The sequence below is a fragment of the uncultured Arthrobacter sp. genome (assembly GCF_964021775.1).
In the GTDB taxonomy this organism is placed as follows: Bacteria; Actinomycetota; Actinomycetes; order Actinomycetales; family Micrococcaceae; genus Arthrobacter.
This window is the reverse complement of sequence record NZ_CAXHZI010000007.1, coordinates 57672-113999: the sequence shown is the minus strand read 5'-3', so window position 1 is coordinate 113999 and position 56328 is coordinate 57672. Positions and strand designations below refer to the sequence as shown.

Annotated in this window: 52 protein-coding genes and 2 riboswitches (2 of these 54 running past the window's edge); of the genes, 20 read left to right on the top strand and 32 right to left on the bottom strand. The window is 69.0% G+C overall.

Translation table 11 applies throughout. The features are described from left to right. The 3 genes from ABIN76_RS09230 to ABIN76_RS09220 form a co-directional block, all read right to left on the bottom strand. A protein-coding gene (locus tag ABIN76_RS09230) for a DEAD/DEAH box helicase (RefSeq protein WP_346959408.1) crosses the window boundary here: on the bottom strand, positions 1–217 show its start. 1673 nt of this gene lie to the left of the window's left edge; 217 of the gene's 1890 nt are visible here — the first part of the coding sequence; its start codon is at positions 215–217; the stop codon falls past the left edge of the window. Positions 218–544: 327 nt separating this feature from the next. Further along, on the bottom strand, positions 545–1951 hold the full coding sequence (locus tag ABIN76_RS09225; RefSeq protein WP_346959436.1) for an MFS transporter: 1407 nt from the start codon (positions 1949–1951) through the stop codon (positions 545–547). Between the two features lie 135 nt (positions 1952–2086). After that, positions 2087–3121, bottom strand: a complete 1035-nt coding sequence (locus tag ABIN76_RS09220; RefSeq protein WP_346959407.1) for an Lrp/AsnC family transcriptional regulator — start codon at positions 3119–3121, stop codon at positions 2087–2089. A gap of 130 nt (positions 3122–3251) precedes the next feature. On the opposite strand from ABIN76_RS09220, the gene ABIN76_RS09215 reads away from it, so the two are divergent. Next, positions 3252–4517: a M20 family metallopeptidase gene (locus ABIN76_RS09215; RefSeq protein ID WP_346959406.1), complete on the top strand. Its 1266-nt coding sequence runs from the start codon at positions 3252–3254 to the stop codon at positions 4515–4517. Positions 4518–4541: 24 nt separating this feature from the next. Then, the gene (locus ABIN76_RS09210; protein ID WP_346959405.1) at positions 4542–5831 is read left to right on the top strand and encodes an MFS transporter; all 1290 of its coding nucleotides are present in this window, start codon (positions 4542–4544) and stop codon (positions 5829–5831) included. Between the two features lie 9 nt (positions 5832–5840). Here ABIN76_RS09210 and ABIN76_RS09205 read toward each other — a convergent pair whose 3' ends face one another. Then, a complete protein-coding gene (locus ABIN76_RS09205; RefSeq protein WP_346959435.1) occupies positions 5841–7079 on the bottom strand; it encodes an MFS transporter in 1239 nt (412 codons plus the stop codon). Between the two features lie 218 nt (positions 7080–7297). Between ABIN76_RS09205 and trmB the strand changes: the two genes are divergently transcribed. Both trmB and ABIN76_RS09195 read left to right on the top strand, forming a co-directional pair. Further along, positions 7298–8221: a tRNA (guanosine(46)-N7)-methyltransferase TrmB gene (trmB, locus tag ABIN76_RS09200; RefSeq protein ID WP_346959404.1), complete on the top strand. Its 924-nt coding sequence runs from the start codon at positions 7298–7300 to the stop codon at positions 8219–8221. Between the two features lie 68 nt (positions 8222–8289). Then, on the top strand, positions 8290–9168 hold the full coding sequence (locus ABIN76_RS09195; protein ID WP_346959434.1) for a DUF1206 domain-containing protein: 879 nt from the start codon (positions 8290–8292) through the stop codon (positions 9166–9168). 9 nt (positions 9169–9177) lie between these two features. Here ABIN76_RS09195 and ABIN76_RS09190 read toward each other — a convergent pair whose 3' ends face one another. Then, a complete protein-coding gene (locus ABIN76_RS09190; RefSeq protein WP_346959433.1) occupies positions 9178–10104 on the bottom strand; it encodes a hypothetical protein in 927 nt (308 codons plus the stop codon). 282 nt (positions 10105–10386) lie between these two features. On the opposite strand from ABIN76_RS09190, the gene ABIN76_RS09185 reads away from it, so the two are divergent. Next, positions 10387–13842: a DEAD/DEAH box helicase gene (locus ABIN76_RS09185; RefSeq protein WP_346959403.1), complete on the top strand. Its 3456-nt coding sequence runs from the start codon at positions 10387–10389 to the stop codon at positions 13840–13842. A gap of 112 nt (positions 13843–13954) precedes the next feature. Next, on the top strand, positions 13955–15571 hold the full coding sequence (locus ABIN76_RS09180; RefSeq protein WP_346959402.1) for an FG-GAP-like repeat-containing protein: 1617 nt from the start codon (positions 13955–13957) through the stop codon (positions 15569–15571). A 44-nt stretch (positions 15572–15615) separates the two neighbouring features. On the opposite strand, the gene ABIN76_RS09175 is transcribed toward ABIN76_RS09180, so the two are convergent. The 7 genes from ABIN76_RS09175 to ABIN76_RS09145 form a co-directional block, all read right to left on the bottom strand. After that, positions 15616–15993 carry a hypothetical protein gene (locus ABIN76_RS09175; RefSeq protein WP_346959401.1) on the bottom strand — a complete coding sequence of 126 codons (378 nt, stop codon included), beginning with the start codon at positions 15991–15993 and terminating at the stop codon, positions 15616–15618. Positions 15994–16268: 275 nt separating this feature from the next. Further along, the gene (locus ABIN76_RS09170; RefSeq protein ID WP_346959400.1) at positions 16269–16691 is read right to left on the bottom strand and encodes a heat shock protein transcriptional repressor HspR; all 423 of its coding nucleotides are present in this window, start codon (positions 16689–16691) and stop codon (positions 16269–16271) included. A 15-nt stretch (positions 16692–16706) separates the two neighbouring features. Further along, a complete protein-coding gene (locus ABIN76_RS09165) occupies positions 16707–17687 on the bottom strand; it encodes a DnaJ C-terminal domain-containing protein (protein WP_346959399.1) in 981 nt (326 codons plus the stop codon). 94 nt (positions 17688–17781) lie between these two features. Next, positions 17782–18450: a nucleotide exchange factor GrpE gene (locus ABIN76_RS09160; protein ID WP_346959398.1), complete on the bottom strand. Its 669-nt coding sequence runs from the start codon at positions 18448–18450 to the stop codon at positions 17782–17784. Positions 18451–18452: 2 nt separating this feature from the next. Further along, positions 18453–20312, bottom strand: a complete 1860-nt coding sequence (gene dnaK / locus ABIN76_RS09155) for a molecular chaperone DnaK (protein WP_346959397.1) — start codon at positions 20310–20312, stop codon at positions 18453–18455. Positions 20313–20636: 324 nt separating this feature from the next. After that, complete coding sequence (locus ABIN76_RS09150; protein ID WP_346959396.1) at positions 20637–21083, bottom strand: hypothetical protein; 447 nt, start codon at positions 21081–21083, stop codon at positions 20637–20639. A 228-nt stretch (positions 21084–21311) separates the two neighbouring features. Further along, positions 21312–23537, bottom strand: coding sequence for an efflux RND transporter permease subunit (locus tag ABIN76_RS09145; RefSeq protein ID WP_346959395.1), 2226 nt, complete (start codon positions 23535–23537; stop codon positions 21312–21314). 176 nt (positions 23538–23713) lie between these two features. Here ABIN76_RS09145 and ABIN76_RS09140 point away from each other — a divergent pair, with 176 nt between their 5' ends. The 5 genes from ABIN76_RS09140 to ABIN76_RS09120 all read left to right on the top strand — a co-directional run bounded on the left by ABIN76_RS09140 (position 23714) and on the right by ABIN76_RS09120 (position 27058). Next, a complete protein-coding gene (locus ABIN76_RS09140; RefSeq protein ID WP_346959394.1) occupies positions 23714–24217 on the top strand; it encodes a MarR family transcriptional regulator in 504 nt (167 codons plus the stop codon). A 63-nt stretch (positions 24218–24280) separates the two neighbouring features. Continuing rightward, complete coding sequence (locus ABIN76_RS09135; RefSeq protein ID WP_346959393.1) at positions 24281–25096, top strand: methyltransferase domain-containing protein; 816 nt, start codon at positions 24281–24283, stop codon at positions 25094–25096. 72 nt (positions 25097–25168) lie between these two features. Next, positions 25169–25648 carry a hypothetical protein gene (locus ABIN76_RS09130; RefSeq protein ID WP_346959392.1) on the top strand — a complete coding sequence of 160 codons (480 nt, stop codon included), beginning with the start codon at positions 25169–25171 and terminating at the stop codon, positions 25646–25648. Positions 25649–25785: 137 nt separating this feature from the next. Further along, positions 25786–26337, top strand: coding sequence for a dihydrofolate reductase family protein (locus tag ABIN76_RS09125; RefSeq protein ID WP_346959391.1), 552 nt, complete (start codon positions 25786–25788; stop codon positions 26335–26337). A 97-nt stretch (positions 26338–26434) separates the two neighbouring features. Beyond that, a complete protein-coding gene (locus tag ABIN76_RS09120) occupies positions 26435–27058 on the top strand; it encodes a LysE family transporter (RefSeq protein WP_175322337.1) in 624 nt (207 codons plus the stop codon). An 83-nt stretch (positions 27059–27141) separates the two neighbouring features. Here the strand turns inward: ABIN76_RS09120 and ABIN76_RS09115 are convergent, their stop codons facing one another. From ABIN76_RS09115 to ABIN76_RS09090, 6 genes are all read right to left on the bottom strand, one after another. Then, positions 27142–28731: a long-chain fatty acid--CoA ligase gene (locus ABIN76_RS09115; protein ID WP_346959390.1), complete on the bottom strand. Its 1590-nt coding sequence runs from the start codon at positions 28729–28731 to the stop codon at positions 27142–27144. A gap of 42 nt (positions 28732–28773) precedes the next feature. Continuing rightward, positions 28774–30120 (bottom strand): MFS transporter, encoded by a 1347-nt coding sequence (locus ABIN76_RS09110; protein ID WP_346959389.1) that lies wholly within the window; start codon positions 30118–30120, stop codon positions 28774–28776. A gap of 34 nt (positions 30121–30154) precedes the next feature. Beyond that, entirely contained in the window at positions 30155–30610 is a 456-nt protein-coding gene (locus ABIN76_RS09105; RefSeq protein WP_346959388.1) for a MaoC family dehydratase, read from the bottom strand. Between the two features lie 79 nt (positions 30611–30689). Beyond that, entirely contained in the window at positions 30690–31913 is a 1224-nt protein-coding gene (locus ABIN76_RS09100) for an acyl-CoA dehydrogenase family protein (RefSeq protein ID WP_346959387.1), read from the bottom strand. 1 nt (position 31914) lies between these two features. Then, positions 31915–32808, bottom strand: coding sequence for an amidohydrolase family protein (locus ABIN76_RS09095; protein ID WP_346959386.1), 894 nt, complete (start codon positions 32806–32808; stop codon positions 31915–31917). A gap of 1 nt (position 32809) precedes the next feature. Then, positions 32810–33745, bottom strand: coding sequence for an SDR family NAD(P)-dependent oxidoreductase (locus ABIN76_RS09090; RefSeq protein ID WP_346959385.1), 936 nt, complete (start codon positions 33743–33745; stop codon positions 32810–32812). 174 nt (positions 33746–33919) lie between these two features. On the opposite strand from ABIN76_RS09090, the gene ABIN76_RS09085 reads away from it, so the two are divergent. The 3 genes from ABIN76_RS09085 to ABIN76_RS09075 all read left to right on the top strand — a co-directional run bounded on the left by ABIN76_RS09085 (position 33920) and on the right by ABIN76_RS09075 (position 37196). Continuing rightward, complete coding sequence (locus ABIN76_RS09085) at positions 33920–34348, top strand: MarR family transcriptional regulator (protein ID WP_346959432.1); 429 nt, start codon at positions 33920–33922, stop codon at positions 34346–34348. A 125-nt stretch (positions 34349–34473) separates the two neighbouring features. Then, positions 34474–35061, top strand: a complete 588-nt coding sequence (locus ABIN76_RS09080; RefSeq protein WP_346959384.1) for a low molecular weight protein-tyrosine-phosphatase — start codon at positions 34474–34476, stop codon at positions 35059–35061. Beyond that, a complete protein-coding gene (locus ABIN76_RS09075; protein WP_346959383.1) occupies positions 35058–37196 on the top strand; it encodes a chorismate-binding protein in 2139 nt (712 codons plus the stop codon). The genes ABIN76_RS09080 and ABIN76_RS09075 overlap by 4 nt, the downstream gene beginning before the upstream one ends. A 49-nt stretch (positions 37197–37245) precedes the next feature. On the opposite strand, the gene cls is transcribed toward ABIN76_RS09075, so the two are convergent. After that, a complete protein-coding gene (gene cls / locus ABIN76_RS09070) occupies positions 37246–38736 on the bottom strand; it encodes a cardiolipin synthase (protein WP_346959382.1) in 1491 nt (496 codons plus the stop codon). 76 nt (positions 38737–38812) lie between these two features. On the opposite strand from cls, the gene ABIN76_RS09065 reads away from it, so the two are divergent. Next, positions 38813–39787, top strand: a complete 975-nt coding sequence (locus ABIN76_RS09065; RefSeq protein ID WP_346959381.1) for an aminodeoxychorismate lyase — start codon at positions 38813–38815, stop codon at positions 39785–39787. A gap of 20 nt (positions 39788–39807) precedes the next feature. On the opposite strand, the gene ABIN76_RS09060 is transcribed toward ABIN76_RS09065, so the two are convergent. Together ABIN76_RS09060 and ABIN76_RS09055 are read right to left on the bottom strand one after the other, a co-directional pair. Continuing rightward, entirely contained in the window at positions 39808–40545 is a 738-nt protein-coding gene (locus ABIN76_RS09060; protein WP_346959380.1) for a glycosyltransferase, read from the bottom strand. After that, complete coding sequence (locus ABIN76_RS09055) at positions 40532–41488, bottom strand: ATP-grasp domain-containing protein (RefSeq protein ID WP_346959379.1); 957 nt, start codon at positions 41486–41488, stop codon at positions 40532–40534. The genes ABIN76_RS09060 and ABIN76_RS09055 overlap by 14 nt, the downstream gene beginning before the upstream one ends. A 313-nt stretch (positions 41489–41801) precedes the next feature. Beyond that, positions 41802–41916, top strand: a riboswitch (SAM riboswitch). Between the two features lie 14 nt (positions 41917–41930). Between ABIN76_RS09055 and ABIN76_RS09050 the strand changes: the two genes are divergently transcribed. Genes ABIN76_RS09050 through ABIN76_RS09040 form a run of 3 tightly spaced genes read left to right on the top strand, consistent with a single transcriptional unit; the run spans position 41931 to position 43873 of the window. Further along, positions 41931–42248, top strand: a complete 318-nt coding sequence (locus ABIN76_RS09050; RefSeq protein ID WP_346959378.1) for a DUF1737 domain-containing protein — start codon at positions 41931–41933, stop codon at positions 42246–42248. Then, the gene (locus ABIN76_RS09045; protein WP_346959377.1) at positions 42245–42664 is read left to right on the top strand and encodes a rhodanese-like domain-containing protein; all 420 of its coding nucleotides are present in this window, start codon (positions 42245–42247) and stop codon (positions 42662–42664) included. The genes ABIN76_RS09050 and ABIN76_RS09045 overlap by 4 nt, the downstream gene beginning before the upstream one ends. After that, on the top strand, positions 42665–43873 hold the full coding sequence (locus ABIN76_RS09040; RefSeq protein ID WP_346959376.1) for an O-succinylhomoserine sulfhydrylase: 1209 nt from the start codon (positions 42665–42667) through the stop codon (positions 43871–43873). Here ABIN76_RS09040 and ABIN76_RS09035 read toward each other — a convergent pair. From ABIN76_RS09035 to ABIN76_RS09015, 5 genes are all read right to left on the bottom strand, one after another. Next, entirely contained in the window at positions 43870–45111 is a 1242-nt protein-coding gene (locus tag ABIN76_RS09035; RefSeq protein WP_346959375.1) for a glutamate--cysteine ligase, read from the bottom strand. The genes ABIN76_RS09040 and ABIN76_RS09035 overlap by 4 nt on opposite strands. A 60-nt stretch (positions 45112–45171) precedes the next feature. Continuing rightward, complete coding sequence (locus ABIN76_RS09030) at positions 45172–46695, bottom strand: UDP-N-acetylglucosamine 1-carboxyvinyltransferase (RefSeq protein ID WP_346959374.1); 1524 nt, start codon at positions 46693–46695, stop codon at positions 45172–45174. A gap of 129 nt (positions 46696–46824) precedes the next feature. After that, positions 46825–47628, bottom strand: coding sequence for an energy-coupling factor transporter transmembrane component T (locus ABIN76_RS09025; protein WP_346959373.1), 804 nt, complete (start codon positions 47626–47628; stop codon positions 46825–46827). Next, positions 47625–49259 (bottom strand): ABC transporter ATP-binding protein, encoded by a 1635-nt coding sequence (locus ABIN76_RS09020; RefSeq protein WP_346959372.1) that lies wholly within the window; start codon positions 49257–49259, stop codon positions 47625–47627. The genes ABIN76_RS09025 and ABIN76_RS09020 overlap by 4 nt, the downstream gene beginning before the upstream one ends. A 13-nt stretch (positions 49260–49272) precedes the next feature. Continuing rightward, on the bottom strand, positions 49273–49905 hold the full coding sequence (locus ABIN76_RS09015) for an ECF transporter S component (RefSeq protein ID WP_346959371.1): 633 nt from the start codon (positions 49903–49905) through the stop codon (positions 49273–49275). Between the two features lie 69 nt (positions 49906–49974). Continuing rightward, positions 49975–50117: riboswitch (TPP riboswitch) on the bottom strand. Between the two features lie 77 nt (positions 50118–50194). Between ABIN76_RS09015 and ABIN76_RS09010 the strand changes: the two genes are divergently transcribed. Together ABIN76_RS09010 and ABIN76_RS09005 are read left to right on the top strand one after the other, a co-directional pair. Then, the gene (locus ABIN76_RS09010) at positions 50195–50743 is read left to right on the top strand and encodes a heme-degrading domain-containing protein (protein WP_346959370.1); all 549 of its coding nucleotides are present in this window, start codon (positions 50195–50197) and stop codon (positions 50741–50743) included. A 41-nt stretch (positions 50744–50784) separates the two neighbouring features. Beyond that, complete coding sequence (locus ABIN76_RS09005) at positions 50785–51048, top strand: DUF4235 domain-containing protein (RefSeq protein ID WP_175322316.1); 264 nt, start codon at positions 50785–50787, stop codon at positions 51046–51048. Between the two features lie 65 nt (positions 51049–51113). Here ABIN76_RS09005 and mnhG read toward each other — a convergent pair whose 3' ends face one another. The 6 genes in view from mnhG to ABIN76_RS08975 are tightly spaced (each overlapping or abutting the next) and all read right to left on the bottom strand, a layout consistent with a single transcriptional unit that may run on beyond the window. Beyond that, complete coding sequence (gene mnhG, locus ABIN76_RS09000) at positions 51114–51509, bottom strand: monovalent cation/H(+) antiporter subunit G (RefSeq protein ID WP_346959369.1); 396 nt, start codon at positions 51507–51509, stop codon at positions 51114–51116. After that, complete coding sequence (locus tag ABIN76_RS08995) at positions 51499–51777, bottom strand: monovalent cation/H+ antiporter complex subunit F (protein ID WP_175322314.1); 279 nt, start codon at positions 51775–51777, stop codon at positions 51499–51501. The genes mnhG and ABIN76_RS08995 overlap by 11 nt, the downstream gene beginning before the upstream one ends. Then, complete coding sequence (locus ABIN76_RS08990; protein WP_346959368.1) at positions 51774–52319, bottom strand: Na+/H+ antiporter subunit E; 546 nt, start codon at positions 52317–52319, stop codon at positions 51774–51776. The genes ABIN76_RS08995 and ABIN76_RS08990 overlap by 4 nt, the downstream gene beginning before the upstream one ends. Then, positions 52316–53929, bottom strand: coding sequence for a Na+/H+ antiporter subunit D (locus ABIN76_RS08985; protein WP_346959367.1), 1614 nt, complete (start codon positions 53927–53929; stop codon positions 52316–52318). The genes ABIN76_RS08990 and ABIN76_RS08985 overlap by 4 nt, the downstream gene beginning before the upstream one ends. Further along, on the bottom strand, positions 53926–54489 hold the full coding sequence (locus tag ABIN76_RS08980; protein ID WP_346959366.1) for a Na(+)/H(+) antiporter subunit C: 564 nt from the start codon (positions 54487–54489) through the stop codon (positions 53926–53928). The genes ABIN76_RS08985 and ABIN76_RS08980 overlap by 4 nt, the downstream gene beginning before the upstream one ends. Next, positions 54486–56328, bottom strand: the 3' portion of a protein-coding gene (locus ABIN76_RS08975) for a Na+/H+ antiporter subunit A (protein WP_346959365.1). The gene runs 1193 nt beyond the window's last position; 1843 of the gene's 3036 nt are visible here — the last part of the coding sequence; its start codon lies off the right edge, out of view — the gene reads right to left on this strand; it ends in the stop codon at positions 54486–54488. Before ABIN76_RS08975 ends, ABIN76_RS08980 begins: the two co-directional genes overlap by 4 nt.

Here is a 56328-nt window from a genome sequence, read left to right as displayed (position 1 = left end):
GGAAGTGCGCGGCTTCCCGCTCAGCGAGCCGTGCCACCAGCGGGATGGCGAAGGCGATGGTCTTGCCGGAGCCGGTACGGCCGCGGCCCAGGACGTCGCGTCCGGCCAGGGTGTCCGGGAGGGTCTTGACCTGGATGGGGAACGGTTCAACGATTCCCTGGGCGGTGAGGGTGTCGGCGAGGGCCTTGGGCGTGCCGAGGGCAGCAAAAGTAGTCATGTGTTTCAAAGGTCTTTCAGGCGGTATCCGTGCGGATATCGGCCCCCGGCGCCGGTTGGACCAGGGGTTCGCCGAAGAAAAGTCAGGTGGTCAACCGGGCTGCTTGCGAGCTTTCGCAGGCCGTCGGGACCAAATAGAACGCGTTCATCGACGCAGGATGTGCCTCTCACATGAATAAAGCCCACCGCCTGCGTCCGGAATCCGGAAGGAATCCTGCAGGGGATCCGGCTGATCAGCCGGACCCAAAGTGGGCATCACTGCACATCAAGTTCCTCCAGTCTAGCATCTGCGCGTGCCCTCCCGTTTCCGGCGCCGCCCGGGCGGCTCCTAGGCCCGCCCGGATCCGGACACCCGGGGAGCAACCGCCACGCCTGCGACGCCGATCGCGGCGGTGAGCGCGAAGACCCCGGCAAACGGGGCGGCGCCGGCGCCCGCCGCCGTCGTGAACGCCGCGAAGACGATCCCAGTGCAGGCGAGCGCCAGGGCACCGCCGAGCGAGTCGGAGATGGACATGGCGGAGCTGTTGAAGCCCTCGGTGTCCTTGGTGGACAGCGCCAGGGTCATCACGCTCAGCCGCGGGTACATCAGCCCCATCCCGCCGCCGGCGAAGATCCAGCCGGTGATCGCGACGGCGGCCGGCCAGGCCAGGAGCGTGGTCGCGAGCGCCAGCAGCACGGCGCCCAGGACCAGTGCCGAGCCGATCCGGATCGCGCGGCGGTGGTCCAGCCTGGCCCCGAGCCGGCCCTGGATCGCGGAGGCCGCGGCCCAGGCCAGAGCCCCGCCGGTGAGGGTCAGGCCGGCGAAGGTGGGCGAAAAGACGTAGCGTTCCACCAGCAGGTAGGGCAGGTACACCTCGGCGCCAAAAAACGCCGCCGACGCCAGTCCCCGGGAGAGGATGACGGCGGGCAGGCCCCGGCGGGCCGTCAGGGTCCCGCGGGGCACCAGGGGCCGCACCGCGACCAGCGCCACGACGACGGCGGCCGCCGCCAGTAGCCAGCCGGCCGCAGGCAGCTCCACGGACAGGTTCAGTCCGAGGACAGCGAGCGCCGCGAGCGCGGCCCAGGCCAGTCGCCCGTAGTCCCACGGTTTGCCGGCCACGGCGTTCTCTTCCGCGGACCGGTCGACGGCGGGGCGGGCACCGCCGCTGTCGGCGCCGGTTTCGCCGGCCTCGGCACCGGAGAGTCCGCGCAGGGCCGGCACGATCATCAGCAGCGCCGGCACCACCAGGCCGACCACGCCGAGGAAAACCCAGTGCCAGCTGGCCAGTTGGGCTACCAGCCCGGCGGCGAAGGGGCCCACCAGCGACGGAACCACCCAGGCCGCCGCGAAGGCCGCGAAGATTTTGGGATGCAGCACGGGCGGATAAACGCGGGCCACCACCACGTAGAGGGCCACCGTCACCGCGCCGCCGCCAAGCCCTTGGACCAGCCTGCCGGCGAGGAGCACGGCCATGGTCCCGGCCGACCCGGCGATCAGCAGGCCCAGCACGAACAGGGCCACGGATGCATAGAGCGGACCCACCGGACCGCGCCGGTCCGACCAGTTCCCGGCTGCCACCATCCCGATCACGCCGGTGGCTAGCGGACCGGCGAACGCCAGGGCATAGAGGCTGGCGCCGTCCAGTTCGCGGCTGACCAGCGGCATGATGGTCGTGACGGCCAGCGACTCGAAGGCGGCCAGGAAGACGAGGGCCAGGGCGCCCAGGGTCACCAGCAGGTAGTGGCGGTGGAAGATGCCGCCAGTATCCGCGGCGGGGTCAGCACCCGGTTCGGACGGGTCGTTTCGTGGCACGTGCCACAGCCTATAAGACGGGCACCCGACGGGCGATGGCGGCCCGGACCGGACCGTCGCCTTCCCTCACCGGAAGGCTCACTCGGCCGGGCCAATGCCTTCGGCCGGAACCACCACGGCGCCGCTCGCCCTGGAGTCTGCGTTCAGCATCCAGCCCACCCGTTTCACGGTGCTGAGCATGACGACGCTTTCCACGAGCACGATCCCCGGCACCTTTTGCTGCAGTACCAGTTCGATGTTCATGACGTCCGCCAGGGACTGCAGCCACATGACGATGACAAAGTTGGTGGGCCCGGTGGTGGAGGCGCTGAGCCGCACGTTGCGCATTGTCTTCAGTTCGGCTGCAGCTTCCTCATGCCGGCCGGCCGGGACGTTGACGAACCACTGGCAGGTCACCGGGAAAGCCGAAAACCGCTGGGCGACCTCGCAGCGGAAGGACAGGATTCCACTTGCGAGCACCCGGTTGAGCTGCCGCTGGACCGTTGCCGGATGCCTGCCCAGCCCGCGGGCAATCTCCGCCGCCGTCGCCCGCCCGTCCTTGGCCAGGAACGGCAGCAGCGCCAGGTGGCTGGCGGGCAGGTCCTCCCTGGCGATGGGCGGGGCAACGCCGGTGGCCTCGGGGCCGGCCTTGGCCTTCACGGCGGCCTGCTGGGCCCGGCTGAGCACGTTGAGCCGCCAGGATCCGCCGCTTGCATGCAGCCTGGTGCACAGCGCGGTCTGGTATTTGACCAGGCCGTCGATCTCCTTCAGCCGCTGGATCACTTTCGTGCTGAAGTCGTCCAGGGAGGACGTGATGACGGTCAGCATGAGGTCCCTGTTGCTGGCCGCCTCCTCCACCGTGATGATTTCCGCCATCCCGGCAAGCTGCGCGGTGACCTCTTCACGCCGGTGCATCTCGCAGTCCACGGCGACAAACGCCAGGCACATCTGGTGGGGGTCGCCGATCAGGTGGGCCGTAATCCAGGAAACGCCGGAGGCCCGCAGCCGCTCCCAGCGGGCCGCCAGGGTGGTGGCGTGAACGCCCAGCACCTCCGCGGCATCGGCCCAGCTCAGGCGCGGGGCGATCTGCAGGACGTTGATCAGCGCAAGGTCCTCTTCACTGAGTTCCACCATTTCCTCCGTTCCGCATGCATACAAACTGCGTTTCAGATCAGTTGATGCATTTTTCCAGCCCTTTGGCGGCTTGTGAACCACGTCACTTCAGAATAGACGGGAAAGCCGAACCAACCACTGAGGAGAACACGTGCCGATCACCGCCGACGCCCGGGACATCCAGCCGGACCTTACCCGGCTCCGCCACGAGCTGCACCGGGAGCCCGAGATCGGCCTGACGCTGCCGCGCACCCAGGAGAAGGTGCTCAAGGCGCTCGACGGGCTCGGCTATGAGATCACCCTGGGCCAGGACACGACGTCGGTCACCGCGGTGCTGCGCGGGCAGGCCTCCGGAACCGGCACGGACACCCGCCCCGCGGTCCTCCTGCGCGCGGACATGGACGGCCTGCCGGTGCAGGAGAAAACCGGCGTGGACTACACGTCCCGGATCGACGGCGCCATGCATGCCTGCGGCCACGACCTGCACACCGCCATGCTGACCGGCGCCGCAACGCTGCTGGCCGAGCGGCGGCACCGACTGGCCGGTGACGTCGTGCTGATGTTCCAGCCCGGCGAGGAAGGCTTCGATGGCGCCAGCCACATGATCCGCGAAGGCGTCCTGGACGCCGCCGGCCGGCGCGTGGACGCTGCGTACGGTATGCACGTGTTCTCCGCCCTGGAACCGCACGGCACCTTCTGCACCAAACCCGGCGTCATGCTCAGCTCCTCCGACGGCCTGACGGTCACCGTGCTGGGCGCCGGCGGCCACGGCTCGGCCCCGCATTCGGCCAAGGACCCCGTCACGGCCGCGGCAGAGATGGTCACCGCCCTCCAGGTCATGGTGACCCGCCAGTTCAACATGTTCGACCCCGTAGTCCTGTCCGTGGGGGTGCTCCAGGCCGGCACTAAGCGCAACATCATCCCGGAAACCGCACGCATCGAGGCCACCATCCGGACCTTCTCCGAGCAATCCCGGCTAAAGATGATGGACGCCGTACCGCGCCTGCTGAAGGGCATCGCGGCGGCGCACGGCCTCGACGTCGACGTCGACTACCAGCAGGAATACCCCCTCACCATCACCGACGTGGATGAAACGCACACCGCGGAGAACGTCATCGAGGAACTGTTCGGCGATTCCCGGCTCGCCCGCTGGGCCACCCCGCTGAGCGGTTCCGAGGACTTCTCGCGGGTCCTCGCCGAGGTCCCCGGCACCTTCATCGGGCTGAGCGCCGTCCCCCGCGGCGCCGACCACGCCGCTTCGGCGTTCAACCACTCCCCGTACGCCACGTTCGACGACGGCGTGCTGGCCGACGGCGCCGCGCTCTACGCGGAACTCGCCATTTCCCGGCTCGCCGCCCTCGCTGCAGCGGACGTCCCCGGCGCGGGCGACACAGTCTCCGCCTCCACCCTTTCCTAGCCCCATCCCTTGAGGGAGAACACCATGACTGCAACCGCGTCCCTGCCGAAGGCACCCCGGACCTCCACCCGCAAGACAATCATCGGCACCGGCATCGGCAACGCCGTCGAATGGTACGACTGGGCCATCTACGCCACGTTCACGCCGTTCATCGCCAGCCAGCTCTTCAGCAAGGCCGATCCCGCCTCCGCGGTGCTGTCCACGCTTGCGATCTTCGCCGTCGGCTTCGTGGCCCGCCCGTTCGGCGGCTTCCTGTTCGGCTGGATCGGCGACCGGATCGGCCGGAAGGCGTCCATGACACTCGCCGTCGGGCTCGCCTCGGTGGGCAGCCTGATGATCGGGATCGCGCCGACCTTCGCGGCAGTCGGCGCGTGGGCATCGTTGATGCTCCTGGTCGCCCGTCTGGTCCAGGGCCTGGCGCACGGCGGCGAGCTGCCGTCGTCGCAGACGTACCTGTCCGAAATGGCGCCGCGGGAACACCGCGGTTTCTGGGCGACCCTGATTTACACCTCGGGCACCGTGGGGATCCTGTTCGGCACCCTGCTGGGCGCCGTACTCAACATGGCCCTGAGCACCGAAGTGATGAACGCCTGGGGCTGGCGCATCCCGTTCCTCGTCGGCGCGGCCATGGGGCTGTACGCGCTGATCATGCGGTCCCGGCTGCACGAAACCGACGTCTTTGCCGGCGAAGCCTTGGCGGAGAAGCGTGCTCCGATCTGGCCGCAGATCGTCCGCCACCGCAAGCAGGCGCTGCAGGTGATCGGCCTGACCGTCGGCCTGACGGTGATCTACTACATCTGGGGCGTTGTTGCCCCCAGCTACGCCACCACCGCGCTGAAGATCGACCGTGGCGAAGCCCTCTGGGCCGGCGTGATCGGCAACATTGTGTTCATCGCCGCGCTGCCGTTCTGGGGCAAACTGTCGGACCGGATCGGCCGCAAGAAGGTGCTGTGGTCCGGGGCGATCGGCGCGGGCATCATGCACTTCCCGATGACGGCCCTGCTCAAGGATTCGGCCTGGCAGCTGGCGGTCAGCATGTCCGTGATGCTGATCTTCATCGCCGCGAGCGCGGCGATCGTCCCGGCCGTCTACGCCGAGCTGTTCCCCACCAGCATCCGCACCGTCGGCGTCGGCGTGCCGTATTCGATCTGCGTGGCGCTGTTCGGCGGCACCGCGCCTTACCTCCAGCAGTGGCTCGGGACGAGCCTGCAGCTGCCGCAGCTGTTCAACGTCTACGCGGTGCTGCTGCTGGCCATCTCCGCCGCGTTCGTCTTCACCATCCCGGAAACGAAGGGCAAGGACCTCACCGCCTGAGCCCTGCCCTCAGCCGCCGACGAAACGGTCTTTCCCGGCGCGGTAGCCGAACACGGCCGCCAGGGAGCCGACCACCAGGAAGAGCACCCCCGCCGCGGCAAAGGATCCGGTGCCCTGGTGTAGCTGCCCCACCAGCAGGGTCCCGGCCGAGCCGACGCCGTAACCCACCCCCTGCATCATGCCGGAGAGGTGCGCGGCGGTGTGGCCGTCGCGGGTGCGCAGCATGATCATGGTCAAGGCCACCGCGGTCAGGCTGCCTTGTCCCAGGCCCAGCAGCCCGGTCCACACCCAGACCAGGTCCAGCGGGCCGAAGATGCTCAGGGCGAACCCGGCGCCGGTCATCAGCGCCACCACCGTGTTGACGGCGCGCTGGTCCCGGAGCCGGGCGGCCAGGGCGGGCGCGAAGAGGGATCCGAGCATCTGCAGCACGATCGAGGCGGACACAATCAGCCCGGCCGTGCCGCCGTCCACCCCGCGTTCCCGCAGGATCGGCGCCAGCCAGGCGAACACGCTGAAGGACATCATCGCCTGCAGCGCCATGAACCCGGTCACCTGCCAGGCGATCGCCGAGCGCCAGACGTTGACGCCGCCGGCCGCCGCCTGGTGCCGCCCGTGGTGCTGGGCCGCCGCGAGCGGCAGGAACAATACCAGCACGACGCCGGCGGGCAGCGCCCAGAACCATAGCGCCGCCGTCCACTGCCCGGTCGCGCTGAACAACGGGTAGGTGAAGCCGGCGCCAAGGGCCGCGGACGCGCAGATCGCCGTGGTGTAGAGCCCGCCCATCAGGCCCAGGCGGTGCGGGAAGTCGCGCTTGACCAGGCCAGGAAGCAGGACGTTGCAGAGCGAGATGGCGGCGCCGCACGCGGCGGTGCCGGCCAGGAGCGAGGGCAGGTGGCCGATTCCGGGCGCATCCAGGGGGCGCAGCAGCAGACCGGCGGTGAGCACGGCCATGGCCCCCAGCAGCACCCGTTCGGCCCCGAAACGGCGGGCTAGAGGCGGCGCGAGCGGGGCGAACACGCCCAGCAGGGTCACCGGCGCGGTGGTCAGCGCCACGACCGCCCAGCCCGGCAGGCCGGCGTCGGCGGTCACCTCCGGGAGCACCGCGGCGAAACTGGAGAACACGGTGCGCAGGTTCAGCCCGATCAGCACCAGGCACACGCCCAAATAGGCCAGTGCACGGCGGCTGCCGAGGGCGGTGGGCTCCGCGGCGGGAACGTCGTCGATCTCCGCGTCCACCAGGGTATCCACCCCGTGGGCCGCCGCATGGTCCGGGGCGTGACGGGCGGCCCTGCTGGCGGGTCCGGGCGCGTTCTTTGCTGTGCTCACGGACCAATTCTGGCAGGCAGTGCCCGCCGCTCCGAACTGAACCGGGCGCACCGCCGTCGACGCGGGAACCCTCCCGGGCGCAGCCGGGAGGGGGCTCCCCGGTCCGGCCGGCCCGCCGAGACTCCACTATTCTGGAAGTGATGAGCGAATCCCCAGAATCCCCCCAGACGCCGCAGCCTGCCCGCCCGGTCACGCCCGGCAGCCAGGCATCGTTCGGCACCTACGGCGGCCGGCCGGTCAGCTTTGTACGCCGCGGCACCCGCCTGCAGGGTCGCCGCCAGGCGGCGTGGGAGGAGCACGCGGACCGGTGGGCGGTCGACGTCCCGCGGCACATCGCGAACACCTCCGTGCACCCCGATTACGTGTTCGACGCCGAGGCCGAGTTTGGCCGGACGGCTCCGCTGATCGTCGAGATCGGCTCGGGGCTCGGCGACGCCGTCTGCCACGCGGCCGAGCAGAATCCGGACAAGGACTTCCTTGCCGTGGAGGTCTACACCCCGGGCCTGGCCAACACCCTGATCAAGATCAACAGCCGCCGGCTGAGCAACGTGCGGGTGGTGGAGGCCAACGCCCCCGAGGTGCTTGCCAGCATGCTCCCGGCAGGCTCGGTCACCGAACTCTGGGTCTTCTTTCCCGACCCGTGGCACAAATCGCGGCACCACAAGCGGCGCCTCATCCAGCCGGCCTTCGCCGACCTCGCAGCGCGGGCCCTTAAACCCGGCGGCATCTGGCGGATCGCCACCGACTGGTCCAACTACGCCGTGCACGTGCGCGAGGTCCTGGCCGGCTCCCCCGACTTCGAAAACCTGCACGAGGGCGAGCGCAGCGGCGACGACAGCCCGCTCACCCAGGTCTGGGAGTCCGGGGTGGAGTCCGTCGTGGGCGGGGCCCCGGTCAAGGAGGGCCGGGCGCCGGTCAGCACCGAACACACCGGCCCCAACGAGGGCGTCGACGAGACCGGCGGCTGGGCACCGAGGTTCGAGGGCCGGATCCTGACGAGCTTCGAGAACAAGGCCCACGAGGCCGGCCGGCTGATCTTCGATCTCTGCTACCGGCGCCGCTGACCCCGCCCCCACCCGCCCGCGGCCAAGATGCTGTTGCGAAGCGGGTTCCCGTGGCACGATTACCGAAGATGCAGGGCTGGCGGCGGCACGACGGCGCCGGCAGAGCCAGAAGACCCGAAGGACCGACCATCAAAAAAGAACTCAAGGACGCCGCGGAAGTCGCCGAGGACGTCACCAACTCCAAGCCGCTCGAATACGCGGCACGGGCAGGGTTCGCCGTGTCCGGCATCCTGCACTTCCTGATCGGCCTCGTCGCGATCCGGCTCGCGATGGGCGGGCAGGGCCAGGCCGATGTCAGCGGCGCGGTTGAGGAGCTCGCCAAGCAGCCGGCCGGTCCGGCGCTGCTGTGGAGCGCCTTCGCGGCCTGTGTCGCGCTGGCCATCTGGCAGACCAGTGACGCGGTGTTCGACTTCAACCACCTGCCCACCAAAAAGAAGGTCGGCAAGAAGCTCAAGGCCGCCCTGCAGGCTGTGGTCTACGCCGGGTTCGGGCTCACGCTGGCGTCCGTGGCCCTCGGCGCCCACGCGGACCACCGCCGCTCCACCAGCGACCTCACCGTGCAGCTCATGAAGGCGCCGGGCGGCATGCTGCTGCTGATCGTCATCGGCGCCGCCATCGCCATTACCGGCGTCGTCTATGCCATCAGGGGTCTCCGTAAATCGTTCCTGAAGTACCTGCGCCTGCCCGCCAACGAGCACACGCGCACCGCGGTGACCGCCGCCGGCGTCGTCGGCTATGCCGCCAAGGGTGTGGCGCTGCTGCTGACCGGGTTGCTGATCGTCATTGCCACCGTGAAAGCAAACCCGGCGGAATCGACCGGGCTCGACGGCGGCCTGAAGGCCCTGCGGGAGCAGCCGCTCGGGATGTACATGCTCGCCGCCGTGGGCGCCGGCTTGATCTGCTATGGCATCTTCCTGGCCGTCCGGGCCCGGCTCGCCCGGATGTAGGTCTTGCCGCTACCCGTCTGACGGTTCGTCGTCGACGTCGTCCTCGAACTCGACGGCGGCGATGATCTCGCGGGTCTCCGGGTGGATCATGTAGGCCTCGTCGTCGTCCTCCAGCATCAGGAACTCGCCCTGGTCCGTGGTGAAGTGCCAGGCCAGGACCCGGTCGCCGTGGTGGTCGTAGTTCGGGTCGCCCATGGTGATCTTCAGCAGGGTGTGCCCGGCCACCTCACACAGCTCCCGGATAATCAGCTCAAACTCCGGGGCGCTCCTGAGCTCCTCCTCGGCCGCCTCGGCCTGGCGTTCCGCGAGGTTGGGGATCCGGGACACCCGTTCGTGGATGTGGCGGTCGAGTTCGTCCGGGTCCAGGACCAGCAGGTCCGGCTGGCTGCGCAGCCACGCGGCGTTGAGCGCGACGATGTCCTCGGTTTCCAGCAGCGGCTCGAATTCGTCGTCGAGCTGCTCCAACTGCCGCACCGCGTCGGGTACCGCCGCCCCAACGCCGCGGGCGCCGCCGTCGGCGTCCAGCCCGGCGTCCAGCCCGGCGTCGAGTCCGGCGTCGAGCTGCTCCAACTGCCGCACCGCGTCGGGTACCGCCGCCCCAACGCCGCGGGCGCCGCCGTCGGCGTCCAGCCCGGCGTCCAGCCCGGCGTCGAGTCCGGCGTCGAGCTCGGCGTCGCCGTCCAGATAAGCGTCCGCGTCCTCCTCGGAGAGTGCGTCGAAGGCGGCCACGCTGCGGTTGAACAGGTCCAGGTGGGCCGTGGCGCCCATCGCGGCCAGCCCCTCGCGGACGTAGCCGTCCACCTCCGCGCGCTCCGGCAGGGTGAAGACGTACTGGGCGAAGCCGCCGCCCAGCGCCTGCGTCAGGTAAAAGTCCACGTAGTAGCTGCGCAGCGCAGTGGGAGCGATTTCCTCCGCGTCGAGCAGTTCCGCGTACATGGCGTTGACGACGTCCACATTCGCGTCCACAACATCCACGTTGCCGCCGTGCAGGCACTCCCGGGTCAGGACCGGGGCGTGGCCGGTAGCGGTGGGGCTCTGGGTCAGGCTGCTGCTCATGGGGATCCTCACGGTGGTGGCGGGTGCTGCTCCGGTCCCTTCCACGGTAGGCCCGCTCCGTGCCGCACAGCCCAAGCGGGAGTGAACGCCAGGCGAAGTTTCCGGGCCACGCCAGGCTGGCTAAGATGGATCAGATGACCAACTGCTGAAAGTAGTGCGCACATGCCATCCCATCCGGACGAGAGTGCGGCACTGGCAATACAGACCCCCGCAATCAACGACCGCTCCCTCGCGGCCGGGCTCGCCTACGCCATGGGGAGCCGGGTTTCCGGGATTTCCTTCGACGCCGCCACCGGGCTGATGCTGGGGAAGGTCCGCGGCGGCGCGGATGTTCCCTATTCGACGACGGCGAAGCTGGTCCGCAAGGGCGGCGGCTGGAGCTGCAGCGTCGGTGTCTGCAGCTGCCCGGTCCGCAAGGACTGCAAGCACGTGGCCGCCCTGCTGTTCGCCGCCGAGGACAACCCGGCGACCCGCCTCCAGCTGCTGGCACCTGCGGAGTCCTCCCGGCTGTCCCGCCAGGCCCCGGCGCTGGACCTGCCGGACTGGGAGCAGGCCCTCAGCCCGCTGATCGCCCGGCCGGGAATCACCCAGTCCACCAACGGCGTCCCGCTCGCGCTGCAGTTCGAGATTGAGGAACCGGCGCCGCACTTCTCCTACACCGGCCGCCGCGATCCGCTCCGCAGCGTCCGGCAGCTCAAGGCCCGGCCCGTCATTATGGGCGCCAAGGGCAAGTGGATCCGCGGAGACGTCTCCTGGAACACCCTGAGCTACCTGAACTACCGGCGCGAATGCAACGAAGCCCACGTGGAGTGGATGCTGGAATTCCTCGCCTCGCACACGGCCCTGGCGAACCGCCAGCACGCCGGCACCGCGCCCTGGCTGGGGTTGAACACCTACGCCGGCAAGAACCTCTGGAGCCTGCTGGCCGAGGCCCGGAAGATCGGCCTCGCCCTGGTCCACGGCCGGGGCGACGAACCCGTGCGGCTGGCCGACGAGCCGGCCGCCGTGGGGCTCAACCTGACCCGGCTCGGCGCCGGGGAGGCCGACGGCGGGCTGGCGCTCGCTCCGACCATCACCGTGGAGGGCTCGGTGGTCGATCCGGCGTCGGTAGGGACCATCGGGCGGCCCGCGCACGGGATCTTCCTGACCTCCGGCGCGGACGCGCTGCCCGGCGTTGCCCCGGGCGACTCCGCGATCACCCTGGCACCCCTGGAAGCCGGACTCAGCGAGGAGCTGCTGACCTTCGTCACCGGCGGCACCACCCTGCATATTCCGGCCCGGGACGAGGGACGCTTCCTGACCGGGTTCTACCCCAAGCTCAAGCAGACCGCGCGGGTCACCGCCTCCGATGAATCCGTCGAGCTGCCCGCCCTGGCGGTGCCCACGCTGTCCCTGCTGGCCAACTACGGCGCGGACCACCGGGTCCGGCTGCACTGGGAGTGGCACTACAAGTCCGGCACCCTGGTCACGGCGCAGCCGCTGTGGCGGCACCCCGGCGACCACGGCTACCGTGACGACACCGCCGAGGCCCGCATCCTGGAGACCGTGGGCCAGCCGTGGGACGTGGTGCCGAAGCTCGGCGAATCCGCCACCGGCGGCTGGGGCACCCCGCGGCTGGCGGCGTCCGCGGAGCTCAGCGGCCTGGACACGCTGGCCTTCACCGAGGAAATCCTGCCTGCGCTCCGCGAGCTTCCGGACGTCTCTGTGGACACGGCCGGTGAGATTGCCGACTACCGCGAGGCCGAGGAGGCGCCGGTGGTGTCGATCTCCACCAAGGCCACCGAGCAGCGCGACTGGTTCGACCTGGGCATCCAGATTTCCCTCGAGGGCCAGCCGGTGTCCTTCGCCGCCGTGTTCTCCGCCCTGGCGGCCGGCCAGACCAAGATGCTGCTGCCCAGCGGCGCCTACTTCTCCCTGGACCTGCCCGAGCTGCACCAGCTGCGCGCCCTGATCGAAGAGGCCCGGGAACTGCAGGACAACAAGGATGCCCCGTTGCAGATCAGCCGCTTCCAGGCCGGGCTCTGGGACGAGCTGGCCCAGCTGGGCATCGTCGACGAGCAGGCCGCCGCGTGGCGCGAGGCCGTCGGCGGGCTGCTGGAGGGCGGCGTCAAGGGGCTGCCGCTGCCGGACACGCTGAACGCCGAGCTGCGCCCGTACCAGCTCGAGGGCTTCAACTGGCTCAGCTTCCTCTACCGCCACGGCCTGGGCGGGGTGCTGGCCGATGACATGGGCCTGGGCAAGACCGTGCAGGCCCTGGCGCTGATCTGCGCCGCCAAGGTGGCGGCCGCTGAGTCCGGCGCGGACACTGTCCCGGCGGCCGACGGCGGCAGCGCCCCGGGCGGTGCGCCCGGGAGCGCGCCCGGGAGCGCGCCCGGCGGTGCGCCGTTCCTGGTGGTCGCGCCCACCAGCGTGGTCGGAAACTGGCAGGCCGAAACCGCGCGCTTCGCCCCCGGACTGACGGTGCGGGCCATCAGCGAGACGTTCGCGAAGAGCGGCTCGGTGCCGGCCGAGGCCATGGCGGGCGCCGACGTCGTCATCACCTCCTACGCGCTGTTCCGGATCGACTACGAGGCGTACGCCTCCCGGCAGTGGGCCGGCCTGGTGCTGGACGAGGCGCAGTTCGTGAAGAACCACCAGTCCAAGGCCTACCAGTGCGCCCGGAAGCTCCCCGCCTCCTTCAAGCTGGCGATCACCGGCACCCCGCTGGAAAACAACCTGATGGAGTTCTGGGCACTGACCTCGATTGTGGCCCCGGGGCTCTTCTCCAGCCCCAAGCGCTTCGCCGAGTACTACCAGAAGCCGGTGGAGAAAAACGGCGACAAGGCGCAGCTGGACAAGCTCCGGCGTCGGGTCCGGCCGCTGATGATGCGCCGCACCAAGGAACAGGTCATCCACGACCTGCCGCCCAAGCAGGAGCAGGTCCTCGAAGTTGTGCTGAACCCGCGGCACCAGAAGGTCTACCAGACGCACCTGCAGCGCGAGCGGCAGAAGATCCTGGGTCTGATCGAGGACGTGAACAAGAACCGCTTTACGATCTTCCAGTCCCTCACCCTGCTGCGCCAGCTCAGCCTGGACCCCTCGCTGATCGACCCCTCGCTCTCGGGGGTGCGCGCCAGCAAGCTCGACGTCCTGTTCGAGCAGTTGGAGGACCTTGTGGCGGAGGGCCACCGGGCGCTGATCTTCAGCCAGTTCACCGGTTTCCTCGGCAAGGTCCGGGAACGGCTCATCGAGGAGAACATCGAGTTCTGCTACCTCGACGGGAGCACCCGCAACCGCACCGACGTCGTCAACGAGTTCAAGAACGGCGCCGCCCCGGTGTTCCTGATCAGCCTCAAGGCGGGCGGCTTCGGCCTGAACCTCACCGAGGCGGACTATGTGTTCCTGCTGGACCCGTGGTGGAACCCCGCCTCCGAAGCGCAGGCCGTGGACCGCACGCACCGGATCGGCCAGGCGCGCAACGTAATGGTCTACCGGCTGGTGGCCAAGGACACGATCGAGGAAAAGGTCATGGCGCTCAAGGCCAGGAAGTCCCAGCTGTTCGCGGACGTGATGGAAGGCGACGCGCTTTCCGGCGGCGCGCTGACGGCCGAGGACCTGGCAGGGCTCTTCACCGACTGACTCCCCGGCCGCCCCGGTACCTTGGGCCGGTGACTTTCAGCCCTACCGGCCGGCGCCGGCCGGGTGTCCAATGGTGGCCCAGGGAAGAAGCCGGGCGAAGGAGCGGGTAGCCATGGCCGCACGGACACGGTTCAGGGGCGCGGCGGCGCGCCCGCGGCGGCGGCTGGCATCGGTGCTGGCATCCCTGGCGCTGGTGCTGGGCCTGATGCCTGCCGCCGCTGCTCCGGCCGAGGCTACCACCCTCTACGGGCACGACTTCTCCTGGCCCCAATGCCCGACGGCGGTCGGCGGCCTGGGCCTGCCGCTCCCGCCGGCCACCACTTCGTTCGTGGTGCTTGGACTGACCCGGGGGCTCCCTTTCACCGAAAACCCCTGCCTGGCCAGCCACGTCGCCTGGGTCAAGGCGAACAACAAACGCGCCCACGCCTACACCATGGCCGCGTTTCCTACGGCCGCGCAGCTGACGGCGTACCGGGCGCAGGGCCCGTGGTCCGCCAGTACCCGGGCCGGGCAGCTCTCCAACGTCGGTTACGCCGAGGCCCGCTACGCCGTCGCCAGCCTGCAACGGACCGGTTTCCGGCCGCCCATGGTCTGGATCGACGTGGAGCCGCGCCCGGCCCAGCCGTGGCCCACCGCCACCGCCGGCCAGCAGCGCGAAAACCGGTACGTGGTCGAAGGACTGATGCGCGGGCTCCGGGACGCGGGATATTCCTACGGGCTTTACTCCTATGCCTCCGGCTGGCAGGCCATCACCGGCTCGTGGCGGCTGCCGGGCGTTCCGGTCTGGGCCACGGCCGGACGCTTGGACTACCCGGCGGAGGCCCTGGACCGGTGCCGGCAGGCCAGCTTCTCCGGCGGCCGGGTCTACCTGTCCCAGTGGTACGACGACGTCCGCGACTACGACCTGACCTGCGACCCCTACGCCTTCACGCCGCTCCCGGTACCGGCTTCCACCCTTTCCGGCGCGACGGCGGACTTCAACGGTGACTGGAACAACGATGTCCTGGCCCGGGTCGCGGCCACCGGCGAGATGAGGCTCTACCCCGGGACGGGCCGCGGCGGCCTGTCCCCGGGCATCAAGATCGGGACCGGCTGGGCCGCCTTCAATGCCCTCGAAACTCCGGGCGACTTCAGCGGGGACGGACCGCTGGACGTGCTCGCCCGGGAGAGCACCACCGGCCGGCTCTGGCTGTACCGCGGGACCGGCACCGGCGGCTGGCTCCCCAGGGTACTGATCGGCACGGGATGGCAGGCTATGAACTCCATCCTCGGCCCGGGCGATTTCAACGGCGACCAACGCGTCGACGTGCTGGCCCGCGAATCCGCGACCGGTTATCTCTGGCTCTACCCGGGCAACGGCAACGGCGGCTGGCTGCCCCGCGTCCGGATCGGAAGTGGCTGGAACATCTTCAATGCGCTCGTCGCCCCGGGGGATTTCGACGGCGACGGCGCGGCGGATGTCCTGGCCAGGGAGGCCGCCAGCGGCCGGCTGTGGCTGTACCGCGGCACCGGCGCTGGCGGCTGGCTCCCCCGGGTCCTGGTCGGCAGCGGCTGGAACGCCATGACCGCCGTGATGAGCCCCGGGGACCTCAACGGCGACCGCACGCCGGACGTCCTGGCCCGCGACAGCACCGGGGCACTCTGGCTCTACCCCACCAGCGGCGCCGGCAAATGGCTGCCGCGGGTCCGCGCCGGGATCGGCTGGAACATCATGAACGCGATCTTCTGACCCGCGGCCGGCGGGCGGTGGGGTTTAGCGGCCGGGGGCCGGACCTACACTGCGGCCGGGGCCACGACCGGGCCGGCGCCGAGGGTCCCCCGCAGCCAGCGCCCCAGCGCCTTGCCCTTCCCGGTCCACCAACTGTCCTCGTCTGTGTCGTGGTGCCACCGGAAGATGACCGCCACGAGGACAAAGACACCGGCAGCCACCTGTTCCCAGGCGCCGGAAGCGGCGTGGACCAGCACGATGAGGGCCATGCTCAGGATCGAGGGGAGCGCCAGCGTCCGGAACACGGTGTTGGCCAGGTAACGCCGCCTGGAGCGCGGCACGGAGACCGCCCGGACCATGTCGAAACAGACGCAGACCACCACCATGGACTGCCCGAGGGCCATCAGGAGCAGGCCCGGCAAGGAGTTTCCAAAGAGGGCCACTGCGTGCAACCCGGTGTTCATGGCCGGCCCGCGAACGCTGTGGACGCCGGCGCTGCCGCGCCCGGAAGTGGTGAACTGAACATGTGCTGCCCCCCGACAATTGCACCGGAACTTACGAACCGGGCGGCCGCCTGGCCGCCAAGACAATTCAACCGGCTGCGCGGGCGGGAAGTCACGGCCCGCCGGTACCCGACTATGCGCCGTCGACCACGTGACTTTGCGTGCGAGTACTCAGTCGGGGCGTCCCGCTACTTGGAGCCGGCAGCGGGGACGCGTTAGGGGGTCTCCCGCGGCCGCCACACCACCAGGGCCTGCGAGCGGGCGCGGGGCCGCTGGCCGCGGGCGAGGGTGACGACGTCGCCAGCGGCCCCCGCGGCGAAGATGCGGGAGTCCAATGGCTGCCGGCGCCGTCCCAGTTCGTCGGTCAGCTCGGCGACCCGGTGTTGCAGCGCGGCAACCTGGTTCTCCAGTTGCAGGATCCGTTTGATCCCCTCCAGCGAGACGCCCTCCTGCGAGAGGCGCTGCACCTCACGGAGCATGTTCACGTCTCGCTGCGAGTACCGCCGGGACTTCCCGGGGGCGCGGCTGGGCGAGACGATGCCGAGCCGGTCGTACTGGCGCAGCGTCTGCGGGTGCATGTCCGCCAGCTCCGCGGCGACGGAGATGACGAAGATCGGCTGGTCGAACTCGATGTCCATGCCCGGACCCCGTCCTTAGAGCCGGGCCTTGGCTGCCAGGCCGGCGCGGACGTCTTCGCCGGAGGTGGCCGCGGCGAAAGCCTTGACGGCTTCCTCGGCGTCCTTGTTCAGCTTCTTCGGCACGGCGACGTCGATGGTGACCAGCAGGTCTCCGGTGGCCTTGGTGTGCTTGACACCGCGGCCCTTGACCCGCAGCGTCCGGCCGGACGGCGTGCCGGCCGGAACCCGGACCCTGACCTTGTCGCCGTCGATGGTCGGGACCTCGATGTCGGCGCCCAGGGCGGCCTCGGCGAAGGTGACCGGGACGTGGATGCGCAGGTTGTCGCCGTCGCGGGTGTAGAAGTCGTGCGGCTTGACCGTGACCGTGACCATGAGGTCGCCGTTGCCGGCCGGACCGTACTGGCCCTTGCCGCGGACGCGGACTTTCTGGCCGTCCTTGATGCCGGCCGGAATACGAACGTCGATGACCTCGCCGTCCGGTTCGCGCAGCCCGATGGTGGTGCCGCGGATGGAGCCGGCGAAGGAAATGCTGGTCGACGCGGTGCGGTCGGCGCCCTTCTGGGGGCCGCGCTGGAAGGACTGGCCGCCGCCGAAACCGCCGCCGCCGAACAGGTCGGCGAACTCGGGCGGAATACCGCCGGCCGTGCTGTACCCGCCGGAGTGGCGCCCGCCGCCGCCGGTGAACAGGCCGCCGAACAGGTCCTCGAACCCGGCACCGCCGGCGGCACCGCCAGCCCCGCCCGGGGCGAAGCGGGCGCCGCCGCCCATCGCCCGGATGGCGTCGTACTGCTGCCGCTCGTCGGCATCGGAGAGCACCGAGTAGGCCTCGGAGATGTCCTTGAACTTCTTTTCCGACGCCGTGTCCCCGGCGTTGGTGTCCGGGTGGTGCTGCCGCGCGAGCTTCCGGTAGGCCTTCTTGATGTCGGCGTCGGAAGCGTCCTTGGCGACACCAAGGATCTTGTAGAAGTCCTTGTCCACCCAGTCCTGGCTAGCCAATGGCGTTTCCTCTCTAAAGTGTGTGCCGAGGTGACAGTTCACGCCAATGTTTGCTGGAAACACCGGCGCGAACTGTCACCTCGATGGCGTGCTGCTACGCAGGGACGGCGACGATGACCTGGGCCGCCCGCAGGACCCGCTCGCCGGACTTGTAGCCCGAGCGCAGGACCTGGCTGACCGTGTCGGTTTCGACGTCGGGGCCGGGCTGCTGGATGAGGGCCTCGTGGATCGTGGGATCGAACTCCACGCCGGTCTCATCGATGCGCACCAGGCCGTACGTCTTCAGCGCGTTCTCCAGCTTCGCGGCGATCGCGGCGAACGGTCCGTCCGCGAGGTCGCCGTGCTGCCGGGCGGCGTCGACGTCGTCCAGCACCGGGAGCAGGGCGTTCAGGACGCCGATGACGGCCATCTCCCCTGCCACGGCGCGGTCACGTTCGACGCGCTTGCGGTAGTTGACGTACTCGGCCTGCAGGCGGCGGAGGTCGTTCTTCAGTTCCTCCGCCTCCCCGGCACCCGCGCCCTGCGCCACGGACTCCGCGGCCGGAACGTCCACGCTGTTGAGGATGTCCTCGGCCTGGGACAGTGCGTCCCCGGAATCCGAATCCCCGGCGGCGGTGCGCTCCTGGTCGGGATGACGTGCCTGGCCGGTCTTCGGATCAACCTTGCGGTTGTCGTGGATCACCGGCTTCTGGTTCTCGTCGCGGCTCTCGTCGCGGCGGTCCCCGGAGGCTCCGTGCTCTTCTTCGTTACCGTGGTGCGGCATGATTACTTCTTCTCGTCTTCGTCAACGATCTCGGCGTCAACGATGTCCTCGTCGGAAGCTGCCTGCTCACCGGCCGGGGCACCCTGGGCGCCGGCATCGCCGTCGGGGGAACCGGGCTGGGCGTAGATGGCCTCGCCGAGCTTGGTCTGGGAAGCCTGAAGCTTCTCAAACGCGGTCTTGACGGCGGCGTCATCGGTGCCTTCGAGCGCCGACTTGAGGGCGTCGACGTCGGCCTGGACCTCGGTCTTGACCTCTTCGGGGAGCTTGTCGGCGTTGTCGGCGATCAGCTTGTCCACGGAGTAGGCGAGCTGCTCGGCAGTGTTGCGGGTGTCGGTCGCCTCGCGGCGGGCCTTGTCCTCTGCTGCGTGCTCCTCGGCGTCGCGGACCATGCGGTCGATGTCTTCCTTGGAGAGGCTGGAGCCGCCGGTGATGGTCATCGACTGTTCCTTGCCGGTGCCCTTGTCCTTCGCGGAGACGTGCACGATGCCGTTCGCGTCGATGTCGAAGGTGACCTCGACCTGCGGAACGCCGCGGGGGGCCGGGGCGATGCCGGTCAGTTCGAAGGTGCCCAGCGGCTTGTTGTCCCGGGTGAACTCGCGCTCGCCCTGGAAGACCTGGATCGCCACGGAGGGCTGGTTGTCGTCAGCCGTGGTGAAGGTCTCGCTGCGCTTGGTGGGGATGGCCGTGTTGCGCTCGATCAGGTGCGTCATGACACCGCCCTTGGTCTCGATGCCCAGAGACAGCGGGGTGACGTCGATCAGCAGCACGTCCTTGCGCTCGCCCTTCAGCACACCGGCCTGCAGTGCGGCGCCGACGGCGACGACCTCATCCGGGTTGACGCCCTTGTTCGGCTCCTTGCCGCCGGCGAGTTCCTTGACCAGGTCGGAGACGGCAGGCATACGGGTGGAGCCGCCGACCAGCACGATGTGGTCGATGTCGGAGAGCTTGATGCCAGCTTCCTTGATGACATCGTGGAACGGCTTCTTGGTGCGCTCCAGCAGGTCCTTGGTGAGGTCCTGGAACTTGGCGCGGGTCAGCTGCTCGTCCAGGTGGACCGGGCCGTCGGGGGTGACGGAAAGGTACTGGAGGGAGACGTTGGTGCTCGAGGAGGAGGAGAGTTCCTTCTTGGCCTGCTCGGCGGCCTCACGCAGGCGCTGCAGGGCGATCTTGTCCTTGGAGAGGTCGATGCCCTTGACCTTGAGCTGGTTCAGCAGGTAGTCCACGACGCGCTGGTCCCAGTCGTCGCCGCCGAGGCGGTTGTCACCGGCGGTGGCGCGCACCTGGATGGTGGAGAAGTCGTCTTCGTCCTTGCCGACCTCGAGGAGGGAGACGTCGAAGGTTCCGCCGCCGAGGTCGAAGACGAGGATGAGTTCGTCTTCCTTGCCCTTGTCCAAGCCGTAGGCCAGGGCGGCCGCGGTGGGCTCGTTGACGATGCGCAGAACCTTGAGGCCCGCGATTTCGCCGGCTTCCTTGGTGGCCTGGCGCTCGGCGTCGTTGAAGTACGCGGGAACGGTGATCACGGCGTCCGTGACCTTTTCACCGAGGTAGGACTCGGCGTCGTTCTTGAGCTTCATGAGGATACGCGCGGAGATTTCCTGCGCGGTGTACTTCTTGTCATCGATCGCGACGCTCCAGTCGGTGCCCATGTGGCGCTTGACCGAGGCGATGGTGCGGTCGATGTTGTTGACGGCCTGGCGCTTGGCGATTTCGCCGACCAGGACTTCGCCGGACTTGGAGAATGCAACGACCGACGGCGTGGTGCGGCCACCCTCGGCGTTGGCAATAACGGTGGGCTCGCCACCTTCGAGAACGGAGACGACGGAGTTAGTGGTTCCGAGGTCAATACCTACTGCACGTGACATGTGTTGCTTCCTTCTTTCCTTGGAAACTTGCTGGCCCCGGCAATCGGGCGGGTGCCCGGCGACCGGGCCATACCCGGAGTTCGAGCCCGTCGAGAACGAGGCGCGCCCACTTATTGAGCGCTCTGCACTCAACTTTACGCAGCCCGGATGAGATGTCAATCCGAAGTTGAGCCAACCCGACTCAACTTTGTCTCAGGGGACACCCGCAGGGCCCCGCGGCCGCCGCGAATCCGCCCAATTGTGCGGTTTTTGGGCAGTATAAGACGCCCACCGCCGCGATTTCGCTGTGCGTGAACGGGCCCGTGGTGACGTCCGGGCGGCGGTTTAGAGCCCTTTGCGGCCCGAGTCGTCCCGGACGGTGCCGTCCCGCCCCGCCGCTTCGTCGTCCGCGGCGTTTTCGGCGCGGCGGCCGGTGCGCTGGGCGCCTGCGGACCCGGCTGCGCCGTAGTCACCCTCGGGATATTCGCCCTCTTCGGCGGCATCCGGGCCGGTGGCGCCGGCTGCGCCGTAGTCGCCTTCGGGGTAATCGCCTTCTTCGGCGCCAACGGTCGACCCGCCGGTTACACCCGCCTTGCCGTAATCCCCCTCGGCATATTCACCCTCCGGGGCCGCCGCCGGGTTTTCCCCCGCCACGCCCGCCTGGCCGTAGTCGCCTTCGACGTACTGGCCGGCGTCGCCCTCGACGGCCGGTTCCTCGGCGCCGGCCGGAACCGGGGCGGTACCGTGCTGCTTCGCTGCTGCCGTTCGATCAAACTCACTGTTTTCAGACATGGGTGGATCCCTCCTGCAGGCGTGGGCGCCCGCGCGGGCGCAGTCGCAGTCTATCGAGCACGGCGGGGAGGCAACAGGGGTCCTCCGGCCGCGAGGCGGCGCTGGGCCCGCAGTCGACGCCGCTCACGCAAGCAGCCGCCGCCACCGTGGCCTGGTGGGGGGACCAGGGACGGTGACGGCGGCTGCGACTGGGGGCTCCGGTTGGCGGGGCTTCCGGCGGGGCTCCGGCTAGCGGATGCCGGCGTCGGCGGATTCCGGTTCCGGTGCGGCCGGCAGGTCCCGCACGCCGGCGTCAGCCGCGGGACGGCTGAGCTTGCTCGGCCACCAGATCCGCGGGCCAATGTCGTAGGCCAGGGCCGGGACCAGCAGGGACCGGACCAGGACCGTGTCCAGCAGTACGCCGAACGCGACGATGAAGGCCAGCTGCACCAGGAACATGATCGGGATGACGCCCAGCGCCGCAAAGGTGGCGGCCAGGACCACACCGGCCGAGGTGATCACGCCGCCGGTGACGCCGAGGCCGCGCAGGATACCGGGCCGGGTGCCGTGCTTGAGGGACTCCTCGCGGACCCTGCTCATCAGGAAGATGTTGTAATCCACGCCCAGCGCGACGAGGAAAACGAAGCCGAAGAGCGGGACGGTGGCGTCGGCTCCCGGGAATCCAAGGATGTGGTTGAACACGACGGCGGAGACGCCCATCGCGGCGCCATACGAGAGCACCACCGAGGCGACCAGCAGGACCGGTGCCAGCACTGAACGCAGCAGCAGCATCAGGATCACCAGGATGACTGCGAGGACCACCGGGATGATGGTGACCAGGTCGCGCTGGGCCGTGGTGTTGGTGTCCAGGGCTGTGGCGGTCACCCCGCCGACGAGGGCGCCGACGTCGATCTTCTTCAGCTCCTGCCGCAGGTTGACCACGACGTTTTCGGCCTCGTTGGAGTCCGCGGCGTAGTTCAGCGTGGCGTTGATCAGCACCTTGCCGTCCCGGACCGCCGGGGCGGTGGGAGCTGCCGGCGCACCGGGCGCTCCCTGGGCGCCGGGGACAATCGGCACGTTGCCCTCGGCCAACAGGTAGGCATCCCCGACGCCGTCGCTCGCCTTGGTCTTGTCGAGCACCTCCTGCGCCTTGGCCTCGTCGGCGACGATCACGGCGGGGCTGCCGGAGCCGGCGTCGAAGTGCCGGGCCAGGGCGTCCTGGCCGTCCACCGCGTTGGAGGCGGCAAGGATGACGTCGGTCTGCGGTACGCCGTTGGCCTTGAGCTGGAGGACTCCGGCGGATGCCACCAGGAGCAGCAGCACGGAGGCGATCCAGACGGTGCGCGGGCGGCGGGACACGAGGGACCCGGTGGCGCGCCAGATTCCCTTCTGGCCCTCCAGACCGGTGACGAGCTCCGGCTCGCGCTCGGTCTCCGGGAGCAGCTTGGGGCGAAACGGCCAGAAGGCGACCCGGCCCAGCAGCGCCATCATCGCCGGCAGCAGGGTCAGCGCCGCGAAGAGCGAGCACAGGATGCCTGCGGCCGCCACCGGGCCGAGAGCCTTGTTTGAGTTGAGGTCCGAAAAGAGCAGGCAAAGGAGCGCGATGATGACAGTGGCGCCGGAGGCCAGGATCGGCTCCCAGGCGGCCTTCCACGCCGTGAGCGCCGCGGCCGTGCGGTTGGTGGTGTGGGTCAGCGCCTCGCGGAAGCGGGCCACGTAAAGCAGCGCGTAGTCCGTGGCGGCGCCGATCACCAGGATGGAAAGGATGCCCTGGCTCTGGCCGTTGAGCTGGATCCAGCCCAGCTTCGCCATGCCAAAGACCAGCAGGATGGCGGCGCAGAGCGCGAAGACCGAGGTGAACAGCACGGCAATCGGCAGCAGCAGCGAACGGTAGACGACCAGCAGGATCAGGAAGACCGCCGCCAGCGCCACCAGCAGCAGGATGCCGTCAATGCCGGCGAACGCGCTGACCAGGTCAGCCGTCAGCCCGGCCGGGCCGGTGACAAAGGTCTGCATGCCCTCCGGAGCGGAGGACTTCACCTCGTCCCGGAGCTCCTTGATGACGTCCTTCACCTCGTCGGAGGAGGCGATCGGAACCACAAACTGGACCGCCTTTGCATCCTCGGAGGGGATCGGTCCGATTACGGTGCTGCCGACCTGCAGGGCTTCGAGCTTGCCCTTCAGCGCAGCGGCCTCGCCGAGCTGGGCCCGGGTGAACGCGGCGTCGCTTTCGATCACGATGACGGCCGGGATCTCCTTGGAGTCGCGGAATTTGGCCTGCCAGTCCTGCGCTTCGGTGGCTTCGGCGCCCGCGGGAAGGAAGGATGCCTGGTCGTTCGAGGAAACCTCGCTCAGCCGCCCGAAGGTGGGGCCGCCGATGCCCGCAATGGCGAGCCACGCGACCACCAGGACCACGGGAACCAGCCAGCGCAGCCAGAACGGGACACGGGTGGAGTTTTGCCGGTTGCGTTTCATGGCGTCCTTCTCGGGGTGGCGTGGCGGAGTAGACTTTAGTAAATCATAGATTATCTCCATCATAGATATAAGTGACAGGCTAGAAAGATTTTGACTTCGCAGGCTGAAGGGCTGGAGTAAACTCCGGAAGGCGCCAACCGCGCAGGCCTCCCGGGGCGCCGAGCAGGAAGGGTGACATGTCAAAAGAGATGCCGGCAATCCCTGACGCCGCCGGTCCCCCGCCGCTAGTGAGTCTGCTTCAGGAGTTCAGCCTCGAAGCCAACCGCTACGCGGACTCGGCGGGCGCCCGGAACGACATGCACCGTACCGACCTCAATGCGTTGTCCGTGATTATGCAGCACACCGCGAGGAACCAGGTGGTGACACCGGGCGTGCTGCGCAAGGAACTCCATCTCAGCTCGCCCGCCACCACCGCCCTGATCGACCGGCTGGACAAGTCCGGGCATGTGGTCCGGGAACGGCAGGGCACGGACCGCCGGCAGGTCCAGCTGCGGATGACCCCCAAGGCGTACCGCGACGGTGGCGCCATGTTCCTGCCGCTCGCCCGGCACGTGGGGGCCGCCATGGAGAACTTCAGCCCGGCCGAGCTGGAAATCGCCACCCGGTTCCTGCACGCCATGATCGATGCCACGGTCCGCGCGGGAGAGGAAGCCGCCGCTGCCCCGGCTGACCCGCACTAGTTGCCGCCAACAAGGGCCGGTCAGTTAGGCCCGTCCCGGCCGCGGGAGGCGTAGCGTTTCTTTATGAGTGCTGAGCAACCCGACGATGTCTACACCCACGGCCACCACGAGTCGGTGGTCCGCGCGCACGCCTCACGGACGGCGGAAAACTCCGCGGCGTTCGTCCTCCCGCATTTGACCCCCGGCGTTTCGGCGCTCGACGTCGGCTGCGGGCCCGGCAGCATCACGTGCGATTTCGCCGCGCTCGTCACCCCCGGCGAGGTCACCGGCGTGGACCGCTCCCCCGAGGTCATCGCCCACGCGAGCGCCCTGGCCGCGGAGCGCGGGGTGGCCAACGTCCGCTTCCTCGCTGGGAACCTCTACGACTTGGACTTCCCGGACGAAACGTTCGACGTCGTCCACGCGCACCAGGTGCTGCAGCACCTCACCGATCCTGTCGGCGCCCTGCGGGAAATGCGCCGGGTAGCCAAGGCCGGTGGGATCGTGGCCGTCCGCGACGCCGACTTCCACGGCATGAGCTGGTACCCGCAAATCCCCGAGCTGGACGAGTGGATGGAGCTCTACCAGCGGATCGCGCGCCGGAACGGCGCGGAGCCCGACGCCGGGCGGCGGCTCGTGTCCTGGGCGCAGGCTGCCGGGTTCACCGACGTCGCCCCGTCCAGCAGCAACTGGCTCTACGCCACCGGGCAGCAGCGGCGCTGGCAGGCCCGGGTCTGGGGCGAGCGGGTGCTGCATTCGGCCTTTGCGGACCAAGCGCTTGAGTACGGTTTCGCCACCGCCGCGGATCTGGCCCGGATCTCCGCGGGCTGGCACCGCTGGGGCTCCACGGACGACGGCTGGTTCCTGATCCCCAATGGCGAAGTGATCGCCCGGGCCTGAGCGGCAGCCGGTTGTCCACATAGCAGCGCTACCCGCTGTCGGGTGGCCCGTGCGGTTTTCTAGCATCGGGACATGATCATCCAAGCAGGCTTTGACTTCGAGATACTCGCCCGCCCCCGCATCATCCAGCACGGCATGCTCATGCCCAGTCTCGTGCTGATTTGCCTGGACGAAAGCATGCAGTTGAACAGCGTGCGCATCGTTCCTGGCACTTTCGCCGGCTGCCTGGTTCCGTTCGAGGGCGCCATCCTGGCGGCACTGAATCCGGACTACACCAAGTACTTCGCGATAGCCCACCCTGGCAGCTTCAGTGAGGCCTTCAGCGAGCCGGACCCACTGCTGGACGAGGCAGCCGCTTTGGAAACGAAAGCAGCCGAACGGGGGATGCGGTTGATCGGCCACTTCGCTATCGATGAGACGGGCTCCATGTCGGCCCGCCCGCGCTCGTACTTTGACGAATACCCCAGCCACGAGGACCTCCCCAGGACCATGGTGCATTGGGTTCATTCGAAGTTTGGCAACTGCGGCTCACTCACAGCACCGCCACAGTAGCGTCAGAGGCCGGCCAGGTCCGGCCAGCACCGCTGCCGCCACTAACAGCTACGGACCTGCCCGGGCCCCCGCCGGCCATTCCCTGCGTTCCAAACTCCCGCTAGGGTGCACTCAAAGACCTACTGCGAGGAGAGACCATGCGCAAGGTGACGGCCGGCCTGTTCAGCTCCGTGGACGGCGTGGTTGAAGACCCGTTCCGGTGGCAGTTCGACAGCTTCGACGAGGATCTGGGCGCCGGGATGGGCGCGATGATGGGCCGGATCGACACGGGTCTCCTGGGCCGCGTCGGGTACCAGCAATGGTCGGAGTACTGGCCGAACGCCGAAGCGGACGCCGACTTCGCCGGGTTCATCAACCCGCTGCCCAAATTTGTGGCGTCCCGGACCCTGACCGGTGACCTCGGCTGGCAGAACTCGCGGCTGATCGAAGGATCCCTGGAGGATTTCGTCGCGGACCTGAAGCAGGGTGAGGGCGGCGACATCGGCATCTTCAGCAGCATTTCGCTGGTCCGGCAGCTGCTGTACGCCGGGTTGCTGGACAGCCTGATGCTGATCGTCCATCCGGTGATCGCAGGCAGCGGCCGGCGGCTCTTCAACGACGGCGACCCGCTGACGCGGCTCGAGCTGCAGTCATCCCAGCAGACCAGCAAAGGCAACATGATCCTCAGCTACGGCCTCCGCCAGGGCTGACCGGGTCCGGCCGCCGGGTGACCGGGGCGCCGGGTGACCGGGGCGCCGGCCGCGTCATCGAACCGGCCGGCCCGGTGAGGAAACGTAAACTTGGTAGGTGCAACTTTCCCTTTGGCTGGCCCTCGCCGGCGCCGGCGTCCTAATCAGCTTCACGCCAGGCGCGGGCGCCATCAACACCATGAGCAACTCCCTGAACTCCGGATTCCGGCGTTCCATCTGGGGCATCCTCGGCCAGCAGGCCGCCTTGGTAGTGCACATCCTGATCGTGGCCCTCGGCGTCGGGGTGCTGGTGGCGAGCTCGCCGCTGGCCTTCAACATCATCCGGTACGCCGGAGCCGCCTACCTCGTTTATCTTGGCATCCAGCAGTTCCGGCACAAACCCGATCTGGACCAGGAGAAGGCCGACGCGCTGCGCAACGAGCCGGCGCTCTCCATGTTCCGGCGCGGTTTGTGGGTCAACCTGCTCAACCCCAAGGCGATCGTCTTCTTCCTCGCCTTTATGCCGCAGTTCATCCGACCGGACCAGCCGCTCCTGCCGCAGTACCTCGTTCTGTCCGCCACCGTGATCGTGATCGACATCCTGGTCATGTGGTTCTTCTTCGCGGCGGCCGCCACAAGCTTTCAGCGCTTCACCCATGACGCCCGCGGGCAGCGGATCCTCAACCGGACCTTCGGTGTGCTGTTCATGGCCGTCGGCGTGTTGCTGGCGCTGATCCACTAGTCCGGGCGGACACCCGGGCCGCAAGTGTCCGTTCGCGCCGCAACCCGGGCCGCAAGTGTCCGTTCGCGCCCCAACCCGGGCCGCTACTGTCCGTTCGCGGGCGTGAGCTTCCGCAGATCGGCCTTCCGGATCTTGCCGCTGGCGGTCCGCGGCATCTCCTCCACGAACACCACCGACTTGGGTATCTTGTACCGGGCCAGCCGGCCCTCCAGGTGGCCGCGCAGCTGCTCCTCGGTGAGCCGGGCGCCGTCGCGCAGCAGCACCACAGCCCGCGGCACCTCGCCCCACTTCGCGTCCGGCACGCCGATCACCGCGACGCTGCCGACGGCGTCGAGCTCGGCGATCGCCTGTTCCACCTCGGCCGGGTAGATGTTTTCCCCGCCGGAAATGATCATGTCCTTGAGCCGGTCCGAGATGAAGACGAAGCCGTCCGGGTCCTTGTAGCCCATGTCACCGGACTTGAACCAGCCGTCCGGGGTGTAGGAATCGGCCGAGGCCTCGGGCCGGTTCCAGTATTCGCGGATCACGTTGGGGCCCTTGATCTGGATCTCCCCCACCGTTCCGGGCGCCGCCGGGCCGGCCTCCGGGTCCATGGGATCGGCCACCCGGACGTCCGTGAAGAAATGCGGCAGCCCTGAGGATCCGGCCTTTTCCCGGGACCGCGCGGCGGGCAGGGTGGTGGCCCCGGGGGCCGTTTCGGTCATGCCGTAACCGTTGGAGAACCGCAGGCCCCGGAGTTCGTAGGCCTCCAGGACCCGCATCGGCACCGCGGAGCCGCCGCAGGTCAGTTTGTTCAGCGAACTGAGGTCCGTCGTGTCCCAGTCCGGGTGCTCGCAGAGCATCTGGTAGGTGGTGGGGACCCCGCTGATGGTGGTCGCGCGGTGCTGCTGGATCAGTTCCAGCGTCCGGCGCGGATCGAACTTGGCCTCCAGCACTACGGTGCCGCCCTTCAGCAGCGTGGGCAGGACGCCCATGTCCAGCGAGGCCACGTGGAACATCGGGGAGATCATCAGCGCCACGTCGGAAGAGGAGAAATCGAAGTCCACCAGCACGTTGATGCAGTTCCAGGTGATGTTGCCGTGCGTCAGCAGCGCCCCCTTGGGGTTGCCGGTGGTTCCCGAGGTGTAGAGGATCATGGCGCCGTCGTCGAGGCCCACGGGCTCGTCCGGCGCCGTCGGGGAGCCGGACGCCACCACGTCTTCGAAGGCCTCGAACCCCCCGGTGCCGGCGGGGCCGGCGGGACCGCCGTCGTGCACTGCCGCGGCGGGCACCGGAGAATCGTCGACGACGATCCGCGCCCGCACCGCGGTCTCAGGGGAGCCGCGCTCCGCCAGCCCGGCGAGCGTGGCCGCGTGGACCAGCAGCACGGCGCCGCTGTCCCGGAGCTGGAACTGGATCTCGGGCGGAGCCAGCCGGGTGTTCAGCGGCACGAAGACCGCGCCGATCAGCCCGGCGGCAAAGAGGGTTTCCAGGAAGGACGGATCGTTCTCGCCGAGGTACGCCACCCTGTCGCCCCTGCCCACCCCGCGGTCCCGGAAGGCGTTCGCGAGGCGGACGGAACGCTCCGCGAGCTGTTCGTAGCTGAGCTCCCGCGTTCCGGCGATGACGGCGGTCTTCGGACCCGACTTCGGGCTGCGCCGTTGCAGCCACGAACCGATGCCAAGATTCTCCACGGCAAATCCTTTCTAGTTAGACGGTAATGCCTGCAGGGCCGGTTAGGACCGGACGGCTTCCAGATCGTTGTTCTTCGGTTCCCGGGTCAGCAGGATGAAGACGATCGACACGACAGACATGACGGCGAGGTACCACACCACGGACGAGGTGTCCTGCCCGGAATCCTTGAAGATCTGCGCCACGATCCCCGGGGTAAAGCCTGCCCCGAGCAGGGTGGCGAGCTGGTAGCCCAGCGAGGCGCCGGTGTACCGCGAGGTGGTGCCGAACTGCTCGGAGACGAAGGCCGCGAGCGGGCCGAACAGCGTGGAGTGGATCATCAGGCCCACCGCGAATGCCACGAAGATGAGCCCGATGTTGTTCGAGGACAGCAGCTGGAACATCGGCACGAGGTACACGATGAACAGGACCAGGCCGCCGATCATCACGGGCCGCCGGCCCAGCTTGTCGGAAAGCCGGCCGCCCATGACCACAAAGATGATGGAGACGAACGACGCCGCCGCGAAGGCGTACAGCACACCCTGCCGGTCGGCGCCCTTGGACACCGCATAGGTCACGGAGAACGTTGCCAGCACTACCTGCAGCGCGAATCCGGCCGCGCCGGCCAGCATCGTGAAGATGAGGGTCTTGGGCCGGCGCAGGACCTGCAGCAGCGGGATCTCGCGGCGCTCCGCGGTACCCAGTGTGGCCTGCTCGGCTGCCTCCTGCTCCAGCGCGGCCTTAAAGATCGGGCTTTCCGAGACCTTGAGCCGGACAAACATGCCCACGCCCAGCAGGACGAAGGAGAGCAGGAACGGCACGCGCCAGCCCCAGGCCAGGAACTGTGCGTTCGGCAGGGCGGAGAAGGCGCCCATCACGAGGGTTCCGAGCACCGCGCCGGTGGGGGCGCCGGCGTTGACGAACGACGCCGCGAAGCCGCGCTTGCCGGACTCCGAATGCTCCAGCGCCATCAGGGCGGCCCCGCCCCATTCGCCGCCGACGGCGATGCCCTGGAAAACGCGGAGGATCACCAGCATGACGGCGCCCCAGGGACCGGCCACCGAGGCGTCGGGTACCAGCCCGATCAGGGTGGAGGCGATGCCCATCACCAGCATCGAGACAATCAGCATGCCCTTGCGGCCGAGTTTGTCACCGAAGTGGCCGAAGATCACGCCGCCCAGGGGCCGCGCGACGTAGCCCGCGGCAAAGGTCCCATAGGCGGCGACGACGCCCACCCAGTCGTCCATGCCGGAGAAGAAGACCTTGGGAAAGACCACCGCGGCCGCCGTGGCGTAGAGCAGGAAGTCGTAGTACTCGATGGTGCTGCCGAGGTAGCTCGAGGCGATGACAGTCCGGGCCTCCCGGCGGCGAGTGCCCGCGTCCATGGACTGCAGCTGCGTAATTTGGGACATCGTTGTTCCTAGGGGCAGTGGGGGTGGTGGGGGCTTACTTGTAGAAGCGTGCGAGGAACTCGGCGACGACGGCGGGGCGTTCCTGGCCTTCAATCTCGATGGTGTTGGAGACCTTGATCTGGGCACCGCCCTTGACCTCGGTCACCTCAGCGATCGTGGCGCGCATCCGGATCCGCGAACCCACCTTGACGGGGGAGGTGAAGCGGACCTTGTCCAGGCCGTAGTTGACCTTGGTGGTGACGCCCTCGACGTCGAACAACTCGCCCCAGAACGGGATGATGAGCGAGAGGGTGAGGAAGCCGTGTGCGATCGGGGCGCCGAAGGGGCCGTCCTTGGCGCGTTCCGGGTCCACGTGGATCCACTGGTCATCGCCGGTAGCGTCGGCGAATTTGTTGATTTGTTCCTGCGTGATTTCGCGGTAGTCGGTGGCGCCGAGGTCGGTGCCGGCGAGGGTGAGCAGTTTGTCGAAGTCGACGACGAGGTTGGGCATCTTTGGCTCCTGGTGTAGGTGGTGGAACGACGGCGGGATCCGGCTGGGCGGCCCGCCTGAAGGATCGCTAGGTGAAGGCTTAGCGGGTGAAGGCGCTCTGGCCGGTGAGGGCGCGGCCGATGATCAGGGCGTTGATTTCGTGCGTGCCCTCGTAGGAATAGACGGCTTCGGCGTCGGCATGGAACCGGGCGACGTCGGTCTCGAGCGTGATGCCGTTGCCGCCCACCACTTCCCGGGCGAGCGCCACGGTTTCGCGCATCAGCAGGGAGGTCTGCATCTTGGCCAGGGCGGAATCCTGGTCCCGGTAAATGCCTTTTGCCTGCTGCTCGGTCAGCCTGACCACGAGGGACAGGGCCGAGGTGACGTTGCCGAGCATCCGGGCCAGCTTCTCCTGGACCAGCTGGAAGGACCCCAGCGGCCGGCCGAACTGCTCCCGCTGCGTGACGTAGCGGCAGGCGGCCTCGAACGCGCCGGCGGCCATGCCGGTGGCGATCCAGGCGACGTCGGAGCGCATGGCCCGCAGCATCGCGGCCACGTCGCGGAAGGAGTTGACGTTGTGCAGCCGCATCGATTCCGGGACGAGGACGTCCTCGAGGGTGATGTGTGCGTTCTGCATCATCCGCAGGGACGTCTTGCCGTGGATCTTCTCCAGGGTGACACCGTCGGCCTTACGGTCCACGAGGAACGCTTTGACCTGCCCGTCGGCCTCGTCGCGGGCGAACACGGCCAGCACGTCGGCCGTGGCCGCTCCCCCGATCCAGCGCTTGGCGCCGTTGATGACCCAGCTGTCGCCTTCGCGGCGGGCGCTGGTGGAAAGCCCGCCGGCGATGTCAGAGCCGGAGTCCGGTTCGGTCAGCGAAAAGACGCCCTTCAGCGAGAAATCGAGAACCTTGGGCATCCATTCGGCCTGTTGCTCGGCGGAGGCACCGACCCGGATGGCGGTCCGGAACAGCCCGGCCTGGGCCGTGTAGAAGGTGGCCAGCGACGCGTCCGTGCGGGCAAGTTCGAAGATCCGGAAGCCGTGGTAGATGCCGCGGGCGGGGGTTCGCTCTGCACCCGGGGAGCCGGTCAGTTCCGCCGGCTCCATCAGGTCCAGGTCGATCAGCGGCCGGGCCAGCTGGTCCGGGAAGTCGCCGCGCTCCCAGTACTCGGCGAGCAGCGGCCGGGCCTGTTCGTCGAGGAAGGTGCGCAGCCGGCCCAGGACCCGGCGCTCGGCGTCGGTGAGCAGGGATTCGGCGTCGTAAAAGTCGCAGACCCCGTACAGCCGCTCCTGTGCGGCGGCGACGTCCGTGCCAACGCTCATCTCAGCCCTCCAGCCCGAGCAGGCGGACGGCGTTGCCCTTGAGGATCTTGGGGCGGACCGCGTCCTTGAGCGGCAGGTCCGCGAAGGCGCCCAGCCATTTCTGCGGGGTGATCAACGGGAAGTCGGTGCCGAACAGCACCTTGTCCTGCAGCACCGAGTTGGCCATCCGGACCAGCGACTCGGGGAAGTACTTCGGCGACCAGCCGGACAGGTCAATGAACACGTTGGCCTTGTGGGTGGCGATCGAGTTGGCCTCGTCCTGCCACGGCACCGAGGGGTGCGCCATGATGATCTGCAGCTCCGGGAAGTCCGCGGCGACGGCGTCGAGCAGGAGCGGGTTGGAGTAGCCGAGCTTGATGCCGTACCCGCCGGGCAGCCCCGCGCCCATGCCGTTCTGTCCGGTGTGGAAGATCGCCGGCAGGCCCAGTTCCTGGAGGGCCTCCCAGAGCGGATAGAACTGCTCGTTCGAGGGGTCGAAGCCCTGCAGGCTGGGGTGGAACTTGAAGCCGCGCGCGCCCAGGTCCACGGCCTGGTGCTTGGCGCCCTGGATGGCCTCGGTGCCGGTGCGCGGGTCGACGCTGCCGAACGGAATCAGCACATCGTTGTTCCGGGCCGCCCCGGCGATGAGTTCGGGGATGCTGTTGGGTTCGTGCTTGAGCTGGGTGCGGGCGTCCACCGTGAAAACGACGGCGGCCATGTTCAGTTCGCGGTAGATCTCCGCGATCCGGTCCAGTGACGGCGTCCGCTCCTCGGCTTTGAAGTACTTGGCGGAAGCCTCGGTGAGCGTCTCCGGCAGGGAACCGTGGCCGTGGCCGTCCACCTCGAGGTGGACGTGCATGTCGATCGCATCGAGCTTTGCGGCATCGATGCCGAGTTCGTAGCGTGCGGCGGTCATGTCAGCGGGCCTCTGCAGGTTCTGGCTGCAGTTCCTCGGGCAGCGGCAGGAACTCCTCCCCCACGCTCTGCAGCTTGTCGCCGAAGAGCGCGCCGAAGTTATCGACCAGGTCCTGGTAGCCCCAACCGCCCTCGCGGTACTCGGTGGCCGCCGCCTCGGGGTGGGTCCAGAGCTGCAGGCGGTCGCCGCCGGCGCCGATGGCCTGGCCGGTAACGCCGGCGGCGGCGTCGGAGGCCAGGAACGCGACCAGTCCGGCGACGTCGTCGGCGGTGCCGAAACCGAGCTCGTGGCGGAAGAAGGACGGCATGGCCTCGCCGCGCTCGTCCGCCTCGACGGCCTTCTGGAAGTAGGGGACGGTCTTGGTCATGGCCGTGGCAGCCACCGGGATGACGGCGTTGGCGGTGACGCCGGCCTTCTTCATCTCCAGCGCCCAGGTGCGGACCATGCCGACGATTCCGGCCTTGGCCGCGGCGTAGTTGGTCTGGCCAAAGTTGCCGCGCTGGCCGGTGGGCGAACCGATGGTGATGATGCGGCCGGGGATCCCGTTCTCCTTGAAGTAGCCGAACGCCTCCCGGGCGCAGGTGAAGGTGCCGCGCAGGTGCACGTTGATGACCGCGTCAAAATCGTCGTCGGTCATTTTCAGCAGCGACTTGTCGCGCAGGATCCCGGCGTTCGTGACCAGGATGTCCAGCTGGCCGAACTCCGTCACGGCGGCCTGCACCAGCTGCTTGGCGACCTCGGAGCTGCCCACCGGGGCGACGACGGCGGCGGCCCGCCCGCCGTCGGCTTCGATAATCCGGACCGCCTCGTCGGCGACGGCCGCGTCCACGTCGTTGATCACGACGGCGGCGCCCTGCCGGGCCAGCTCCCGGGCGTAGGCCAGGCCCAGGCCGCGGCCGCTTCCCGTGACGATTGCTACTTTTCCTGTGAGGCTCATTGCTGCTCCTTTGCTAGCTGCCGTGTGCATCCTGCCCTGGGGCGTGGGATGCTGGTCTGCATCCATGAAAGTATGGATAATTGAGAATGTCAATGATTTATTTTGTGGACTATTGGAGCGGACATGGCGACCGAAGTAGACGAGGCACCGGGCACCCGGCCGGCAGACAAGCTCATGGCGGCGTCGATCAGCCTGGATGCGGGATTCCTGCTGGCGAAGCTGCATGCCGCCGGTTCCGTCCTCAACAACCGCGCCCTGGCCGAGTTCGGGCTCAAGGAGCGCTCCTATTCGGTACTGGCCCTGGCCAACAGCGAGCTGGAACCCACGCAGCGTGAAATGGCGGAGTTCCTCAGCCTGGATCCCAGCCAGATCGTGGCCCTCATCGACGAACTCGAAAAGCGCGGCCTGGTGGTCCGGGCGCCCGGCAAGCAGGACCGCCGGGCCAAGATTGTGTCCGCCACCGCGGCGGGAGCGGCCGTGTTCCGCCGCGCCGAGGCCGCGGCCCGGGCGGCGGAGGCCGAGGCCCTCACCGACCTCAGCGATACGGAGGTGGGCGAACTGAAGGCCCTGCTGCGGAAGGCGCTCTGGAGCCGGGCCGCCTGAGTTCCAGCACTGCGCCGACCACGCAGGGTGCCCGCGTGACATCCAGCGATAGCTATGTGACAGGAATTGTCACATAGCGTCCGGCGCGGCTAGCCAAGAGGCCTCCGGATCGGCCATGCTTAGTCATGACCTCAACGTCGAGCCAGTACCGGATCATCACGGTCTGCACCGGAAACATTTGCCGGTCACCGATGGCCGAATTGATGCTGGCCGAGGCCCTGGCCGCAGCGCAGCTGACCGGCGTCGACGTCGATTCGGCAGGGATCACCGCGTACGAGGTGGGCCGCCCGATTGATCCCCGCGCCGCGCGCAAGCTCTCGGCCCACAACATTTCCTCCGGACTCCACGTCGCGCGCGAGTGGCGCAGCGAATGGTTCCTGTCCCGCGAGCTGATCCTGGCCCTGGACGTGGACCACTACGGCTGGCTCCGCCAGGCCGCACCGGACCAGGCCTCGCTGGCGAAGATCCGGATGCTGCGCAGCTTTGATCCCGCCGTGGCCGGCAGGGATCCGCTGGAGCAGGGCATCGAGGACCCCTGGTACGGAGGGCATACCGACTTTGACACCACCTGGGAGCTGATCCACGCCGCCATCCCCGGCATCCTGGAGCACGTCCGCGCCGCCCGGCGGCCGGCCGGCCCGGGACCCCAGGACCGGCTGCAGGACCTGACGCACCGGGACGGCACGGGGCAGCGGGTACGCTCTAGTTCATGAGCCGCGCACCCGTCATCATCGCCATCGACGGACGCTCCGGCGCAGGGAAGACCACCCTGGCCATCGAGCTCGCGGCCCGGCTCCGGGAGCACCACAAGGTCTCGCTCTTCCATCTCGAGGACATCTACCCCGGCTGGAACGGCCTCGCCGCTGGCATCGACCGCTACGCCGCCACTGTCCTCGCCCCGCTGCGCCGCGGCGAGCCAGCCCGCTGGGTCAGCTGGGACTGGGATCGGCATTACGACGGCGCCGCCCGCGTCACTGAGCCGGCCGAAATTGTCCTGGTCGAAGGCGTGGGCGCCGCCGCCGCAGCCGCAGTGCCGTTCCTCGACGCCGTGGTCTGGGCCGATTCGCCCGAGCAGGACCGCCGCACCCGGGCCCTCGCCCGCGACGGCGCAAGCTACGAACCCTACTGGGAGCGGTGGGCCGGCCAGGAAGACGAGTGGCTGGCCGCCGACGACGTGCCTGCCCGCGCCGACGTGCGGGTGCTCAACCTCGCCGACGGCGCTGCCCCGGCCGAGGTACTGCAGGCCCTCCAATACCTCCCGGCGCTGACCCCGGTGCTGCTCCCCGAGCTTGCAGCCCGCCGCGGGCTGCAGCTGAGGACCGAGCGGATGGACGCCGCCCCGGACGCCGCCCGGCTCTTCGAAACGCTCTACGGCAGCTCGCCGAATGCGGTGTGGCTGGACTCCTCCCTCGCGGAGGGAACCGGGGAAAACCGGCGCGGCCAGGGTGCAGACGGCCGGGGTCAGGGCGGTGAGGCGGCCGAACGCAGCCGCTTCAGCATCCTTGCGGACGACGGCGGCAGTTACGGCCAGTCGGTCCGGCACCAATCCGGCCGGACCTGGGTGCGCGTGGGCAATGCCACCGTGCAGACCGAGGGAGGATTTTTCCGCTGGCTCGACGGGGTCTGGGGCCGCCGTGCGCTGCGCGCGCCGGAGGAGTACCCGTGCGAGTTCACGCTCGGCTGGCTGGGTTACCTGGGCTACGAGCTCAAGCGTGAAACCGGCGGTAGTAACGTCACCGCCACCACCCCGGATGCCGGCCTGATCTTCGCCGGACGCGCCGTGGTCCTGGACCACCGGGAGCGCACGGTGTGGCTGCTCGCGCTCGAGTCCGCGGACTCCGGGGACTGGCTCGCCGCGGCCCGCGCCGCCGTCACGGCCGCGGAGGGCGGCAGGCCAGGCGGCAGCGACGGGGGCAGAGTTGGAGACGGCAGAGTTGCAGACGGCGGCAGCGACGGCGTCGTGCGCGCCCTCGGCACCGCACCCGACTTTGCTTTCCGCGCCCGGGATACCGAAGCGGAGTACAAGGCCAAGATCGCCGCGGCGCAGCATGAAATCACCGAGGGCAACAGCTATGAGGTCTGCCTCACCACGGCCTTGACGGCCACCGTGCCCGCCGGTGAGCTCGATCCGTGGCAGGCCTACCTGGCGCTGCGCCGGCGCAACCCGGCGCCCTTTGCGAGCTTCCTGCGCCTCGGGGAGCTCACCGTGGCCAGCACCTCGCCGGAGCGCTTCCTGCGGATCGACGCCGACGGCGCCATGCGGGCGGAGCCGATCAAGGGCACCCGGCGCCGGGAGACGGACGCCGCCCGGGACGAACTGCTGCGCCGGGAGCTGGAATCCTCGCCCAAAGACCGCGCCGAAAACATCATGATCGTGGACCTGCTGCGCAACGACCTCAGCCACTTCGCGGTGCCCGGCTCCGTATCCGTCAGCCGTCTCTGTGCGATCGAAAGCTACGCCACGGTGCACCAGATGGTCAGCACCATTGACGCACAGCTCCGTCCCGGCATGCCGCGGGCCGAGGCCGTGGCGGCGTGCTTCCCGGCCGGCTCCATGACCGGTGCCCCCAAGGTCAGCACCATGGCCATCCTGGACCGGCTCGAGGCGGCCCCGCGGGGCGTCTATTCCGGGGCGATCGGCTACTTTTCGCTCAGCGGCGCCACCGACCTCGCGGTGGCCATCCGGACCCTGGTGTTGGCCCCGGGCCCGGGCCGGAGCAGCGCGGTGAGCCTCGGCGTCGGCGGTGCCATCACGGCGGATTCCTCGCCCCAGGAAGAATACGAGGAGATCCGGACCAAGGCCTTCGGGGTGCTCTCGGCGCTCGGCGCCGGCTTCCCGCCGGACTAGCCGCGGGCACCGGATTGGCCGCCGGCACCGGCCGGCTACGGCAGGATGCCTACTGCAGGGTGGAGGTGAGCCGGGCGACGTTGTCCACATACTTGACCCCCACCGGGCGTTTCATCCAGTCCTCGAGCGTCAGTTCGCGCGAGATGCCCCGGTAGGTGTCCTCCACCGCGCTGATCCGCCGCACGATGTCCTCGCCCAGGAGCATCACCGAGACCTCAAGGTTCAGCGAGAAGGAGCGCATGTCCATGTTGCTGGAACCCAGCACGGCAACCTCGTTGTCGATCGTGAAGTGCTTGGCGTGCAGCACGAACGGGGCCTTGTAGAGGTAGATCCGCACCCCGGCCTCCAGCAGCGCCTCGTAGTACGACTGCTGGGCGTGGTGGACCAGGAACTGGTCGCCCTTCTCCGAGACGAAGAGTTCGACGTCGACGCCGCGCTGCGCCGCCGTCGTCACCGCGTACAGGAGCGAATCGTCGGGGACGAAGTAGGGGCTGCAGATTGAGATCTTGTGCTGCGCCGAGTAAATCAGCGTGTTGAAGAGCCGCAGGTTGTTTTCGGTGATGAAGCCGGGGCCGCTGGGCACCACCTGGGCCGTGATGTTGCCGGCGTGCAGCTCGGGCCGGTGCGCGAGCTGGTGTTCCAGGGACTCATCCGTCTCGCTGAGCCAGTCGGTGGCGAAGACGACGTTGAGTGTGGTGACAATCGGGCCGCGCAGGCAGGCCATCAGCTCGACCCATTCCCGGCCGACCTTGCGGTGCCGGGGGTTGTTGTAGGAGGGCTCGATCAGATTCTGCGAACCGGTGAAGGCGACTTCGCCGTCGATCACCATGATCTTGCGGTGGTTGCGCAGGTCCGGGCGGCGCCACTGCCCGTGCACGGGCCGCAGCGGCAGCATCGGCCGCCAGCGGATCTTGCTGGCCTTCAGCCGGGCGATGAGCTTGCTGTAGCCCTTGATCCGCAGGGTTCCCAGGTGGTCGAACAGGAGGCGGACTTCGACGCCGCGCTCGGCGGCTTCCTCCATCGCCGTCAGCAGGTCGTCCGTGATGTGGTCCGAGCTGAGGATGTAGAACTCGGCGTTGACAAAGGACTCGGCCTCGCGGACGGCGGCCGCCATCGCCTTGATCGAATCCGGGTAGCCGGGCAGGAGTTCCACGTGGTTGCCGTCCACCATCGGCAGCGAACCCAGCGTCTTGTTCAGTTCCGCCGCGGAGGATACCCACTCCGGGCCTTCGTAGCTGCTTTCCAGCATCGCGAGTTCGGAGGTGCCGGCGCGAACGCGGGTGTTCACCGCTTCCTGCTGCGCCCGGCGCTTCCGGGAGAGCCGGAAGTTGCCGAAGAGCAGGAACAGGACCAGGCCCAGGGCCGGGACGAAGAAGATGCCCAGCAGCCAGGCCATGGCGGTGGTGGGACGGCGGTTGCCCGGGATGATGCCCAGCGCCAGGACCCTGATGACGAGGTCGACCAGGGTCAGAATCAGGACGACCCAGGACGGGAGTGTTCCCACTAGCGGAAATGGCCACAGCACAGGCGAACCCCTCATGATCCAGACCCGCGGAACAGTTCCGGAACGGGCAACCCGCAAATCCTATCCCGGCACGCCGCACTAAGCTGAAGGCATGACTACCCCTGCCTCTGTTCCGGCCCGCCCGACGGTGCTGGTGTTCCTCGATCCCGCGTTTGAAAACGGCCGCGTCGCCGACTCGTCCAAGCCGCAGCTGATGGCCACGGACCAGGGTGCGACGCGCGGCGACGGCGTTTTCGAGTCATTGCTGGTGGTGGGGGGACGGCCGCGCAAGCTGCAGGCCCACCTGAGCCGGCTGGCCGGCTCCGCGCGCGCCCTGGAGCTGGACATCCCGGACGAGGACGCCTGGCGCCGCGCGATCGGGACGGCCATCAGCGAGTTCCGCGGCCCGGCTGACGACGCCGGCGAGGCGGGCGAAGCTGACGGTGCGGCTGACGAGGTGGTGGTAAAACTGCTCGCCACCCGCGGCGTCGAGGGCGACTCCGCACCGACGTGCTGGGTCCAGGCCTCCCCTCCGCCGGCCGCCGGGCGGCTGCAGCGTGAGACCGGCATTGACGTCATCCTGCTGGACCGCGGCTATGACAGCGAGGTGGGCGAACGCGCCCCGTGGCTGCTGCTGGGCGCCAAGACGCTGTCCTACGCGGTGAACATGGCGGCGCTCCGGTATGCCCACTACCAGGGCGCGGACGATGTCATCTTCACCTCCGCCGACGGCCGGGTCCTGGAGGGCCCGACGTCGACCGTGCTGCTGGCGCACCTGGAATCCACCGACGACGGCGCGGGCGGGGTGCGGACCGTGCGCCGGCTGATCACCCCGCAGCTGGATAGCGGAATCCTTCCCGGCACCTCGCAGGGCGCCCTGTTCACGGCGGCGAAGGCAGCCGGGTGGGAACTCGGCTACGGTCCGCTGGTTCCCGAGGACTTGTACGACGCGGACGCCGTCTGGCTGATCTCGAGCATCCGGCTCCTCGCCCCGGTGAACCACATCGACGGCAAGGAGATCGGCACGCCCGAACTGCGGCGGCAGCTCACGGCGGAGCTCAACGAACTTTTCGCCACGATCGAGTAAGGGCGCGGAGCAACCCGAGCTCAGCGCCGGGTCCTTGGGCGATGGAACCGGTCCCCCGCGGTGGTCGCTGAAGTATCGGCGTAGGCCAAGTCACGCGGAGCGGAGGCCACCCGGTAGCCGGCGCGGCGCACCCGCCTGATCAGTTCCCGGTCTCCGCCCACCAGCAGGTCTTCCGGGAGAGGTCCGATTTCCTCAAGCACAGCCTTGGATACCGCTCTGATGTTGCCGGGGCGGGCCGGCAGGCAGCCGCTCACGGCGAGGGCTCTCCGGAGCAGCCCGGCGCCGCGGCTCAGGGAGGATGGTATCCGGGGCCGCTCCGGGTCCGACGTGGCCGGCCGGGCGTCGCCGCAGACGGCGCCGGTATTCTCGTCCGCGAAGCCTTGGAGCATCCTTTTGACCGTGTTCCGTGAGAGGACCAGGTCCGCATCCATGAACACCACGACCTCGCCAGATGCGTGCCGTAAGCCCAGATTCAGGGCGGCACCTGTGCCCGCGTTGGCCTGGCTGAGCACTTTGATTCGGAGATCGGCCGCGGCCACGCCCTTCATCAGTTCGAACGTGTTGTCGGTCGAGCCGTCGTCGACCAGCACCACTTCGTAACGGTCGTAGCTGGTGAGCTGGATGGAGCGTACAGAGTTCTCTATGCGGGCCGCCTCGTTGAAGGCCGGCACAATGATCGACACGGTCGGCCACATGTCCAGCAGGGTGGGCACCCCGCGGCGGCGCCGCACTGCGGCGCCGACCTCATACCAGGACACTGCTGTGCGCCCTTGGTGACTGACGGAAGGATGCCGGGTTGAACGATGGCAGGGTAAATGCCCCTAGAACGGCGTCGAGCAATTCCGGGGCGAGTCCGCTGTTCCTGCCGAACCGGGCGGTCACACCGAGCACCACCGGCGTCCCGTCGGCACGCCGCCGGACATCGACGTCAACCGGGCCGGTCAGCCCGAGCGCGCGGACAGCGGCCATGGCCACATTTCCCACATCCATGGCCTCGCCGATTTCGACCCGACGGGCGGCCGCCACGTTTCCAGCCTTCCCCCCGGCCGGTGCAGTTTTTTCGATAACGACGACGAACGGAGCGGCCGCGTTCTGCACCGGGGTGCCGAAGACCATGGGGCCGTAAGCGGTTCCCGGGATGAATTCCTGCACGATCTGGCCTTCCGGCAGTCTGTGCCAGTCCACGTCGACGCCTCCGTCGACGACGGTCACGCCGCTGCCGCAGCCGGAGACCCTGGGGCGGACGACTACCGGTCCGCCAAGCGCTTCCATGGCGGCCTCAGCGCCGGAGAAATCCCGGGGCACCCCGAACCGGGGGACGGCCACCCCGGCCGATTGCAGCCGCCATGCGGTAAAGAGCCTGTCGTGGGCTAGGGCGACGGGTCCCGGCTCGCCAATGATGACGCGGACATCGGGGCCGAAGGCGGGCCGGAAGGCCGCCAGCTGCGGCAGCTCGTCAGTCACTGTAGGAATGACAACGTTCACGTCTTCGGCGGCCACCAGCCGGCGGAGTGCCGAAACCAGCTCCGGATCCGAGGCCTCCGGGACGCGGACGGCGGTAATTCCCGACCCTGCCGGCAGTTCGCGGATGTCGGTACCCAGGACGGGGACGCCTCGCGCTTTGAGCTGGGCCGCGACGGCCCGTCCGGCAGGTCCCCCCGCGCCGGTGATGAGCACGCGGGGCTTCACAGGTGGTCCCATAAAAATCCAGTTCCTTCGTAGACATGCCGGGTGCCCCAGTGCAGCGCCTGGCTAATGCTGGTTATCCCATTGGAAATCTGCTGACACGTCGGTCGTGCCCGTCCCAGTCAAGGCGAGGGTGGCCAGGGATATCCCGAGTACGAACTACCCGAATCTGCCCCGCAGGCACTGCGCCGGATGCCCACGAGTACTGGGGTTGCTGCCAGCGCTACCCGCGCCCATGCCGTTGCTGGAAACGCCGGCCACGGCCGCCCGTGACTTAACATGACGGCGCCGCCGGTGCCGACGGCACGGAAGTGCTACGTTTTTGGGGAGTAATGAGACCCGGCGCCAAGCCCTGACTGGCCGGTCGGCAACCCTCCCTTTCGCGGCGGGGTGCCTCAGGTGAATACTCGGCATATCGAGAGTTCGAGCTGCAAGCGTGAAAGTAAGGAGATCCGTCGTGCCCGACGCGTCCGCACCCGCTGTGCCCGCCACAGCCCCCGCCCCGTCCTCCGCCGCCCCCGGCCCCGTCGAAGAAAAACTGGCGTACCGCCTGTTCACCGGGCCCGACGACCGCAGCTTCTGTGAACGTGTTTCCGCCGCCTTGGCCGAGGGATACGTGCTGCACGGCAGCCCCTCCGCGACGTTCAACGGCAGCACCGTGATTGTGGCGCAGGCCGTCGTGCTGCCGGCCGCGATCGCGAGCGCTGACGCCGCCGTCGCCAACGCGGTGGATGAGCTGGACGTCGTCGAGTTCGACGGCGAGGGCCACGCATGAGCTACGCCGGAGACCTGAGCCCGGAGGAGGCATGGGCAAGGCTCGAGGCGGGCGCCGTCCTGGTGGACGTCCGCACCGAGGGCGAATGGGCCCGGATCGGCACCCCGGCTGCCCCCTCTGCCGCCGGAAAACGGCAGGAACCCCTGTTCGTCCAGTGGACCCTGGCCGGTGGAGCGCCCAACCCGTACTTCCTGGAACAGCTGCAGCAGCAGGCGCCTGACGCCGCGGAAGCCGAGCTCATCTTCCTGTGCCGCTCCGGCGCCCGGTCCGTCGCCGCCGCCAACGCCGCCACGGAAGCCGGCTTCACCTCCTACAACGTCCTCGAGGGCTTCGAAGGCGAACCGGACCGTCACGGCGAACGCACCGTCAACGGCTGGAAGAACCGCGGCCTGCCCACCAACCCCGGAAAGCACTAAGTGAGCTTTAATCCCGACGCCCAAGGCTGGAGCCCGGACACCCAGGCCGTCCGCGGCGGACTCGACCGCACCGGCTTCCAGGAGACCACCGAACCGATCTTCCTGAACTCAGGCTTCGTCTATGAATCCGCCGCCGCCGCGGAACGCGCCTTCACCGGCGAGGACGAACGCTTTGTGTATTCGCGCTACGGCAACCCCTCGGTGGCCACCTTCCAGGAGCGGCTCCGGCTGCTGGAAGGAACCGAAGCATGCTTCGCGACGGCGTCCGGCATGTCCGCCGTGTTCACCGCGCTGGGGGCGCTGCTGGGGGCAGGCGACCGGGTAGTCGCCGCCCGCTCCCTCTTCGGATCCTGCTTCGTGATCCTCAACGAGATCCTCCCCCGCTGGGGTGTGGAGACGGTCTTCGTGGACGGCCCCGACCTTGAGCAGTGGCGCTCGGCGCTGTCGGAGCCGACGACGGCGGTCTTCTTCGAGTCGCCGTCGAACCCGATGCAGGAAATCGTGGACATCGCCGCCGTGAGCGAACTGGCGCACGCCGCCGGCGCGACCGTCGTCGTTGACAACGTCTTTGCCACTCCCCTGCTGCAGCGCTGCGGGGAACTCGGCGCGGACGTGATTGTGTATTCCGGCACCAAACACATCGACGGCCAGGGCCGGGTGCTCGGCGGCGCGATCCTGGGCACCAAGGAGTTCATCGAGGGACCGGTCAAGCAGCTTATGCGCCACACCGGCCCGGCGCTCTCCGCCTTCAACGCGTGGGTGCTGACCAAGGGGCTGGAGACGATGGCCCTGCGGGTGAACCACTCCTCCGCCTCCGCGCTGCGGCTGGCCGAGTGGCTCCAGGAGCAGCCGGCGGTCAGCTGGGTCAAGTACCCGCTGCTGCCGTCCCATCCGCAGTACGAGCTGGCCGCACGGCAGATGAAGGCCGGCGGCACCGTGCTAACGTTCGAGCTGTCACCCTCGCCCGGCCGCACGGCCAAGGAGGCCGCCTTTGCGCTGCTGGACTCGCTGCGGATCATCGATATTTCCAACAACCTGGGTGATTCGAAGTCCCTGATCACCCATCCGGCCACCACGACGCACCGCGCCATGGGACCGGACGGCCGGGCAGCGATCGGGCTGAGCGACGGCGTCGTCCGGCTGTCGGTGGGCCTGGAAGACGTCGAGGACCTGATCCGCGACCTCGGGCAGGCACTCAAGCATTTTTAGTCCCGGCGTACCCGTGAGAGCACGGGGGCCGGGTCCGCTGCCGCCCTGGCGTCCGCGCCGTGCGTCGTGACCTGCACGGCATGGGCGACGACGGCGGCCAGGCCTGCGTCGTCGGCGGGCGTGTCCAGCCCGGGCGCGCAGAGCGCCTGGCGCTGCAGCTGCGACCCGGTGCCGTTCGCCAGGACCCTGTCCACGCCGCGGCGCGCCAGTTCCAGCTCGCCCTGCTCCGCCAGGACGGGGGCCACGAAGTCCACCAGCGCATGCACCACCTCGGCGGCAGGGGCGGGCCGGAAGCTGCCGAAGTCCAGCAGCTCGCCGCGCAGCCCGCAGTTGCTGGCCTGCCAGGCGGCCATCTTCAGCAGCACCGTCGGTACCGGGGCCGGGTCCACGCCGTCGCGCCACTCCCGGCTGGCGGACTCCACCAGGGCGCGCACCAGCACCGCGATCAGCGCTGCGTCCTCCGCGCGCAGGCAGACATCCGCGACCCGGACCTCCACGGTGGGGTGGTGCCGGGCCAGCCTCGCGTCGAAGTAGACCATGCCTTCGTCAAACAGCACCCCGCTCTCCAGCAGCCGCGTGACCACCCGCCGGTACACCGGAAGGCTGCCGAAGATCATGGCGGGGCCGGCTGCCGGCCAGCGGTTCCACGCCTGGGTGCGGTAGCTTTCGAAGCCGGTCTCCGCCCCGTTCCAGAAGGGCGAGTTGGCGCTGAGCGCGATGAGCACCGCCAGCTTGTCCCGAATCCGGTCCAGGACCGCCACGCCCTCCTCCGGGGATTCGATGAAGGTGTGGACATGGAATCCGCAGGTCAGCTGCTCCTGCACGGTGAGGCCGAACCGCTTCTGCATGGTGGCATACCGCGGGTTGGGGGTGGTGTGGGTGGCGGACGCCAGCGGCGAGGTGGCCAGGGCCGCCACCCGGGCGCCATGGGTCCGGGCGGCGCGGTCCGTGAACGCCCGGGACTGCCGGATCTGCTGCAGCAGCCCGCCGTGGTCCAGGCAGGGGACGGTCTGCGTCTCGATCTGCTCGAGCTTGAGCTCGAAACTGAAGCCGGAATCGTCGTGGTACGGATCGTGACCGGCAGACGCGGCCGGCGCGGCGGCGGCGCCGTGGTGCTGATCTTGACCGGCGTCGGGGGCCGGCTTCAGCCCGCGCAGCAGTGCGTCGGCGAGCGCCACCGGGACCCCGGTGACGGGGTCCACGATCAGCAGTTCCTCCTCAACGCCGAAGGTGCGCATGCAACCATTGTGCGCCAGCCCCTCCCCCGGCGCGCTACCCCACCGCGCCGGTCAGACGAGTCAGTCCTGGAAGTACTCGATCCTGGCGCCGATGGTGTTGAGCCGTTCGGCGAGGTCCTCGTAGCCGCGCTCGATCACGTAAATGTTGCGCAGCTCGGAGACGCCCCGCGCGGCGAGCATGGCCAGCAGCAGGCAGGCTGCCGGGCGCAGGGCCGGCGGGCAGCCGACTTCCGCGGCCCGCCACCTGGTGGGCCCGTTGACGTAGATCCGGTGCGGATCCAGCAGCTGGACCTGGGCGCCGAGCTTGTTCAACTCGGTCAGGTAAATGGCCCGGTTCTCGTACACCCAGTCGTGGATCATCGTCTGGCCCTGTGCGTTGGCGGCGATGACGGCGAAGAACGGCAGGTTGTCGATGTTCAGGCCGGGGAAAGGCATCGGGTGGATCTTGTCCGTTGGCGCCCGCAGCTCGGAGGGCTTGGTGGTGACGTCCACCAGCCGGGTGCGGCCGTTGCGGGCAAGGTACTCTGCGGACACCTCCAGCCGCTGGCCCATCTGCTCCAGCGTTGCCAGCTCGATCTCCATGAACTCGATCGGGACCCGCCGGATCGTGACTTCCGAGTTGGTCACGATGCCGGCGGTGATCAGGCTCATCGCCTCGATCGGGTCCTCGGAGGGGAAATACTCGATATCGGCGTCGATTGACGGGCGGCCGACGATCTTCAGCGTCGTGGTGCCTACGCCGTCGATCTCCACGCCCAGCATCTGCAGGTAGAAGCAGAGGTCCTGGACCATGTAGTTCGGGCTGGCGTTGCGGATGATGGTGGTGCCACGGCGGTGGGCTGCAGCCATGATGGCGTTTTCGGTCACGGTGTCGCCGCGCTCACTCAGGACGAAGGAACGGTCGTGGCCGTCCGCGGGCGGCGCCTGCACGCTGTAGAAGCCGGACTTCGCCTCGACGCTGAGGCCGAACTGGCGCAGGGCCTGCATGTGCGGCTCCACGGTGCGGGTGCCGAGGTCGCAGCCGCCCGCGTACGGCAGCCGGTATTCGGCGGATTCGTCGAGCAGCGGACCCAGGAGCATGATGACGCTCCGGGTCCGGCGTGCGGCCTCGACGTCCATCGAATCAAGGTCCAGCACGGCCGGGCGGCGGATCTGCAGATCGTTCGCGTCCAGCCAGGTGCACTCGACGCCGATGCTGGTCAGGACCTCAACGATCCGGTTGACCTCCTCGATCCGGGCCAGCCGGCGGAGGACGGTGGTGCCGCGGTTGATCAGGCTCGCGCACAGCAGCGCGACGCCGGCGTTCTTGCTGCTGTTGACGTCCACGGCGCCGGAGAGCGTGCGGCCGCCCTCCACCCTGAGGTGGGTCATCTGCGGCCGGCCGACCTTGACGATGGCCCGGCCGAAAATGGCTTCAAGCCGCTGGATCATTTTCAGGCTCAGGTTCTGCTTGCCCTGTTCCATCCGGGCAATGGCGCTCTGGCTGGTACCCAGTTCGGCCGCGAGCTGTCCCTGGGTCCAGCCCTTCTGGCCGCGGGCGTCCCGGAGCGCGGCGCCGACGTGTTCAGCAGTCTGTTGAGTCATATGCAATAAATATCACGGATGAGCTATTTGATTCGAAAAACACGCTCCAACTGCAATTAAGCTCACACAATATCCATCTCGTGCGATATGGGAGCAGCGGCTACCCCGCGAGTAGCGTACGCCAGTCCGCTACTGCTGGCCGAGGAACACCATGTTCCAGGTCCCGGCACCGATGGCCGCCGCCACCGACGCGCCGGCGATCAGCACACCGCCCAGGACCACCCACGCGTCCAGCCGGCTGAACGTCGCCGTCCGCGCCCAGGTCCGCTGCGCGCCGCCGAAGCCGCGGGCTTCCATGGTCACCGCCAGCCGGGACGCGCGGCGGAGTGCCTGGACCAGCAGCCCGAAGCTCTGCCCCAGGGCGGCCTTCAGCCGCTGCACCGGGCTGCCATGCGAGCCCACGCCGCGGGCCCGCCGGGCCATGCCAATGGTCTGCCATTCCTCGGCCATGAGCCCCACGAGGCGCATCGCGGCGAGGGTCCCGAGCACAAACCGGTGCGGCAGCTTCGCCTGCTGCCCCAGGGCGTCGGCCAGGTCTGTCGGGTCTGTGCAGCTCATCAGCAGCACCGCCGGCAGGGCGATCGCCAGGCCGCGCAAGAGGAAGCCCAGCCCAAGCTGCAGCGAGCCCTCGCTGATGGACCAGACGCCGACGTCGAGCAGTATCCGTCCGTGGTCCGGCGCCAGGATCGCCGTGCTCCAGCCGCCCACGGCCGCCGCGAGGATCAGCGGCCAGCCGCGCTGCCAGAGCAGGGCCAGGGTCAGGCCGGCAAGCGGGAACAGCAGGAGTTCGAAGCCGAGCGCCACGGACGCGGACACCCAGTCGATGGACAGCGCCAGGACGACGGTGATGAGCACGACGCCGGCGAACTTGGCCAGCGGGTTGGCCCGGGCCAGCAGGGCGTGGTTCCCGGGCAGGGTCAGAGTGTCCCTCACGGCGCCGCCACCCCCGGATGGGCCGGGCCGGGCACGCCGGGCTGCGGGGCGCCGAGTTTCAACTCGGTGCCGCCCAGAACCTCGCTGAACTCCGCGTCATGCGTTACCGAGACCACGGCGGTGCCGGCGTCGAGGAGCTCGGAGAGGAAGGAGGCAAGTTCCGCCCAGGTGTTGGCGTCCTGGCCGAAGGTCGGCTCGTCCAGCACCAGCACCTGCGGGTGCGCGGCCAGCACGGTAGCGACCGAGAGCCGCCGTTTTTCGCCGCCGGAGAGGGTGTAGGGGTTGGCGTCCACCAGCTCGCGCAGCCGGAGGCGTTCCAACAGTTCGTCCACCCGTTCTTCGCCGCGGCCCAGCTGGCGGGGGCCGAACATCAGTTCGTCCAGCACCCGTCCGGTGACGAACTGGTGCTCGGGTTCCTGGAACACCGTGCCGATCCTGGCGATCAGCTGCTGGGCCCTCCACTTGTAGGGATTGATGCCCGCGCCGGCGCTTAGTTCGGTCGTGGCGGACACCGCACCGGCCACCGGGGCCAGCAGTCCCGCCAGCGTCAGGGCGAAGGTCGACTTCCCGGAACCGTTGGGGCCGGTGATGGTCAGCGCCTGCCCGGCCCGGACCTGCGCCATGATGCCGGACTGCACGGGCGCGGGCGGGAGCGCGCGGAACCCCCGCAGCAGACCGGTGCGGCGGGGGCGTTCGCGGGACACGGCCAGCCCCTCGGCGGCCAGCAGCAGCTGGCCGGCCGCCGCGCCGCCGCCGGTCCCGCCCCACAGGGTACCCCCGGGGGCTCCGCCGGCACGGGCCCGGGTGGCAGGCACATGGCCGGGCACCCAGACGCCGGCGGCGATGAGCAGGTCCCGTGCCTGCTCCAGCACCACGTCCGGGGGCCCGTCCAGCAGCACGGCGGAGTCCGTGGCGGTTCCGGGCCGCAGCACGACGATCCGGTCCACGAGGTCTTTCCAGACGGCAACCCGGTGCTCCACCACCACCAGGGTGGCCCCGGTCTTGTCCAGGCACCGTCCCACGGCGTCGCGGACCTCCAGGACACCGCCCGGGTCAAGGTTGGCGGTGGGCTCGTCCAGCAGCAGCAGGCCCGGCCGCATCGCGAGGATCCCGGCGAGTGCCAGCCGCTGCTTCTGGCCGCCGGAAAGCGACGACGTCGGGTGCTGCAGCGGCAGCCCGCCCAGCCCGACGTCGTCGAGCGCCTCCGCCACCCGGCGCCAGATCTCCGCAGGGGGCACGGAGAGGTTTTCGGCTCCGAAGGCGACGTCGTCGCCAAGCCGTGACAGCACCACCTGGGTCTCCGGGTCCTGCTGCATCAGCCCCGCCCTGCCGCGCCGGGCCCGGGGCGGGGCGCCGTCGATCAGCAGGCTGCCCGTTTCGTCCGAGTCCTCGGCGTCAGCGGCGGCCGCGGGCGAAGCAGCGGCTGCAGCTGTGCTGTCCCCGAGCACCCCGGCCAGGGCGTGCAGCAGTGTGGACTTGCCGGCGCCGGACGGCCCCAGCAGCAGCACACGCTCGCCCGGTCCGATGTCCAGATCCAGGCCGCTCACGGCGGGCCGGGGCCGGCCGGCGTGCCGCCAGCCCCAGCCGCGGGCGGTGACCGCGGCCGGCCGGACGGCGTCGGAAGTTCTCATGCGGGTGCGGGCCTCAGGAGAAGACGGGTTCCGACGCCGCCTTGCGGGAGCCGAAGGAGCCCAGCACCCCGGTCTTGGCCAGGCCGCGGGTGGCCAGCCAGGACAGTCCGCCGGCAATGACGGCTCCGGAGATGGCGCAGAAGATGATGTAGGCGAGCTTGTCGCCGGTTTCGTACGCGATGTTCCAGCCCCACGGCAGGAAGGAGTCGTTCAGGCCGCAGAAGAGGCCCGCGCCGGCGCCGGCGAGCAGGGACACCGGCAGGTTGAACCGCTTGTACAGGAAAGCGGCGAAAATGAGTTCGGCGCCGAGGCCCTGGACGAAGCCGGAGAACAGCACGGACGCGCCGTACTGGGAGCCCATGATCAGCTCGCCCGTGGCGGCCACGGTTTCGCAGAACAGGGCCGCTCCGGGCTTGCGGATAATGAGCATGCCCAGCACCGCCGGAATCATCCAGCCGCCGGCGTAGAGCCCGGTCAGCGGCGGGTAGACGGCGTTGAGCGGAACGGAAACAAGGTTGGAACCCTGGGACCAGGCCCAGAAAATCACACCGCCGGCTACAGCGATCAACGCCGCCACCACAATGTCGACCACGCGCCAGCTGTACTTGCCGGTGGTGAGTGTCTGCTTCGCAGAAATATCAGTCATGTCGTCCTCCTGAGGTACAGGAGGGGAGGGTGTTCCGGCGGCGCCGCGGCTTCCGCCACGGGCGCCGGGCACCCTGAGAACTCGACTCCCTTGCGCCGGTACTAACCGGATCAGGTTCGAGGGTCTGCGGCTGTCCGCACTCTCAGCGCCCACCTACGGTTCCCTGGACTGCTCCAGTGATGCCCGACGGCGGCGCTCCCCTGTCGTATTAAAATCGCCCTTGTGGGCTGGGCCAGTTTACACCCGTTGGGGTTGCGCCGCGGTGGGCAGCTAACGGAAGCTGAATCCCATGAGCGACGCACCAGTTCCTTCCCCCGAGTACGACCCGGACTCCGCGGAACCGCAGCCGGAGGGGTCCCTGGCGGCGCTCATCGGCCGCATCCTGACGGAAATCGACGAACTGCAGTTCGAGTCCTTCAGCAAAGACGACGCCCTTGACCTTGGGCTCCGACTGGTGGAACTGGGCCGGCAACGCGCCCACCCGATTGCCATCGACATCACCAAGGGTGAGCAGGTGCTGTTCCACGCCGCGCTGGAGGGCGCCACCCCGGACAACGATCGCTGGATCAAGGCCAAACAGCGCACCGCCGCGCGGTACGAAGTCCCGTCGCTGCTGGTGGGCCTCCGGGCGCGTGCCGCCGGGCGCAGGATCGAGGACAACGCCTGGTTCGACCAGCAGGAATTCGCGGCCCACGGCGGCTCCTTTCCGATCTACCTGCGCGGCACCGGGATGGTCGGCACCGTCACCGTGTCGGGGCTGCCGCAGAAGGCGGACCACGAGCTGGTGGTCGAGGCCCTGACGGAGGTCCTTGGCCGCCCGGCGTCACCGGGACGCTAGGCTAGGGGAAGCCCTGTTTCCTCCCGCAAGGAGTACGACGTATGAACATCTTCATCAAACTGCTCGGCACCGGCATCAGCCTCCTCGCCGGCTTCGTCGGCACCAAGGTGGTCGACACCGTCTGGGAAAAGACCACCGGCAACAAGCCGCCGAAGGGCCACGACGACGACGTTCCCACCACGCTGCGGCAGGCCCTGACGTTCGCCCTGATCTCGGCGTCGGTCAGCGCCATCATCCAGGTCCTCGCCAACCGCGGCACGCAGCGGGCGATCACCCGCTTCGCCAAGACCCAGGACCTGGTCTAAGCCCTATCGCCGGCCCCGTTCGCACGGGCCGCCGGCATCCGGGCGCACTGGCCGCGCCGGCGGCGTCAGTCGTCGTCGTCGGTAAAACCGCGTTTGCCGGCCGCCTGCTGGACGACGGCTTCGAGCTCGTCGGCGCTGAGCAGTTCCGGGTGCAGGTGCTTGGTGCGGTAGCCGGCGCGTCCCACCATGTGGGCCGAGACCGGCACCGTGAGCAGCTGGAAGATCCATGCCACCCCCAGCACCGGCCACACCCACCAGGTGCGCAGCTGCAGCCCCACCGCGCAGAGCAGCAGGAACAGGCCCAGCACCTGCGGCTTGGTGGCGGCGTGCATCCGGCTCATGAGGTCGGGGAAGCGCAGCAGGCCGATAGCCGCGCCGAGGGACATCAGCGCCCCGACCACCATGAACACGGCGGAGACGGCGTCGATCACGGCGTCGGCCGAGGTTGTCTCAGGACTCATTGGGCTGCTTCCTCCGGTCTGCCACGAAACGGGCCACGGTCACCGAGCCGACAAAGCCGATGATGGAGATGGACACCAGCAGCATCAGGTTGTTCAGGTGCCGGTTCACGGCCATATCGATGCACAGCGCCGCGCCCAGGATGGCGAGCAGCACGTCGGCGGCGAGCACCCGGTCAAGCAGCGAGGGCCCGCGGGCGATGCGGATGATCGCGCCGGCCGCTGCGAGGGAGAGCACGACGGCGGTGATGGTCAGGACCAGCGGCATCATGTGCCCACCTCCTGCTTCAGTGCGGACAGTTCGGCCGGGGTGCCCATGATCCGGATCAGCGCGGCCTCGGTGTCGCGTACCTCCATGCGGAGCTTGTCCGCATCCTTAGCGTCGCGGACGTTGATGCCGTGGATGTAGAGCGTGGACGTGGACCGGTCGACTTCCACCACCACGGACCCCGGAATCAGCGAGATCACATGCCCGGTGGCGGTCACCAGCAGGTCGGAATGGCTCCGGAGTCGGACGGCGACGACGGCGCTGATCACCTGCGGGCCCCGGACCACGGCCAGGTACAGGACCTGGAAGCTGGCCGCCACTACCTTGCCCAGGAAGATCACGGCGAAGGGCACGGCGCGCAGCACGTTGAACCGGCCGCCCAGTTCTACCGGCGGCAGGTAGAACAGCCGCGCCACCACCACTGCTATCAACGCACCGAAAAGCAGGTTCCCGGCGCTGAAATCCTGCCAGAGCGCACCCCAGACGATGACCAGCCAGACCAGCAACGGCAGTTCCTGGCGCAGCGAGATTCTCTTCCGCGTCATTTCCCGCCCTCCTGCCGCGGCGGCTCGGCGATCGCCGGGACCGGCGCCTCGTCCCCCAGCACGGCCTGGATGTAGGCTGACCGGTCCAGCATCGACTCGGCCGACTGGCCGGCCACCCGGAACAGCGGCCCGGCGAACACCGTCAGCGCCACCCCGAACAGCACCAGGCCCAAGGTGGAGCCCACCATGGTCCGCGGCAGCAGGGTCACGTTCTGCTGGCCGGCGCGGTGGCCGGTGGCCGCGTCGGCCGGGGCGGCCAACAACACGGGGTCGGGGTGTTCGGCGTCCTCGGGTTTGCGCCAGAAGGCACGGTTCCAGACCCGGGCGATGGCCAGCAGCGTCAGCAGGCTGGTCAGCACGCCGCCAGCCACGAGCGCGTACGCGAGCGGCGTGCCGAGGGCGACGCCGGCCTGCAGCAGGCCCAGTTTGCCCAGGAACCCGGAGAACGGCGGGATGCCGGCCAGGTTCATGGCCGGGACGAAGAACAGCACCGCCAGCAGCGGCGAGAGCTTGGCGAGCCCGGCGATCCGGTCCACCGAGGAACTGCCGGCGCGGCGCTCGATCAGGCCGGTCACCAGGAACAGGCTGGTCTGGATGGTGATGTGGTGCGCCACGTAGAACACCGCGGCCCCCAGCCCCGCGACAGAGGACATCGCCAGGCCGAACACCATGTAGCCGATGTGGCTGACCAGGGTAAAGGAGAGCAGTCGCTTGATGTCGCTTTGCGCCAGGGCACCCAGAATCCCCACCACCATGGTCAGCAGGGCCGCGACCATCAGCGGGGTGTTGAACGTGTCGCCGGGAAAGAGCAGCGTCTCGGTGCGGACCATCGCGTAGACGCCCACCTTGGTGAGCAGCCCGGCGAACACGGCGGTGACCGGGGCAGGCGCCGTCGGATACGAGTCCGGGAGCCAGAAACTCAGCGGGAAGACGGCGGCCTTGATCCCGAACGCCACCAGCAGCAGCACGTGCAGCAGGTTCCGGGTGCCCTGGTCCAGTTCGACCAGCTTGACGGCCAGGTCGGCCATGTTGATGGTCCCGGTGGCGCCGTAGATCATGGCGATCGCGATCAGGAAGAGCACCGAGGACACCACGGACACCACCACGTAGGTCACCCCGGCGCGGATCCGCGGCCCCGTCCCGCCGAGGGTCATCAGCACGTAGCTGGCGGTCAGCAGGATCTCGAAGCCCACGTAAAGGTTGAACAGATCGCCGGAAAGGAAGGCGTTGGACACGCCAGCCACGAGGATCAGGTAGGTGGGGTGGAAGATCGACACGGGTGCGTCGCGGTCGCCGTCGGCCATGCCCTGGCCGGTGGCGTAGACCAGCACGGCGAGGCTGACGGTGGAGGACACCACCAGCATGAGCGAGGAGAACTGGTCCACCACCAGCACGATGCCCCAGGGCGGCAGCCAGCCGCCGATGTTGACCGCGGACGTGCCGCCCTGCCAGACGGAGGCCAGCAGGAAGCACTCCAGCAGCAGGGTCAGCGAGAGCAGCGCGATGCTGACGGTCCGCTGCGCCCGTGGCTGCCGGATCAGCAGGAAGGTCAGGGCGGCCCCCAGGATGGGGAGGACGACGGCGAGCGGGGCAAAGCTTGCGATGTTCACTTGGTCCCTCCTTCCGGGCCGGGATCGACGTTGCGGGAACCAGGTTGTTCTTCGGCGGCGGCGTCCGCTGCAGGCATGCGGCGGGCGCCGGCCTGCACGGTCTCCGGCGAATCCGTCCCCGCTGCGCCGGGCTCCGGGGCCGCGACCAGCGGGAACTCCGAGGTCTCCACCGGAATGACGGCGTCATCCTCCGCGTCGAAGCTGGGGGTCTCGGCCACGCGGCGGTCCTCGGCGTCGTCCTGGATTTCGTCCTGCCGGGCCAGCACCCAGGTGCGGTAGATGATGCCCAGCATGAACGCCGTGACGGCGAAGGAGATCACGATCGAGGTGAGGATCAGCGCCTGCGGGAGCGGGTCGTTGTAGTCGTTGGCGGCGGTGTCCTTGTTGTACAGCGGGGCGAGGCCTGCGTAGCCGCCGGTGGCCAGGATCAGCAGGTTGGTGGCGTTGGCCAGCAGCATCAGGCCCAGCAGGACCCGGGTCAGGCTGCGTTCCAGGATCAGGTAGATGCCGCAGGCGTATAGGGCTCCCATAACCGTCAGCAGGGTCAGATTGACGCTCATGCGTTTCCCTTCGCGGTGGCTTCGGCCGGGGCGCCGTCGGCCTTTGGTCCGTCGGCCGACCCCTCGGACGGCTCTGCGGGCTCTTCCTCGGCGCGCTCGGCGGGCTGGTCCTCGAAGTGCTCGTCGATTTCCGCGCCGAGGCTGCGCAGCACGTCCAGGGCCAGGCCGACGACGACGATGTAGACGCCGATGTCGAAGATGGTGGAGGTGACGAACTTGATGTCACCGAACACCGGCAGCCAGAGTTCGATCACCGCGGTCTGGAAGACCTGGCCGCCCAACAGCAGCGGCGCCACGCCCGACGCCGCGGCCGTTGCTAGGCCGATCCCCAGCAGGGCGCCGGCGCTGACCGGGGTGGCTTCGCGCAGTTCGAAGCGCCCCCCGGCGAGGTAGCGGATGGTGAGGGCGAGCCCGGCCGTGAGGCCGCCGGCGAAACCTCCGCCGGGCAGGTTGTGGCCGGCCAGCAGCAGGTAGAGGGAGAAGACGATCATGGAGTGGAAGATCAGCCGGGTGACGACTTCGAAGATGATCGAGCGGCGCTCCGGGGCCATGGTGCGCCCGGCGACCAGCCACGCGTCGCGCGTCGAGGCGGCGAACCGCCGGCTCATGGCCAGCGCCGCGTTGTCCCTGGTGTGCGCGGGCTGGCCGGTCCGGCGGCCCACGGTCCCCTCCGCAACGGACGCGGACGGTCCGATCCGGTCGCCGCGCCCGCGGACGAAAATCAGGCTGGCGACGCCGGTCGCGGCGAGCGCCAGGACGGAGATCTCGCCGAAGGTGTCCCAGGCCCTGATATCCACGAGGGTGACGTTGACGACGTTCAGGCCTCCGCCGCCCTCGTAGGCCAGGCGGGGGAATTCCAGCGAAACGGGTGTGGCGACGCGGGCCCCCAGGGCGTAGATCGCCACGAAGACCATGGTGAGGCCGAAGGCCGCGCCGATGATCACCCGGATCACCCGGTATTTGCCGCCGGTGCGGTCCCGCAGTTCCGGCGGCAGGCTGCGCATGGCGAGGACAAAGGCCACCAGGATGATCGTTTCCACCAACATCTGGGTCAGGGCCAGGTCCGGGGCGCCCTGGAGGGCGAACATGAGCGCGATGCCGTAGCCGGTCACCGAGACCATCAGCACGGCCAGGAAGCGTTTGTTGGCCCGGACCGCGGCGAGGGCGCCGATCACGATTCCGGCGCCGGCCACCAGCTGCAGCGGCGAACCGGGGTCCACGAAGTACAGGCCGCCCGGCAGCGGCTTGTTGGCCAGCACCAGTGCGGTCAGCGGCAGGACGAAGGCGACCGTCAGGATGACGGCCAGGTAGAAGAACAGCGAGCCTCGCTGGGTCCGGCCGGTGACCCACACCGCGACATCGTCGAGGGCGCCGATGGTGTGCTGGTAGCTGCGGTCGCCGTCGATCCAGCCAGGCACCAGGCCCTGGGCACGGGCGACGACGTTCCGTCCGTAAAACATCGCCAGGCCGAGGGCGAAGGTGACCGCGGTGAGGCCCAGCGCCGGGGTGAACCCGTGCCACAGCGCCAGGTGGCCGGCGGCGTCGGCCTCCGGGACACCTTCCTGGCCGGCAAAGAGTGCCGCGTAGGGCTGGATCCAGGCGTCCACCGGCACCGGCCACACTCCGTAGGCGACAGTCAGCAGGCTCAGCAGTGCGGGGGCGGCCAGGAACGCCGGTTTGATCGCCTTGAACGGGGTGGCCGGCACGCCCTGCTTGACCGCGAAGGCGCCCCACATGAAGCGGGCACTGTAGGCGAAGGTCAGGATGGAGCCCAGGACCACTCCCAGCAGGATCACGGGGCCCCAGGGGCCGGTCCCGGCGTGGTGCACGAAGGCTTCA

Coding starts and splice junctions, on each gene's coding strand:
- ABIN76_RS09220 (WP_346959407.1), bottom strand. CDS start 3,121: ATGGTGGAACTCAGTGAAGAGGACCTTGCGCTGATCAACGTCCTGCAG.
- ABIN76_RS09210 (WP_346959405.1), top strand. CDS start 4,542: ATGACTGCAACCGCGTCCCTGCCGAAGGCACCCCGGACCTCCACCCGC.
- trmB (WP_346959404.1), top strand. CDS start 7,298: ATGAGCGAATCCCCAGAATCCCCCCAGACGCCGCAGCCTGCCCGCCCG.
- ABIN76_RS09195 (WP_346959434.1), top strand. CDS start 8,290: ATGCAGGGCTGGCGGCGGCACGACGGCGCCGGCAGAGCCAGAAGACCC.
- ABIN76_RS09190 (WP_346959433.1), bottom strand. CDS start 10,104: ATGTACGCGGAACTGCTCGACGCGGAGGAAATCGCTCCCACTGCGCTG.
- ABIN76_RS09185 (WP_346959403.1), top strand. CDS start 10,387: ATGCCATCCCATCCGGACGAGAGTGCGGCACTGGCAATACAGACCCCC.
- ABIN76_RS09180 (WP_346959402.1), top strand. CDS start 13,955: ATGGCCGCACGGACACGGTTCAGGGGCGCGGCGGCGCGCCCGCGGCGG.
- ABIN76_RS09170 (WP_346959400.1), bottom strand. CDS start 16,691: ATGGACATCGAGTTCGACCAGCCGATCTTCGTCATCTCCGTCGCCGCG.
- ABIN76_RS09160 (WP_346959398.1), bottom strand. CDS start 18,450: ATGCCGCACCACGGTAACGAAGAAGAGCACGGAGCCTCCGGGGACCGC.
- dnaK (WP_346959397.1), bottom strand. CDS start 20,312: ATGTCACGTGCAGTAGGTATTGACCTCGGAACCACTAACTCCGTCGTC.
- ABIN76_RS09150 (WP_346959396.1), bottom strand. CDS start 21,083: ATGTCTGAAAACAGTGAGTTTGATCGAACGGCAGCAGCGAAGCAGCAC.
- ABIN76_RS09145 (WP_346959395.1), bottom strand. CDS start 23,537: ATGAAACGCAACCGGCAAAACTCCACCCGTGTCCCGTTCTGGCTGCGC.
- ABIN76_RS09140 (WP_346959394.1), top strand. CDS start 23,714: ATGTCAAAAGAGATGCCGGCAATCCCTGACGCCGCCGGTCCCCCGCCG.
- ABIN76_RS09135 (WP_346959393.1), top strand. CDS start 24,281: ATGAGTGCTGAGCAACCCGACGATGTCTACACCCACGGCCACCACGAG.
- ABIN76_RS09130 (WP_346959392.1), top strand. CDS start 25,169: ATGATCATCCAAGCAGGCTTTGACTTCGAGATACTCGCCCGCCCCCGC.
- ABIN76_RS09125 (WP_346959391.1), top strand. CDS start 25,786: ATGCGCAAGGTGACGGCCGGCCTGTTCAGCTCCGTGGACGGCGTGGTT.
- ABIN76_RS09110 (WP_346959389.1), bottom strand. CDS start 30,120: ATGTCCCAAATTACGCAGCTGCAGTCCATGGACGCGGGCACTCGCCGC.
- ABIN76_RS09105 (WP_346959388.1), bottom strand. CDS start 30,610: ATGCCCAACCTCGTCGTCGACTTCGACAAACTGCTCACCCTCGCCGGC.
- ABIN76_RS09100 (WP_346959387.1), bottom strand. CDS start 31,913: ATGAGCGTTGGCACGGACGTCGCCGCCGCACAGGAGCGGCTGTACGGG.
- ABIN76_RS09095 (WP_346959386.1), bottom strand. CDS start 32,808: ATGACCGCCGCACGCTACGAACTCGGCATCGATGCCGCAAAGCTCGAT.
- ABIN76_RS09090 (WP_346959385.1), bottom strand. CDS start 33,745: ATGAGCCTCACAGGAAAAGTAGCAATCGTCACGGGAAGCGGCCGCGGC.
- ABIN76_RS09085 (WP_346959432.1), top strand. CDS start 33,920: ATGGCGGCGTCGATCAGCCTGGATGCGGGATTCCTGCTGGCGAAGCTG.
- ABIN76_RS09080 (WP_346959384.1), top strand. CDS start 34,474: ATGACCTCAACGTCGAGCCAGTACCGGATCATCACGGTCTGCACCGGA.
- ABIN76_RS09075 (WP_346959383.1), top strand. CDS start 35,058: ATGAGCCGCGCACCCGTCATCATCGCCATCGACGGACGCTCCGGCGCA.
- cls (WP_346959382.1), bottom strand. CDS start 38,736: ATGAGGGGTTCGCCTGTGCTGTGGCCATTTCCGCTAGTGGGAACACTC.
- ABIN76_RS09065 (WP_346959381.1), top strand. CDS start 38,813: ATGACTACCCCTGCCTCTGTTCCGGCCCGCCCGACGGTGCTGGTGTTC.
- ABIN76_RS09055 (WP_346959379.1), bottom strand. CDS start 41,488: ATGGGACCACCTGTGAAGCCCCGCGTGCTCATCACCGGCGCGGGGGGA.
- ABIN76_RS09045 (WP_346959377.1), top strand. CDS start 42,245: ATGAGCTACGCCGGAGACCTGAGCCCGGAGGAGGCATGGGCAAGGCTC.
- ABIN76_RS09035 (WP_346959375.1), bottom strand. CDS start 45,111: ATGCGCACCTTCGGCGTTGAGGAGGAACTGCTGATCGTGGACCCCGTC.
- ABIN76_RS09030 (WP_346959374.1), bottom strand. CDS start 46,695: ATGACTCAACAGACTGCTGAACACGTCGGCGCCGCGCTCCGGGACGCC.
- ABIN76_RS09020 (WP_346959372.1), bottom strand. CDS start 49,259: ATGAGAACTTCCGACGCCGTCCGGCCGGCCGCGGTCACCGCCCGCGGC.
- ABIN76_RS09015 (WP_346959371.1), bottom strand. CDS start 49,905: ATGACTGATATTTCTGCGAAGCAGACACTCACCACCGGCAAGTACAGC.
- ABIN76_RS09010 (WP_346959370.1), top strand. CDS start 50,195: ATGAGCGACGCACCAGTTCCTTCCCCCGAGTACGACCCGGACTCCGCG.
- ABIN76_RS09005 (WP_175322316.1), top strand. CDS start 50,785: ATGAACATCTTCATCAAACTGCTCGGCACCGGCATCAGCCTCCTCGCC.
- mnhG (WP_346959369.1), bottom strand. CDS start 51,509: ATGAGTCCTGAGACAACCTCGGCCGACGCCGTGATCGACGCCGTCTCC.
- ABIN76_RS08995 (WP_175322314.1), bottom strand. CDS start 51,777: ATGATGCCGCTGGTCCTGACCATCACCGCCGTCGTGCTCTCCCTCGCA.
- ABIN76_RS08990 (WP_346959368.1), bottom strand. CDS start 52,319: ATGACGCGGAAGAGAATCTCGCTGCGCCAGGAACTGCCGTTGCTGGTC.
- ABIN76_RS08980 (WP_346959366.1), bottom strand. CDS start 54,489: ATGAGCGTCAATCTGACCCTGCTGACGGTTATGGGAGCCCTATACGCC.